General features: G+C 72.4%; 51 protein-coding genes and 7 tRNA genes (2 of these 58 running past the window's edge). 18 read left to right on the top strand and 40 right to left on the bottom strand.

Annotated elements, in window-relative coordinates; genetic code table 11:
* The 3 genes in view from ACZ56V_RS26810 to pgsA are tightly spaced (each overlapping or abutting the next) and all read right to left on the bottom strand, a layout consistent with a single transcriptional unit that may run on beyond the window.
* On the bottom strand, positions 1-922 hold the 5' portion of the coding sequence (locus tag ACZ56V_RS26810) for a glycosyltransferase family 4 protein (protein WP_468945763.1). 242 nt of this gene lie to the left of the window's left edge; 922 of the gene's 1,164 nt are visible here — the first part of the coding sequence; its start codon is at positions 920-922; the stop codon falls past the left edge of the window.
* Positions 919-1,848 (bottom strand): phosphatidylinositol mannoside acyltransferase, encoded by a 930-nt coding sequence (locus ACZ56V_RS26815; protein WP_467381906.1) that lies wholly within the window; start codon positions 1,846-1,848, stop codon positions 919-921. The genes ACZ56V_RS26810 and ACZ56V_RS26815 overlap by 4 nt, the downstream gene beginning before the upstream one ends.
* Positions 1,845-2,570, bottom strand: coding sequence for a phosphatidylinositol phosphate synthase (gene pgsA, locus ACZ56V_RS26820; RefSeq protein WP_104634787.1), 726 nt, complete (start codon positions 2,568-2,570; stop codon positions 1,845-1,847). The genes ACZ56V_RS26815 and pgsA overlap by 4 nt, the downstream gene beginning before the upstream one ends.
* 208 nt (positions 2,571-2,778) lie before the next feature.
* Here pgsA and ACZ56V_RS26825 point away from each other — a divergent pair, with 208 nt between their 5' ends.
* Together ACZ56V_RS26825 and ACZ56V_RS26830 are read left to right on the top strand one after the other, a co-directional pair.
* Positions 2,779-4,977 (top strand): elongation factor G-like protein EF-G2, encoded by a 2,199-nt coding sequence (locus ACZ56V_RS26825; RefSeq protein ID WP_468945766.1) that lies wholly within the window; start codon positions 2,779-2,781, stop codon positions 4,975-4,977.
* A 241-nt stretch (positions 4,978-5,218) separates the two neighbouring features.
* Complete coding sequence (locus tag ACZ56V_RS26830; protein ID WP_468945768.1) at positions 5,219-6,874, top strand: hypothetical protein; 1,656 nt, start codon at positions 5,219-5,221, stop codon at positions 6,872-6,874.
* Between the two features lie 97 nt (positions 6,875-6,971).
* Here ACZ56V_RS26830 and ACZ56V_RS26835 read toward each other — a convergent pair whose 3' ends face one another.
* The 4 genes from ACZ56V_RS26835 to ACZ56V_RS26850 all read right to left on the bottom strand — a co-directional run bounded on the left by ACZ56V_RS26835 (position 6,972) and on the right by ACZ56V_RS26850 (position 11,485).
* Entirely contained in the window at positions 6,972-7,520 is a 549-nt protein-coding gene (locus tag ACZ56V_RS26835) for an HIT family protein (RefSeq protein ID WP_398917181.1), read from the bottom strand.
* Between the two features lie 76 nt (positions 7,521-7,596).
* Positions 7,597-9,573 (bottom strand): threonine--tRNA ligase, encoded by a 1,977-nt coding sequence (gene thrS, locus ACZ56V_RS26840; RefSeq protein WP_467381911.1) that lies wholly within the window; start codon positions 9,571-9,573, stop codon positions 7,597-7,599.
* A gap of 92 nt (positions 9,574-9,665) precedes the next feature.
* Positions 9,666-10,922, bottom strand: coding sequence for a hypothetical protein (locus ACZ56V_RS26845; RefSeq protein WP_468945772.1), 1,257 nt, complete (start codon positions 10,920-10,922; stop codon positions 9,666-9,668).
* Positions 10,919-11,485: a DUF4365 domain-containing protein gene (locus ACZ56V_RS26850; protein ID WP_356365937.1), complete on the bottom strand. Its 567-nt coding sequence runs from the start codon at positions 11,483-11,485 to the stop codon at positions 10,919-10,921. Before ACZ56V_RS26850 ends, ACZ56V_RS26845 begins: the two co-directional genes overlap by 4 nt.
* A 171-nt stretch (positions 11,486-11,656) precedes the next feature.
* On the opposite strand from ACZ56V_RS26850, the gene ACZ56V_RS26855 reads away from it, so the two are divergent.
* A complete protein-coding gene (locus tag ACZ56V_RS26855) occupies positions 11,657-12,382 on the top strand; it encodes an exonuclease domain-containing protein (protein ID WP_468945774.1) in 726 nt (241 codons plus the stop codon).
* 143 nt (positions 12,383-12,525) lie between these two features.
* Here the strand turns inward: ACZ56V_RS26855 and ACZ56V_RS26860 are convergent.
* The 9 genes from ACZ56V_RS26860 to ACZ56V_RS26900 all read right to left on the bottom strand — a co-directional run bounded on the left by ACZ56V_RS26860 (position 12,526) and on the right by ACZ56V_RS26900 (position 20,780).
* Positions 12,526-12,597: transfer RNA gene (locus ACZ56V_RS26860), tRNA-Val, on the bottom strand.
* A 39-nt stretch (positions 12,598-12,636) separates the two neighbouring features.
* On the bottom strand, positions 12,637-13,095 hold the full coding sequence (locus ACZ56V_RS26865; protein ID WP_398917191.1) for an SRPBCC family protein: 459 nt from the start codon (positions 13,093-13,095) through the stop codon (positions 12,637-12,639).
* Between the two features lie 39 nt (positions 13,096-13,134).
* Entirely contained in the window at positions 13,135-15,873 is a 2,739-nt protein-coding gene (locus ACZ56V_RS26870; RefSeq protein WP_468945777.1) for an exo-rhamnogalacturonan lyase family protein, read from the bottom strand.
* A 133-nt stretch (positions 15,874-16,006) separates the two neighbouring features.
* On the bottom strand, positions 16,007-16,606 hold the full coding sequence (locus tag ACZ56V_RS26875; protein ID WP_398917194.1) for a hypothetical protein: 600 nt from the start codon (positions 16,604-16,606) through the stop codon (positions 16,007-16,009).
* A gap of 12 nt (positions 16,607-16,618) precedes the next feature.
* Positions 16,619-17,530, bottom strand: coding sequence for a carbohydrate ABC transporter permease (locus ACZ56V_RS26880; protein ID WP_467381918.1), 912 nt, complete (start codon positions 17,528-17,530; stop codon positions 16,619-16,621).
* On the bottom strand, positions 17,527-18,525 hold the full coding sequence (locus tag ACZ56V_RS26885) for a carbohydrate ABC transporter permease (protein ID WP_398917197.1): 999 nt from the start codon (positions 18,523-18,525) through the stop codon (positions 17,527-17,529). The genes ACZ56V_RS26880 and ACZ56V_RS26885 overlap by 4 nt, the downstream gene beginning before the upstream one ends.
* Positions 18,525-19,826, bottom strand: coding sequence for an ABC transporter substrate-binding protein (locus ACZ56V_RS26890; protein WP_467381920.1), 1,302 nt, complete (start codon positions 19,824-19,826; stop codon positions 18,525-18,527). Before ACZ56V_RS26890 ends, ACZ56V_RS26885 begins: the two co-directional genes overlap by 1 nt.
* A gap of 350 nt (positions 19,827-20,176) precedes the next feature.
* Positions 20,177-20,248: transfer RNA gene (locus tag ACZ56V_RS26895), tRNA-Val, on the bottom strand.
* A gap of 79 nt (positions 20,249-20,327) precedes the next feature.
* Positions 20,328-20,780, bottom strand: coding sequence for a TIGR02611 family protein (locus tag ACZ56V_RS26900; protein WP_398917201.1), 453 nt, complete (start codon positions 20,778-20,780; stop codon positions 20,328-20,330).
* A gap of 191 nt (positions 20,781-20,971) precedes the next feature.
* On the opposite strand from ACZ56V_RS26900, the gene ACZ56V_RS26905 reads away from it, so the two are divergent.
* Both ACZ56V_RS26905 and ACZ56V_RS26910 read left to right on the top strand, forming a co-directional pair.
* The gene (locus ACZ56V_RS26905; RefSeq protein WP_004002642.1) at positions 20,972-21,385 is read left to right on the top strand and encodes an SsgA family sporulation/cell division regulator; all 414 of its coding nucleotides are present in this window, start codon (positions 20,972-20,974) and stop codon (positions 21,383-21,385) included.
* A 277-nt stretch (positions 21,386-21,662) separates the two neighbouring features.
* On the top strand, positions 21,663-22,223 hold the full coding sequence (locus ACZ56V_RS26910; RefSeq protein WP_398917203.1) for a CGNR zinc finger domain-containing protein: 561 nt from the start codon (positions 21,663-21,665) through the stop codon (positions 22,221-22,223).
* An 85-nt stretch (positions 22,224-22,308) separates the two neighbouring features.
* On the opposite strand, the gene ACZ56V_RS26915 is transcribed toward ACZ56V_RS26910, so the two are convergent.
* Complete coding sequence (locus tag ACZ56V_RS26915; protein ID WP_003977283.1) at positions 22,309-22,488, bottom strand: hypothetical protein; 180 nt, start codon at positions 22,486-22,488, stop codon at positions 22,309-22,311.
* Between the two features lie 178 nt (positions 22,489-22,666).
* The gene (locus ACZ56V_RS26920) at positions 22,667-23,119 is read right to left on the bottom strand and encodes a hypothetical protein (protein WP_104633922.1); all 453 of its coding nucleotides are present in this window, start codon (positions 23,117-23,119) and stop codon (positions 22,667-22,669) included.
* A 191-nt stretch (positions 23,120-23,310) separates the two neighbouring features.
* Here ACZ56V_RS26920 and ACZ56V_RS26925 point away from each other — a divergent pair, with 191 nt between their 5' ends.
* Positions 23,311-23,835 carry a DsbA family protein gene (locus tag ACZ56V_RS26925; protein ID WP_398917205.1) on the top strand — a complete coding sequence of 175 codons (525 nt, stop codon included), beginning with the start codon at positions 23,311-23,313 and terminating at the stop codon, positions 23,833-23,835.
* A 36-nt stretch (positions 23,836-23,871) separates the two neighbouring features.
* On the opposite strand, the gene ACZ56V_RS26930 is transcribed toward ACZ56V_RS26925, so the two are convergent.
* From ACZ56V_RS26930 to ACZ56V_RS26940, 3 genes are all read right to left on the bottom strand, one after another.
* Positions 23,872-24,696, bottom strand: coding sequence for a GNAT family N-acetyltransferase (locus tag ACZ56V_RS26930; protein WP_398917207.1), 825 nt, complete (start codon positions 24,694-24,696; stop codon positions 23,872-23,874).
* Between the two features lie 92 nt (positions 24,697-24,788).
* Positions 24,789-25,610, bottom strand: a complete 822-nt coding sequence (locus tag ACZ56V_RS26935; protein WP_356365960.1) for an aminotransferase class IV — start codon at positions 25,608-25,610, stop codon at positions 24,789-24,791.
* On the bottom strand, positions 25,607-26,668 hold the full coding sequence (locus tag ACZ56V_RS26940) for a chorismate-binding protein (RefSeq protein ID WP_468945788.1): 1,062 nt from the start codon (positions 26,666-26,668) through the stop codon (positions 25,607-25,609). Before ACZ56V_RS26940 ends, ACZ56V_RS26935 begins: the two co-directional genes overlap by 4 nt.
* Before the next feature lie 177 nt (positions 26,669-26,845).
* Between ACZ56V_RS26940 and ACZ56V_RS26945 the strand changes: the two genes are divergently transcribed.
* The 5 genes from ACZ56V_RS26945 (at position 26,846) to ACZ56V_RS26965 (ending at position 27,305) form a co-directional block, all read left to right on the top strand.
* Positions 26,846-26,918: transfer RNA gene (locus ACZ56V_RS26945), tRNA-Gly, on the top strand.
* A 38-nt stretch (positions 26,919-26,956) separates the two neighbouring features.
* Positions 26,957-27,030, top strand: a tRNA-Cys gene (locus tag ACZ56V_RS26950).
* A 1-nt stretch (position 27,031) separates the two neighbouring features.
* Positions 27,032-27,103: transfer RNA gene (locus tag ACZ56V_RS26955), tRNA-Val, on the top strand.
* Positions 27,104-27,139: 36 nt separating this feature from the next.
* Positions 27,140-27,211: transfer RNA gene (locus tag ACZ56V_RS26960), tRNA-Val, on the top strand.
* Positions 27,212-27,233: 22 nt separating this feature from the next.
* Positions 27,234-27,305, top strand: a tRNA-Val gene (locus ACZ56V_RS26965).
* Positions 27,306-27,360: 55 nt separating this feature from the next.
* Here the strand turns inward: ACZ56V_RS26965 and ACZ56V_RS26970 are convergent.
* The 3 genes from ACZ56V_RS26970 to ACZ56V_RS26980 all read right to left on the bottom strand — a co-directional run bounded on the left by ACZ56V_RS26970 (position 27,361) and on the right by ACZ56V_RS26980 (position 29,198).
* On the bottom strand, positions 27,361-27,648 hold the full coding sequence (locus ACZ56V_RS26970) for a TFIIB-type zinc ribbon-containing protein (RefSeq protein ID WP_052837822.1): 288 nt from the start codon (positions 27,646-27,648) through the stop codon (positions 27,361-27,363).
* 101 nt (positions 27,649-27,749) lie between these two features.
* A complete protein-coding gene (locus ACZ56V_RS26975; protein ID WP_398917219.1) occupies positions 27,750-28,685 on the bottom strand; it encodes a phosphotransferase family protein in 936 nt (311 codons plus the stop codon).
* A gap of 330 nt (positions 28,686-29,015) precedes the next feature.
* Positions 29,016-29,198 (bottom strand): hypothetical protein, encoded by a 183-nt coding sequence (locus ACZ56V_RS26980; RefSeq protein WP_104633915.1) that lies wholly within the window; start codon positions 29,196-29,198, stop codon positions 29,016-29,018.
* Between the two features lie 589 nt (positions 29,199-29,787).
* On the opposite strand from ACZ56V_RS26980, the gene ACZ56V_RS26985 reads away from it, so the two are divergent.
* A complete protein-coding gene (locus ACZ56V_RS26985) occupies positions 29,788-31,239 on the top strand; it encodes a serine/threonine-protein kinase (protein ID WP_468946069.1) in 1,452 nt (483 codons plus the stop codon).
* Positions 31,240-31,260: 21 nt separating this feature from the next.
* On the opposite strand, the gene ACZ56V_RS26990 is transcribed toward ACZ56V_RS26985, so the two are convergent.
* From ACZ56V_RS26990 to ACZ56V_RS27030, 9 genes are all read right to left on the bottom strand, one after another.
* Entirely contained in the window at positions 31,261-32,079 is an 819-nt protein-coding gene (locus ACZ56V_RS26990) for a TrmH family RNA methyltransferase (protein WP_356365968.1), read from the bottom strand.
* Between the two features lies 1 nt (position 32,080).
* Entirely contained in the window at positions 32,081-33,313 is a 1,233-nt protein-coding gene (gene cobA / locus ACZ56V_RS26995) for a uroporphyrinogen-III C-methyltransferase (RefSeq protein WP_468945794.1), read from the bottom strand.
* A 180-nt stretch (positions 33,314-33,493) separates the two neighbouring features.
* Positions 33,494-37,039 (bottom strand): nicotinate-nucleotide--dimethylbenzimidazole phosphoribosyltransferase, encoded by a 3,546-nt coding sequence (gene cobT / locus ACZ56V_RS27000; protein ID WP_468945797.1) that lies wholly within the window; start codon positions 37,037-37,039, stop codon positions 33,494-33,496.
* Between the two features lie 373 nt (positions 37,040-37,412).
* Entirely contained in the window at positions 37,413-38,639 is a 1,227-nt protein-coding gene (gene cbiE / locus ACZ56V_RS27005; protein WP_467381931.1) for a precorrin-6y C5,15-methyltransferase (decarboxylating) subunit CbiE, read from the bottom strand.
* Positions 38,640-38,757: 118 nt separating this feature from the next.
* Positions 38,758-39,396: a GNAT family N-acetyltransferase gene (locus ACZ56V_RS27010; RefSeq protein ID WP_356365976.1), complete on the bottom strand. Its 639-nt coding sequence runs from the start codon at positions 39,394-39,396 to the stop codon at positions 38,758-38,760.
* Between the two features lie 172 nt (positions 39,397-39,568).
* Positions 39,569-40,396, bottom strand: coding sequence for a MetQ/NlpA family ABC transporter substrate-binding protein (locus tag ACZ56V_RS27015; RefSeq protein WP_398917232.1), 828 nt, complete (start codon positions 40,394-40,396; stop codon positions 39,569-39,571).
* Between the two features lie 65 nt (positions 40,397-40,461).
* A complete protein-coding gene (locus tag ACZ56V_RS27020; protein WP_398917235.1) occupies positions 40,462-41,199 on the bottom strand; it encodes a methionine ABC transporter permease in 738 nt (245 codons plus the stop codon).
* Positions 41,196-42,251 (bottom strand): methionine ABC transporter ATP-binding protein, encoded by a 1,056-nt coding sequence (locus ACZ56V_RS27025; protein ID WP_398917236.1) that lies wholly within the window; start codon positions 42,249-42,251, stop codon positions 41,196-41,198. Before ACZ56V_RS27025 ends, ACZ56V_RS27020 begins: the two co-directional genes overlap by 4 nt.
* A gap of 428 nt (positions 42,252-42,679) precedes the next feature.
* Positions 42,680-43,330 (bottom strand): HAD family hydrolase, encoded by a 651-nt coding sequence (locus ACZ56V_RS27030; RefSeq protein ID WP_468945802.1) that lies wholly within the window; start codon positions 43,328-43,330, stop codon positions 42,680-42,682.
* A gap of 60 nt (positions 43,331-43,390) precedes the next feature.
* Between ACZ56V_RS27030 and ACZ56V_RS27035 the strand changes: the two genes are divergently transcribed.
* A complete protein-coding gene (locus ACZ56V_RS27035) occupies positions 43,391-43,750 on the top strand; it encodes a hypothetical protein (protein WP_087810295.1) in 360 nt (119 codons plus the stop codon).
* A gap of 1 nt (position 43,751) precedes the next feature.
* Positions 43,752-44,168, top strand: a complete 417-nt coding sequence (locus tag ACZ56V_RS27040) for a hypothetical protein (RefSeq protein ID WP_356365987.1) — start codon at positions 43,752-43,754, stop codon at positions 44,166-44,168.
* Between the two features lie 24 nt (positions 44,169-44,192).
* Here ACZ56V_RS27040 and ACZ56V_RS27045 read toward each other — a convergent pair whose 3' ends face one another.
* From ACZ56V_RS27045 to ACZ56V_RS27055, 3 genes are all read right to left on the bottom strand, one after another.
* Positions 44,193-44,690 (bottom strand): GNAT family N-acetyltransferase, encoded by a 498-nt coding sequence (locus tag ACZ56V_RS27045; protein ID WP_398917358.1) that lies wholly within the window; start codon positions 44,688-44,690, stop codon positions 44,193-44,195.
* A 57-nt stretch (positions 44,691-44,747) separates the two neighbouring features.
* The gene (locus tag ACZ56V_RS27050) at positions 44,748-45,248 is read right to left on the bottom strand and encodes a sigma-70 family RNA polymerase sigma factor (RefSeq protein ID WP_467381939.1); all 501 of its coding nucleotides are present in this window, start codon (positions 45,246-45,248) and stop codon (positions 44,748-44,750) included.
* A gap of 74 nt (positions 45,249-45,322) precedes the next feature.
* Complete coding sequence (locus ACZ56V_RS27055; protein WP_467381941.1) at positions 45,323-46,510, bottom strand: glycerophosphodiester phosphodiesterase; 1,188 nt, start codon at positions 46,508-46,510, stop codon at positions 45,323-45,325.
* Positions 46,511-47,018: 508 nt separating this feature from the next.
* On the opposite strand from ACZ56V_RS27055, the gene ACZ56V_RS27060 reads away from it, so the two are divergent.
* Positions 47,019-47,639 (top strand): lysophospholipid acyltransferase family protein, encoded by a 621-nt coding sequence (locus ACZ56V_RS27060; RefSeq protein ID WP_241965528.1) that lies wholly within the window; start codon positions 47,019-47,021, stop codon positions 47,637-47,639.
* 76 nt (positions 47,640-47,715) lie between these two features.
* On the opposite strand, the gene ACZ56V_RS27065 is transcribed toward ACZ56V_RS27060, so the two are convergent.
* The 4 genes from ACZ56V_RS27065 to argH form a co-directional block, all read right to left on the bottom strand.
* The gene (locus ACZ56V_RS27065; protein ID WP_468945808.1) at positions 47,716-49,248 is read right to left on the bottom strand and encodes an MFS transporter; all 1,533 of its coding nucleotides are present in this window, start codon (positions 49,246-49,248) and stop codon (positions 47,716-47,718) included.
* Positions 49,245-49,796: a TetR/AcrR family transcriptional regulator gene (locus ACZ56V_RS27070; protein ID WP_398917249.1), complete on the bottom strand. Its 552-nt coding sequence runs from the start codon at positions 49,794-49,796 to the stop codon at positions 49,245-49,247. Before ACZ56V_RS27070 ends, ACZ56V_RS27065 begins: the two co-directional genes overlap by 4 nt.
* A 93-nt stretch (positions 49,797-49,889) precedes the next feature.
* Positions 49,890-50,861 carry an aldo/keto reductase gene (locus ACZ56V_RS27075; protein ID WP_467381946.1) on the bottom strand — a complete coding sequence of 324 codons (972 nt, stop codon included), beginning with the start codon at positions 50,859-50,861 and terminating at the stop codon, positions 49,890-49,892.
* Between the two features lie 102 nt (positions 50,862-50,963).
* Positions 50,964-52,391 carry an argininosuccinate lyase gene (argH, locus tag ACZ56V_RS27080; protein WP_356366001.1) on the bottom strand — a complete coding sequence of 476 codons (1,428 nt, stop codon included), beginning with the start codon at positions 52,389-52,391 and terminating at the stop codon, positions 50,964-50,966.
* A 119-nt stretch (positions 52,392-52,510) separates the two neighbouring features.
* Between argH and ACZ56V_RS27085 the strand changes: the two genes are divergently transcribed.
* The 3 genes from ACZ56V_RS27085 to ACZ56V_RS27095 form a co-directional block, all read left to right on the top strand.
* The gene (locus tag ACZ56V_RS27085) at positions 52,511-53,098 is read left to right on the top strand and encodes a pyridoxamine 5'-phosphate oxidase family protein (protein WP_468945813.1); all 588 of its coding nucleotides are present in this window, start codon (positions 52,511-52,513) and stop codon (positions 53,096-53,098) included.
* Positions 53,099-53,101: 3 nt separating this feature from the next.
* Positions 53,102-53,818 carry a L,D-transpeptidase gene (locus tag ACZ56V_RS27090; RefSeq protein ID WP_398917254.1) on the top strand — a complete coding sequence of 239 codons (717 nt, stop codon included), beginning with the start codon at positions 53,102-53,104 and terminating at the stop codon, positions 53,816-53,818.
* Positions 53,819-53,907: 89 nt separating this feature from the next.
* A protein-coding gene (locus tag ACZ56V_RS27095; RefSeq protein WP_467381950.1) for a ferredoxin reductase family protein crosses the window boundary here: on the top strand, positions 53,908-54,237 show its beginning. It continues 1,053 nt past the right edge of the window; the window shows 330 of its 1,383 coding nt (coding positions 1-330); its start codon is at positions 53,908-53,910; the stop codon falls past the right edge of the window.

Raw genomic sequence — 54,237 nt, forward strand, 5'->3', positions numbered from 1 at the left:
CCCCGGCCGCGCCCTGGTCGAGGACCTGGGCGAAGGCGTCCAGGTCGGAGGCGAGGACGGGGGCGCCGGCCGACATGGCCTCGACGAGGATGATGCCGAAGCTCTCGCCGCCGGTGTTGGGCGCCACGTACAGGTCGACGCTGCGCAGGAGGCGGGCCTTGTCCTCGTCGCTGATCATGCCGAGGAACTCCACGCGGGAGCGCAGTTCCCCGGGCAGGCTCTCGACGGCCTCCTCCTCGTCCCCGCGCCCGGCGACGAGCAGCCGGGTCTGCGGGCGGGCGGCGAGGATCCCGGGCAGCGCCCGCATGAGCACCGGCAGGCCCTTGCGGGGCTCGTCGATGCGCCCTATGAAGCCGATCGTGTCGCCCTGCCACTCGGGCTTGGGCTCCGCGCCGGCGAAGAAGTCGACGTCGACGCCGTTGGGGATGACGACCGCGTCGCCGCCCAGGTGCTCGACCAGCGTGCGCCGGGCGTACTCGCTCACGGCGATCCGGGCGCTGATCTTCTCCAGGGCGGCCTGGAGGATCGCGTACGCGGCGATCATCGCGCGGGAGCGCGGGTTGGAGGTGTGGAAGGTGGCCACGATGGGGCCCTGCGCCGCCCAGCAGGTCAGCAGGCCCAGCGAGGGCGAGGTCGGCTCGTGGATGTGGATGACGTCGAAGGCGCCGTCGTGCAGCCAGCGCCGGACCCGGGCGGCCGACAGGAAGCCGAAGTTCAGCCGGGCCACCGAGCCGTTGTACGGCACCGGCACCGCGCGGCCCGCGGAGACGACGTACGGGGGCAGCGGGGTGTCCTCGTCGGCCGGGGCGAGGACGGACACCTCGTGACCGAGCCGGATGAAGTACTCGGCGAGGTCCCGGATGTGGAACTGGACGCCGCCCGGCACGTCCCAGGAGTACGGGCAGACGATGCCGATCCTCACCGGGCGCCCCGCTCGCGGGCGCCGGGCGCCTTGGCCGGGTCGAGATCCTTGAGCCACAAGCGCTGCAGCATGTGCCAGTCCTCCGGGTGGTCGGCGATCCCCGTGGCGAAGGCATCGGCCAGCGCCTGTGTCATGACAGACGTCTTCTCGGCCCGGGTGCCTGACCCGGGGACCTCGACCGGTGGGTGTACCCGGCCCCGCATCACCGGCGAGTCGTCGTACCAGAGCGTCACCGGCAGCAGCCGTGCGCCGGTCTGCTGGGCGAGCAGGGCGGGGCCGGCCGGCATCCGGGCCGTCTCGCCGAAGAAGCCGACCTCCACGCCGGAGGCGGACAGGTCGCGGTCGGCGACCAGGCAGACCAGGCCGCCGTCGCGCAGCCGCCGGGCCAGCGTGCCGAAGGCGGTGCCGCCGCTGTGCGGCAGGACCTCCATGCCGAGACCCTCGCGGTAGGCGACGAACCGGTCGTACAGGGTCTCCGGCTTGAGGCGCTCGGCGACCGTGGTGAACGGGATGCCGAGCTTCGTGGTGACCCAGGCGCCCGCGAGGTCCCAGTTGGCCAGGTGCGGCAGGGCCAGCACCACGCCCTTGCCGGCGTCCATGCCGGCGGTGAGGTGGTGCAGATCGTCGGGGACGAAGCCGTCCTTGATCCGCTCGGTGCTCCACGCCGGGAGCCGGAACGACTCCATCCAGTAGCGCAGGTACGAGCGCATGCCCGCGCGCGAGAGGGCGGCGAGCCGCTCCGGACTCGCGTCGGGCACCACGCGGGCGTAGTTGCTCTCCAGGCGGCGCACCCCCGCTCCGCGCTGTTTCCAGGCGAGGTCGGCGACGGTGCGGCCGAGGCGCACGGCGGCGGGCTCGGGGAGCTTCTTCACGGTGGTCCAGCCGGCGCCGTACAGACCGTCGGTCAGGCGGTCCCGAGCGCTCACTTCGCCGCCTCGGTGCCCTGGCTCCGCTGCGCGGCGGCGTCCGCCTCGGCGGCCTCCCGGCGGACCGTGACGACCCGCTGCACCAGCGTGACGAGGCTGCCCACGGCGACGATCCACAGGGCGATCGGCAGCAGGTACTGGATGCCGGGCACGCCGAACTTGTGCAGCCCGGCGAATCCGGCGGCGACCAGCGAGATGACGAGGCGCTCGGCACGCTCGACCAGTCCGTTGACGGCCACCGGCAGGCCGATCGCCTCGCCGCGCGCCTTGGTGTACGACACCACCTGGCCGCTGGCCAGACAGAAGATCGACACCGCGCACAGGACGTTGTCGTCGCCGCCCCCCGCGTACCAGAGGGCGAGGCCGCCGAAGATCGCCCCGTCGGCGACCCGGTCGAGGGTGGAGTCCAGGAACGCGCCCCACCGGCTGGAGCGGCCCAGCTGGCGGGCCATGTTGCCGTCGACGAGGTCGGAGAAGACGAAGAGCGTGATCACCACCGTGCCCCAGAAGAACTCACCCATGGGGTAGAAGACCAGCGCACCCGCGACCACACCCGCGGTGCCGATCAGCGTGACCGTGTCGGGGCTGACGCCCCGGCGGATGAGAAACGCGGCGAACGGTGTGAGGACACGCGTAAAAAATGCACGCGCGTACTTGTTCAGCATGGCCTTCCCGACGGTCGGTGTGGCGCCGCGGCCCTTGCTGGCCACCGGCTGGCCCATCGTAGTCACGCGCGCGCGTGGGCGGTGGCCGGGCACCCTGAGCCCTTGCGGAGCGGCCGGTGGGCGGGCGGGATCGGGTCCTTCGTATGGACGCGGCGTGACGGGAGTGGAAAGCTCGAAGGACCGCGGGCGTCGCCGGAGCCGCCAGTGCACGCGGTCCCGCGTGTCCGCGCCCACAGTGACCTCACCGTGCACGGGAGGCAAGGACATGGGCGACAAGGCACACACCCATCCCGGAGCCGCCGGAAGGGCAACGGCGGCCGACCACCCCGCATCCGTACGGAATGTGGTGCTGGTCGGCCACTCCGGATCGGGCAAGACGACTCTGGTGGAGGCTCTCGCGCTGACGGCGGGAGCGGTGAACCGGGCGGGCCGCGTGGAGGACGGCGGCTGTGTCTCGGACTACGACGACATGGAGCACCGCCAGCAGCGCTCCGTGCAGCTCTCCCTGGTGCCGGTCGAATGGGACGGCATCAAGATCAATCTCTTGGACACTCCCGGGTACGCCGACTTCGTCGGTGAGCTGAGGGCCGGTCTGCGCGCCGCGGACGCGGCCCTCTTCGTCGTCTCGGCCTCCGACGGGGTGGACGGCTCGACCCGGATGCTCTGGGAGGAGTGCGCCGCCGTCGGCATGCCGCGCGCCATCGTGATCACGCACCTGGAGGCCGCCCGCGCGGACTTCGAGGAGATGACACGGATCTGCGCGGAGGCGTTCGGCGGCGACGATCCCGACGCCGTACTGCCGCTGTACCTGCCGCTGCACGGTCCGCCCGCGCCCGACGGGCACGCGCCCGTGACCGGGCTCGTGGGGCTGCTGTCGCGGAAGCTGTTCGACTACGCCTCCGGCGAGCGGGTGACCTCGGAGCCGGGCGAGGCAGAGCTGCCGCAGCTCGACGAGGCCCGCTCGATGCTGATCGAGGGAATCATCTCGGAGAGCGAGGACGAGACCCTCATGGAGCGCTATCTCGGCGGCGAGCAGGTCGACGTCAAGACGCTCGTCGAGGATCTGGAACGGGCCGTGGCCCGCGGGGTGTTCTTCCCCGTCCTGGCCGCCGCCCCGGCCGCCGAGGGAGCCCGGCAGGGACTGGGCACGGTCGAGCTGCTCGAGCTGATCACGCGCGGCTTCCCGACGCCCCTGGAACGCGCGGCGCCGCGGGTCACCACGCCCGAGGGCGCCGGGCGCGAGCTGCGGATGTGCGATCCGCAGGAGTCGCTGGTCGCGGAGGTCGTCAAGACGTCCTCGGACCCGTACGTCGGCCGGATCTCGATGGTCCGCGTCTTCTCCGGCACCCTGCGCGCCGACCAGACGGTGCACGTGTCCGGGCACGGGATGACCGACCGGGGCCACGAGGACCACGACGTCGACGAGCGGATCGGCGCCCTGTCGACGCCGTTCGGCAAGCAGCAGCGTCCGGTCTCGCACGTGATCGCGGGCGACCTGGCCTGTGTGGCCAAGCTGACCCGCGCGGAGACCGGGGACACGCTCTCGGCCAAGGACGACCCGCTGCTGATGGCCCCCTGGGAGATGCCCGACCCGCTGCTGCCGCTCGCCATCGAGGCGCACAGCAAACCGGACGAGGACAAGCTCTCCCAAGGGCTGGCCCGGCTGGTCGCCGAGGACCCGACGATGCGCCTGGAACACAACCAGGACACCCACCAGGTGGTCCTGTGGTGCCTGGGCGAGGCGCACGCCGACGTGGCCCTGGAGCGGCTGCGCAGCCGCTACGGCGTCCAGGTCGACGTCGTGCCCCACCGGGTCTCCCTGCGCGAGACGTTCGGCGGCCGGGCGGCCGGGCGCGGGCGGCACGTCAAGCAGTCCGGCGGACACGGGCAGTACGCCATCTGCGAGATCGAGGTGGAGCCGCTGCCGGGCGGCTCGGGCATCGAGTTCGTGGACAAGGTGGTCGGCGGCGCGGTGCCTCGGCAGTTCATCCCCTCCGTCGAGAAGGGCGTGCGCACCCAGGCGGCCAAGGGCGTCGCCGCGGGCCACCCGCTGATCGACGTACGGATCACGCTGCTCGACGGCAAGGCGCACTCGGTGGACTCCTCCGACGCCGCGTTCCAGACCGCGGGCGCGCTGGCGCTCAGGGAGGCCGCGGCCGAGGCGAGGATCCACCTGCTGGAGCCGGTCGCCGAGGTGAGCGTGCTGGTCGGCGACGACTACGTGGGCGCCGTGATGAGCGACCTGTCCGGACGGCGCGGCAAAGTGCTGGGCACCGAGCAGACCAGCGGCGGCCGGACGTTGATCAGGGCCGAGGTGCCCGAGATCGAGATCGGCCGCTACGCCGTCGACCTGCGCTCCCTGTCGCACGGCACCGCGCGGTTCGACCGGCGTTACGCGCGGCACGAACCGATGCCCGCGCAGGTCGCGGACCGGCTGCGCGAGGAGGTGCGGGTGGCGTCCTAGCGGAGCCCGGCCCTCCGGTGCGGGTCCGCCGCACCGGGGGCCCGCCTTCCGCGTCCGGGGTCCCCCGCCCCGGCGTACGACGGCGCGCCCGGCGGCCGACCCGCGCGTGGGAGGGCGCCCTTGGACGTCCCGTGACGCGCGGCGGTCCCGACGGATACGCTGATGACCAGATCAACAGGTGTGCGGGGCAGGGAAGTCGGGAAGGCCGCAGGAGCGACAGTGGTGGCGATCGGGGGCGGGAATGACCGTTGACGGCGGTTACGCGGACTTCTTCGGACCGCAGGTGCCGCGCACGGACGACGGCGGCCAGACGGCCACCTTCGCGCTGGCCTCGGCCGCCTACCGGGACAGCGAGGCCGAGGAAATACTCAAGGCCAACAGCGAGTGGCACAAGTCGTCCGTGAGCAAGCCCCGGATCAAGCTGTTCCGGCCCAACCTCGGCGAGGCGTACTCCCGGGCGATCATCGACCGGATGCTGGGCCCCAAGCGGGCCCCGCTCATCCAGTCCTTCGGCACCCAGCCCCAGGTGGTCGTGGAGCACAGTCTCGCGGCGCACCGCATACGCAGGGACCGGGACAACTGGCTCAGTGCCGTCATGGTGCTGTGCGGACTGCTGTTCCTGCCGGGACTGCTGATCTGGCTCCTGGTCTTCCAGATCCGCACCACCATCGCCCGGCGCGAGGACAAGCGGGCCGGCGCGCTCGCCACCGCGCTGCTGCTCGCGATGGCGGTCCTCGCCGTGCTCTTCCTGCTCAAGATGCCCTTCAGCGGCTTCTGGGCCCTGTACGCGCGCGCCTGCGTCGTCGCCCCGGTGATCGGCTGGTTCTGGGCCAAGCGGATCTGCGAGCGCACCGCACGGGACCTCAGGGAGCGCTGGAGCGGCCTCCTGTCCGGCGCGGGCGTGGGCGCCAAGGTGCCCGAGGCGGTGCCGAGCAGCCCCGGCGAGACGGCCGCCGAGGAGCTGCGGCAGTCGCTGGCCCGGCTCAGCGCCGAGCAGCAGTCCAACTCCGTCTTCTACGCCGGTCCCAAGGGGATCCTCGGCATGGGCACCCGCTGGGGCAACTGGCAGCTCGCCGAGGAGCTGGTCCCCGTCGACCCGGACCGGGAGATCAACCCGTTCCGCAGCTGGGACGTGATCAAGGCCATCCACGACCGGCTGCGGATGCTGGAGCGCGGTCCGCTGCACACCGGCGGCTTCACCAAGCCGACGGTGCGGCACTGGATCGTGACCCCGATCGGTGAGAACGCCGACTCGGTGTCCCGCCCCGAGGGCACGGACGTCGAGGCGTACCAGGTCAAGCAGCACGCGATACAGGAGATCTGCGACAAGCAGCAGTTCGGCGCGGGCGACCGGCACTACCTGGGCGTGCAGTGGACCCTGTGGGACGGCCAGTTGGTCATCTCCATGCTGATCACGGTGACGGTGCTGCACGAGACGCTGCGCATCGAGGTCACCGGTCACGCCCTGGGGCCGGTGCACTCGCTGTTCACCAGCAAGCCCGCGGCCAAGGAGAAGACGGTCCAGAAGTCCGTCAAGTTCTGGGAGACCCGCACGGTGAAGCTCCCGCTGGTCGACGCCGACGAGGTGGTGCGGCTGGCCGCGCGGGCCCCGCTGACCTGGTATCCCCCGCTGCTGTACTGGCTGGGCGGCAAGCTCACGCTGCCCGAGCCCTTCGGCGTGCGGCACGCCTGGGCGGACCGGCCGTGGCGTCACCGCTTCATGGCCGACGACGCGTTGCGCGCGGCCACGCCGGTGCTGCGGGCTGTGCACTCGGCGGCGATCAGGGTGCTGAAGGAGAACGGCGTGGACACGGAGAAGTTCGGCGCCCGCGCGGGTGGTCTGAGCGGGGCGGTTCAGGAGGCCGTGCCGAAGAAAGCAGACGTCTACGACGCGTAGGCCTCCGGCGGTGGGGCGGGGGCGCCCGTGGGGTGCGCCCCCAGTCCCCGTTTCGGCCTGGACGGCCTCGTCCTCAAACGCCGGACGGGCTGGACACTCAGGCCGTCGGCCAGGCTTCCGCCAGCATCTTGCGGGTGTCTCCCAGCAGCTGCGGCAGCACCTTCGTGTGGCCGACGACCGGCATGAAGTTCGTGTCGCCGCCCCAGCGGGGAACGACGTGCTGGTGGAGGTGGGCGGCGATGCCCGCGCCGGCCGCCGAGCCCTGGTTCATGCCGATGTTGAAGCCGTGGGCGCCGGACGCGGTGCGCAGGGCCGTCATCGCCTGCTTGGTCAGCTCGGCCAGCTCCGCGGTCTCCACGGTGTTCAGCTCCGTGTAGTCGGCGACGTGGCGGTACGGCACGGTCATCAGGTGGCCGCCGTTGTACGGGTACAGGTTGAGCACCGCGTACACGTGCTCGCCGCGCCGGACGATCAGGCCGTCCTCGTCGGACTTGGCCGGGATCGAGCAGAAGGGGCAGCCGTCGTCGGCACCGGGGCCGCTCGGCTTGTTCTCGCCCTGGATGTAGGCCATCCGGTGGGGCGTCCACAGACGCTGGAACGCGTCCTGCGTCCCCACTCCCAGCTGCTGCTCCGGCTCACTCGTCATGCGTGCAGCATATGGCGTCGCCCGCGGCGAAGGGGAAAGGCCCCCGGGATCTCCCGGGGGCCCCTCACACCGGCGGTCAGACCTGCGCCCGCTCCTCGACGATCTTCGCGATCTTCGCGATGGCCTCCTCGACGGGGATGCCGTTCTCCTGGGAACCGTCGCGGTAGCGGAAGGAGACCGCGCCGTTCGCCATGTCCTCGTCGCCCGCGATGACCATGAAGGGCACCTTCTGCTTCTGGGCGTTGCGGATCTTCTTCTGCATCCGGTCCGAGGAGGAGTCGACCTCGACGCGCAGGCCCTGCCTCTTGGCGGCCGCGGCGAACTTCTCCAGGTACTCGACGTGCGCGTCGCCGATCGGGATGCCCACCGCCTGCACCGGCGCCAGCCACGCCGGGAACGCGCCCGCGTAGTGCTCCAGGAGCACCGCGAAGAAGCGCTCGATGGAGCCGAACAGCGCGCGGTGGATCATGACCGGGCGGGTCTTGGTGCCGTCCGCGGCCGTGTACTCCAGGTCGAAGCGCTCCGGCAGGTTGAAGTCGAGCTGGATGGTCGACATCTGCCAGGTGCGGCCGATGGCGTCCTTGGCCTGGACGGAGATCTTCGGGCCGTAGAACGCGGCACCGCCCGGGTCCGCCACGAGCTCCAGGTTCTGCTTCTCGGCGACCTGGCGCAGCGTCTCGGTGGCCTCTTCCCAGGCCTCGTCGGAGCCGACGAACTTCTCCGGGTCCTTGGTGGACAGCTCCAGGTAGAAGTCGGTCAGGCCGTAGTCGCGCAGCAGGTTCAGGACGAAGGTGAGGGTCTTGTCCAGCTCCTCGGACATCTGCTCGCGGGTGCAGTAGATGTGCGCGTCGTCCTGGGTGAAGCCGCGGGCCCGGGTCAGGCCGTGCACGACGCCCGACTTCTCGTACCGGTACACGGTGCCGAACTCGAACAGGCGCAGCGGCAGCTCACGGTAGGAGCGCCCGCGCGCGTCGAAGATCAGGTTGTGCATCGGGCAGTTCATGGGCTTGAGGTAGTAGTCCACGCCCTCGTCGAGCTGCATGGGCGGGTACATGCCGTCGGCGTACCAGTCCAGGTGGCCCGAGGTCTCGAAGAGCTTCCCCTTCGTCGCGTGCGGGGTGTAGACGAACTCGTAACCCTCCTCCTCGTGGCGGCGCCGCGAGTAGTCCTCCATGACCCGGCGGACGATGCCGCCCTTGGGGTGGAAGACGGCGAGGCCGGAACCGATCTGCTCCGGGATGGAGAACAGGTCCAGCTCGCTGCCGAGCTTGCGGTGGTCGCGCTTCTCGGCCTCGGCGAGGAACTCCAGGTGAGCCTTCAGCTCGTCCTTGGTGGGCCAGGCGGTGCCGTAGATGCGCTGGAGCATCGGGTTCTTCTCGCTGCCGCGCCAGTAGGCGGCGGCGTTGCGCATCAGCTTGAAGGCCGGGATGTTGCGGGTGGTGGGCAGGTGCGGGCCCCGGCAAAGGTCCTTCCAGCACAGCTCGCCGGTCTTCGCGTCCAGGTTGTCGTAGATCGTCAGCTCGCCGGCGCCGACCTCGACGTCCGCGCCGTCGTCGTGCGACGCGGAGCCCTTGAGGCCGATCAGCTCCAGCTTGTACGGCTCGTCTGCCAGCTCCTCGCGGGCGGCCTCGTCGGTGACCACGCGGCGGGAGAACCGCTGCCCGCGCTTCTGGATCTCCTGCATCTTCTTCTCGATGGCCTTGAGGTCATCGGGGTGGAAGGGCTTCTCCACGTCGAAGTCGTAGTAGAAGCCGTCCTTGACGGGCGGGCCGATGCCCAGCTTGGCCTCGGGGAACAGCTCCTGCACGGCCTGCGCCATGACGTGCGCGGTGGAGTGGCGCAGGATGTTCAGACCGTCCTCGGAGGAGATCTCGACGCCCTCTACGGTCTCGCCGTCCTTCACCTCGTAGGCGAGGTCCTTGAGGTCGCCCGACACGCGGGCGGCGATGATCGAGCGCTCGCCGGCGAAGAGCTCGGCGGCCGTAGTGCCCGTCGTCACCACGCGTTCTTCCCGCTCGGAATCCCGCTGGATGATCACACGGACGTCTGACACCGGTCTCTCCTGACTGAAGGTGGGGCCGCGGCGCCATACCGGAGCGCACGCATGGGGGCGATCGTACCGACCCGGGGCCGCGCACCGCGAAATCAGTCCCCTCCTTCGCCTCCGTCGCCGCAGGTCTCCTCGAAGAAGGCCGCGACCTCGACGTGTTCCTGGACGGCCTTCAGCAGCCGGTCCCGCTCCGCGTCGTCGACCTGTACGGGGGTGATCTCGCAGGCGCCGGTGAGCCTGCGGAACCCGCCCCTGCTCTCCAGCCGCCCGAGCACCCGCACCGGCAGCCCGACGAGGTGGGCGTGCCCGGCGATCCGGTACGCCTCCTCGTCCAGCGCGACCCGCACGTGCGGCACCTCGGCCCCGGCCAGCACCCGCAGCCGTACGGTGCCCGTGCCGCGGGGGCCGGGCCGGCGCATGCGGACCACGGTGCCGGTGATCCGCACCGGCACGGAGGGCTCCGCGCACAGGTAGCGGGCGGCGGCCTCGCGCAGGGCGGGCAGATCGCCGGGCGAGAACTCGACGGGTTCGGCGGGGACGCCGCAGCCCTCGGGGACGCCCGCGGCCGGGGCCCAGCCGACGGCGATCCGGGCGCCCTCGGTGCCCCGGACCAGGGCGACGAGGGACTCGGTCAGCTCGTGGCTGACGCCCGCCGCGACGGCCGAGTCGAAGGCCTCCGTGCCCCCGGTGGCCCGCCGGTAGTCGACGGCCTCCCGGGCGGCGTAGAGGGCCTGGTGGAGGCGTACGGCGAGGGGGCGGCCGGTGCCGACCGGCAGGAACGCCGTGAGGCGGCGGCCGCCAGGGGCGGGGCCCACCACGACGTTCTCCAGGGCCGCGCCGGCGGCGCGCCGGTGCCGGGCGCCGTAGTAGCCCGCACGCGCGCGCGTGGCGAGCGCTCCGGCGAGCAGCATCCGGCGGGCGGCGGAGCGCAGCTGCTCCTCAGCCGTCCAGGACGCGGTGTCGCCGGGTCCCGTCGGTATGTCGCGTTCCCAGCGGATCTCGTCGCTGGGGACGGCGAGGGCGAGCAGGATCTCGCGGGCGGCGGGTGTGCCGCTGCGGGACAGGGCGTGCAGCGCCTCGCCGAGCAGGTCGTCGCTGTCGGGGAAGGCGCGGCTGACGGGCACCAGGAGGCTGGTGACGCCCGCGGCCGGTCCCGGCGGTGTCCAGCGCCCGTAGCGGCCCGGGGCGCCGCCGCGCCGGCGCCAGCCGTGCCGGTGCAGCAGGGCGGTCAGCACGGCCGGGTCGACGGTGCCGGGCTCGGGCGTGCCGCCGTCCCGGGGGGTGCCGTCGAGGGCGTTGGCCGGGTGCGGCCGTACGGAGCGCAGGGGTTCGCCGGTCGGGCGGTGCGTCATGGTTTCCCTCCCGTCCCGACCCGCGTCATGATCTCGCACAGCGCACGGTCGTCGAAGATCCGCGCGGTCGGTATCCGCACGGTGGTGCGCCGCCGTCCGGTGACCGGATGTCCGGCGAGGTTGGTCCAGTAGCAGCAGTGCCTGAGGTCGAGCCGGTCGTGGCCGGCGCGCAGCCACTGGTCCCGGGACCGTGGGACGATCATCACGACCAGGATCTTGTGCACCGACACGGGGGTGCGGGCGAGCTTCGTCAAGTGGTCGTTGTCCAGGGTGAAGGAGAAGAAACGCCCCGGGGGGTTCGGCGGGAGCTGGTACGTCGCCTTGAGCTGCACCTTGATCGTGACCTCGTCGTCGACGGTGTGCCCGGGGGCGCTGTGGCTGACGTGCCAGTCGATGCCGTTGTCCGGGAAGGGCTGGGAGAGCGAGCAGCCCGCCGCGGCGGCGACCGCGTGGAGGTAGCCGACCTGCAAGGTCTCCATGCAGGCGGTGGTGGCGAGAGAGCCGCGTGAGGGCGCGGTGCGCTCGGGCAGCAGCCCGCCCCGTTCGGGCTGCGCAATGGCCATGGCCAACAGCCTTCCAGAACTGGTGAATCCCCGTGGCGGGTCTGTGAACTGCAAAGACCCGTACTCCTGTTGTGTCCTTGCGGCGTACGTCGCAAACAGCCCGGGTATCACCGAACCGGGACAAGGGACGGCACGTCAGCTGCCGTGCTCGGACGAGGAGTTGAGTGCCCTATGACGAGCTGGTTCGAGGGGCCGCTGGCCGCCTTCGACACGGAGACGACGGGTGTGGACACCGAGACCGACCGGATCGTGTCGGCGGCCCTCGTCGTCCAGGACGCGCCGGGCCTGCGCCCGCGGGTGACCCGGTGGCTGGTGAACCCGGGGGTGCCGGTGCCCGAGGCGGCGACGGCGGTGCACGGGCTGACCCAGGAGCACGTGGAGCGCCACGGCCGCTGGCCGGCGCCGGTGATGTACGAGATAGCCGAGGCGCTGACCGAGCAGGCCCGCGCCGGGCGTCCGCTGGTGGTGATGAACGCGCCGTTCGACCTCACGCTGCTGGACCGGGAGTTGCGCAGGCACCGCGCCTCGTCGCTGGGCCGCTGGCTGGAGCGGACGTCGCTGCACGTGCTGGACCCGCATGTGCTGGACAAGCACCTGGACCGCTACCGCAAGGGCCGCCGCACCCTCACCGACCTGTGCGCCCACTACGGCGTGGAGCTGGAAGGCGCGCACGACGCGGCGGCCGACGCCCAGGCGGCGCTGGAGGTCGTACGGGCGGTGGGGCGGCGCTTCCAGGCACGGCTCGAGCGCCTCTCCCCCGCCGAGCTGCACACCCTCCAGGCGGTGTGGCACGCGGGTCAGGCACGTGGGTTGCAGGCGTGGTTCGCGCTCAACGGCACGGAGGAGCCGGTGGACCCGGCCTGGCCGTTGCGGCCGGACCTGCCGGCGGCGGCGTGACGTCACTGTCGCGGCCCACGGCGACACCAGGGGCCGGGGATGTGGGTGGCGGAGCCCCCACTTCGCGCGGCGAAGCCGTGCAAGAAACGAAGAGAGCGACGTGGTCCGCGTATTCTGCGGACACACGTCGCTGTCTGCGAGCGTGGGCGATACTGGGTTCGAACCAGTGACCTCTTCGGTGTGAACGAAGCGCTCTCCCACTGAGCTAATCGCCCGGGAACGCACTGAACCATACAGGGCGCCGCGCGGTTCCATCAAACCGCTTGCCGGCCGCCCGCCAGGTGCGCGGCGAGGCCCTGCCGCCCGGCCCGCATCATCAGGCGGTGGTTGGCGCGGAACAGGGGCCGTCCGGGCACGGCCAGGCGGCGCAGCAGCGGCTTGCGCACGACGACCTCCTGGTCGTACCGGACGAGGGTGGCGGAGCCGCGCGGGGCGACCGTCCAGCGCGCCCAGCCCTCCATGTCGCCGCTCATCGCGACCTCCAGCACCCCCGCGGCCGGGTCCCGGCGTCCCTCCCGCACGGTCGCGGTCAGCTCGTACGGGAGCAGGGAGCGGAACCGGAGGACGCCGCCGGTGTCGCCGAGCCGGGTGACCCCGCGGACCTGCGGCCACCAGCGGGGGTAGTCCTCGATGCGTTCCAGGGCGCGGTAGACGTCCGGGGCGGGCGCGGGCAGCGGCCACAGGCTGAGGAAGCGGTAATGGTTCCAGTCCACCCGTGCAGTGTGCCCGCGCCCGCGCCGGTCAGGGGCCGGCTACGGCATCCTGTCCCCCAGGAGTGCGAGGTTCTCGATGGCGGCGAGGCCGTAGAGGGCGGTGTCGTTGGTGGACACCCAGCTCGCCTCGCTGCCCGGCACCAGCGTGAGGGGTCCGCTCAGCTTCTGTGTCGTCCAGGGCGCCGACTCCTTGTAGCCGTCGGAGTCGTAGAACTTCTGCCACGCGCGCGTGGCGAGCTTGTCGTCGCCGGTCCGTACGGCCGCGTACGCGTCGAGGCGCGAGTGGCCCTGGAAGAGGATGAGGCTGCCGAAGTTCGCGCCGTAGCGCTCGGCCTGTTCGGACTTGCTCGCGTTGAAGTAGCGGCAGTAGTCGTAGTACGCCTCCTCGAACTTCGGCATGTCGACGAGGTCGATCAGTTCGGCGCACAGTTCGTTCAGGCCGAAGACGGCCGACAGGTGGGAGACCTCGACCTTCGGCGTGTCGGCGACGGCGAACTTCCCGGTGTCCAGGTCGTACAGGCCGCTGCCCTGGACGAAGCCGTTGGGCTGGGCGGCGATGGTCTCCATGGTGGACAGGACGCGGTCCCTGGCCTTCTCCCACTTCGGGCCCTTGCGCTCCCACTCGGCGAGCCACGCCGAGACCAGGCCGCTCCAGTCGGTGCCGAAGCCGATGGACAGGGCGTTGCGGTCGGGGGTGTACGGCTCGGTGCGGATCTTGCGGAGCGGGTCGAGGGCGAGGAAGGTCTCGTCGGAGTCGACGTTGGCGTGCATGAGGTCGCCGACGCGTTCGTCGGCGGTGAGGAAGTAGTAGAAGCGCCGGTAGGTGGTGTTGGCGATGCGCTGCTGCTTGGCGCTGTCGGCGTAGTGCTGGACGCCGTGCCGGGTGCCGAGGCCGGCCCACTTGCCGAGGTGGTAGACGTCGACCTCGCCGGTGTGCCGGGTCATGGCCTCGGCGAAGCGGAAGATGTCGGCGCGGCCGGAGCGCAGGTAGGCGTACCAGAGCCAGAGGTCGGGGGAGAGTTCGGAGTTGTCCCAGGCGTAGCCGCCGACGTCGTACCGCCACGTGTGCCGGGCGGCGTCGTAGGTGTGCATGATGTCGCCGTAGTCCCAGAAGCCGTACCAGCGGCGCTGCTCCACCTGGTCCTTGTAGTAGGTGAAGAGGAAGTCGAGGTGGTCCTCGATCTTCGCCTTGGCGGGGGTGGAGCGGTCGGGCGCGGAGTAGAGGCCGGGGCCGAAGACCCCGGCCTTGATGAGCTGCTCGGGCGGGGCGGCGAGCTGCGGCAGGACGCGAACCGCCCCGACCTGTTCGGCGAGTTCCTCGGCGCCGGGGGTGGTGGCGTTGGCCCAGAAGAGGAGTTCCGAGGTGCGGGCGATGCCGTAGGGGGTGCCGAACTCCGGTTCGTAGTCCTCGTAGGTGATGTTGAGGCCTTCGAGCTGTTCGGGGAACGTGTCCTGGCCCATGCCGTCGTGGTAAAAGCGCAGGTCCATCGGCTGGGCCTCGGGCGACCAGAGCCAGAGGGTGACCTCGGCCTCGTCGGTCTGGGCGTCGCGGATGTCGAGCTGGGCGGGGTGCTTCTCCCAGAAGTCGCGCAGGCCGAAGGAGAGGCCGCCGCTCGCGCCGCCGACGTAGCCGAAGCCGGAGGCGCGCCGTCCGCCGCCCGCGCCGATCCAGCCGTGGCCCTTCTTGGTGCGCTTGCGCAGGGTGAAGCCGTCGGCGGACAGCTGGGCGAGGGTGTAGTCGCCCCATTCCGGGATGTACTGCAGGCGGGTGGTGACCCGTTGGTCCCAGGTGGCGGGGTCGGGCAGCTTCTCTCCGGCGAACTGCGCCGCCTGTACGGCCGCCCCGGGGTCGCGGCGCAGTCCGGTGATGCCCTTGACCGCCTCGCGGAGCAGGCCGGTGCCCTCGCCGCCGATGCGGATGTGGCGGTCGTAGGCCTCGTCGCGCATCGGGACGGTGAAGCGGACGCCGAGGCCGCGGATGAAGTCGCCGCTCGCCTTTCCGGGTTCCTGCTTCCCGTCGAACGTGATGGTGTGCACCATGCGGAAGGAGTCGGCGCCCGCGTAGAAGTAGAGGCGGATGGAGAAGGGCAGCCAGCCTCGGTGGCCCTTGCGGTGCTTTCCGTCGACGCGGACGACGGCGCGGACCGGGCCGTCCTGCTCGACCTCTACCTCGTCGACCGCGCCGTCGAAGCGTTCGTACTTCACCGTGCCCTGGTCGCCGTCCTCGATCTCGGGCTGGCGCAGCAGGACGAGGCGGCCGTTCTTGGCGATCTCGGTGGAGCCGCGGGTGACCGATTTGATCAGCGCCGATCCGGACGTGCCGATTCTCGCGGTGATGACGCCGGTCGATATGTCGATGGTGCCGCCGCGTCGGGTGACGGTGACCTTCTTGGCGGGCGCGGCCGGCGTGCCGGCGGCCAGGGTGAGCTTGCCGTTCCCGGAACCGACGGCGTGGGCGGTCCACTTGAGGGAGCCGTCGGGCCAGTGGGCGAGCGGCCAGGACTGCACGGGTACGGCCTTGCCGTCCGCGTCCGTGACGGCGAACGACTGGTCCTCCCGGAGAGCGCCCTTGGGCCAGGGGACGCCGACGGTGGAGCCGGGGGCGGCGCCGAGGCCGCCGTCCTCCAGCCAGGTCAGGGTGACGGGACCGTCGGCGGCGGCCGGGGCGGCGGCGGGGGCGGCCTGCGCGTTCCTGGTGCCCAGCGCCCAGCTGAACTGGGCGGCGGCGCCGGCGACGGCGGCCGCCTTGAGGAGGGACCTGCGGGGGATGGGGGACATGGCCTTTCCTTTCCGTGCGGGGTGCAGGGGTGTCAAGGGCATGACAGTCGGAGGTGCGGCGCCGGGGCACCGACCTCGGGAGGGAGGGGCGGCCGCCGCGGCACGGGACCGCCCCGGAGGCGAAGGCGCCGGATCAGCGGCGCCGGTGGCGTTCCTCCACCGCGACGGCGGCCGCGGCGACGGCGCCCAGGACGGCGACGGCCAGCGGTGCGCTGAACCATGCGGAGCAGACCACGACGGCCAGTCCGCCGACCAGGAGGAAGGAACCGGCCGGGTCGAGCACGGTACGACGGCCCGCCCGCGCGAGCAGCGACCGCCAGGAGGCGCCGGGGTGCCAGTCCGCCGCCGCGCGCAGTCCCGCGACCGCCGCGCCGATCAGGGCGAGGACGCCGACGGTGCCGACCAGCGGACCGCCCGGCAGACCGTCCCGCACGGCACGCACGTCGACCCACACCACCGCCAGGGCGGCCCAGCCGGCGACCCCGACGAGCCACCCGTGGCGCACCGCGGCCCGGAAGTCGGCGGCGAACTCCCGCCAGCCGCCGCGCTCGTGGGCCGTCCGGCGCCCGAGGTGCCGCGCGCCGGCGGCGAACGCGGCGGGGTAGGTGACCAGCGGCAGTGCCGCCACCGCGATCCACACGCCGGTGAGCAGGCACTCGGCGAACAGGGCGAAGCCCTGGGCGAACCGGGACTCCCCCGGCTCCGTACGGGCCCTGGCACGCGCTTCGGTCATCGGAATCCCACCTCAGCCCTTCAGGCCGGACGTCGCCATGCCGTCGATCAGATAGCGCTGGAAGGCCAGGAAGAAGGCGAGGACCGGCAGCAGGGCGACGAGCGACATGGCGATCATGCCGCCGTAGTTCGCCAGGCCCTCCTGGTCCACGAACATCTTGAGGCCGAGGGAGATCGTGTACTTGCCGGGCTCGTTGAGGTAGATCAGCGGGCCCATGAAGTCGTTCCAGGAGTTGATGAAGGTGAAGATCGCGCTGGTGATCAGCGCCGGCCGGCACAGCGGAAGCACGATCGACCAGTAGATGCGGAAGTGCCCGCAGCCGTCGAGCCGGGCGGCCTCGTCCAGCTCCCTGGGCAGGTTCCGCATGAACTGCACCATCAGGAAGACGAAGAACGCCTCGGTGGCCAGGTACTTCCCCAGCAGCAGCGGGGTGTACGTGTTGATCATGTCCAGGTTGCGGAAGAGCACGTACTGCGGGATCAGCAGCACGTGGTACGGCAGCAGCAGCGTGCCGATCATCAGCGTGAAGAGCAGGTTGCGGCCGGCGAACCTGATCTTCGCGAAGGCGTACGCCGTCAGCGAGCAGGACACCACGATCCCGATCACGGAACCGACGGCGAGGAAGAGCGAGTTGACGAAGAAGGTGGAGATCGAGATGTCCGCGATGCCGTCGGCGAGGCTCGTGTAGTTGGACGTGATCGGGTCGCCCGGGAAGAGGTCCAGGCTGCCGACGATGTCGCCGCTCTCCTTGAAGGAGCCGCCGATCACCCAGAGCACCGGATAGAGGATCACGGCGAGGATCGCCAGCGACCCGAGGTGCCAGGCGAGCGATCCGGGCAGCCCGCGCCGGAGCGCGGCCGCCCTGGTGGACCGGGGCGGTGGGACGTCGGTGACCGGTGTGACGTCGGTGGCCTGCGCGCTCATCGGCCGCCCTCCTCGTAGTGCACCCAGCGCTTCTGGGACCAGAACAGCACCGCGGTGACCAGGGCGACCGCGACCAGCAGCATCCACGCCATGGCCGAGGCCAGGCCCATGCGGCTGTTCTCGAAGCCCTGGACGTACAGGTAGCAGGTGTAGACCATCGTGCCGTCCGCCGGCCCGCAGGCGTTGCCCCCGGCGCCGCCGCCGACGATGTAGGCGGAGCTGAAGATCTGGAAGGAGTGGATGGTCTCCAGCAGGACGTTGAAGAAGAGGACCGGGGAGATCATCGGCAGGGTGATGTTCCAGAACTGCCGCAGCTTCCCCGCGCCGTCCACGTCGGCCGCCTCGTACAGCTCGCGCGGCACCTGCTTCAGACCGGCCAGGAAGATGACCATCGGGGCGCCGAACTGCCAGACGGTGAGCGCCACCAGGCTGTAGATGATCAGTTCCGGGTCTCCGGTCCAGCCGCCGGCGTCGATCCCGAAGAACTGCTGGGTACGGTCGACGACCGCGTCGTCCGAGAAGATCGCCTTCCACACGATGGCGACGGACACGCTCGCGCCGATCAGCGACGGCGCGTAGAACGCGGCCCGGTAGAAGGCCTGTCCGCGCCGTTTCTGTGCCAGCAGCAGCGCGACCCCGAGCGCCGCGATCAGCTTGATCGGGGTGCCGACCACGACGTACCACAGGGTGATGCGGACCGAGTGGCGCCAGCGCGGGTCGCCGAACATCTCGGAGAAGTTGTCCAGGCCGATCCACCTGGGCGCGTCGAACAGGTTGTAGTCGGTGAACGCGAAGTAGAGCGAGGCGACCATCGGGCCCGCCGTCAGCAGCAGGAACCCGGCGATCCAGGGGGACATGAAGAGGTATCCGGCCAGGTTCTCCCGGCGGCTCCGCCGCTTCAGCCCGGCGGGGCGCGGGGCCTTCACCGGGCCGTGCCGCGGCCCGGAGTCCGTCAGGCCCTCCATCGCGGGGGCGTGTGTCACGGCGCTTCCCATCAGCCGGCGAGAGCCGTCTTCGACTCGGTGAAGAACTGCTTGACGGCGTCCTCGACGGAGCGCGAGCCGAGCGCCATCTCCTCGGCGATGCGCAGGAACGCGGCCTCGCAGATGTCGGCCCCGTTGGGGTGCGGGGTGATCCGCTCCAGGACGCCGGCCGCGACGAGCGACTCCTCGTAGGCGGCGATGGCCTTGTTGACCGGGTCGGTCGGCTGGTAGGCGTCGTACTGGGCCTGCGTGGTGGGGACACCGCGGTCGTAGCCCATGATCTTGGCGACCTCGGGGTCGTGGACCATGAAGTCGATGAACTGGGCGACCTCCTTGGGGTGCTCGGTGCGCTTGTAGGCGCTGAGCATCAGGGAGCCGAGGTACTGACCGGTCCGCTTGCCGTCCGTGGTGGGGATCGGCGCCAGACCGTACTCGCTCTTGCCCTCGGAGGTGTAGCGGACGGTGAAGTTGTCCCAGGTGAACTCACTGCCGGCGAGTTCCGCGGAGAGCGCCGACTTGGGCTTGATCTGGGCGACCTTCTTGGGGTCGGCGAACAGGCCGGACTTCACGTCCTTCTCCGCCTTTGTCCACCAGGTGGTCAGGTCCGCCTCGGTGAAGCCGAGTCCGTCCTCGGTGAAGAAGGCCTTTCCGTTCTGACGCAGGTACAGGTCGTAGAGGTACATGACGCCGTACATGCCGCTGTCACCGGCCCGGCCGGTCCTGTCGCGGACCTTCGTCATCGCCTCGTCGAAGTCGTCCCACGTCCAGCCCTGTTCGGGCTTGATGCCGGCCCGGGTGTAGACGGGCTTGTCGATGACCAGGGCCATCGAGTTGGACCCGACGGGCACGCCGAGGAGTTTTCCGTCGATCTCGCCGAACTTCTCCAGGCCCGCGCGGAAGCCGTCCATGGAGAGATTTCCCGCCTCGACCTGCTCGCCGAGATCGAGGAGGACATTCTTGGCGTCGTATTTGCGGAGGAATCCGATGGCATTCTGGAAGACGTCCGGTGGATTCCCCCCGGAGGCCTGGGTGTTGAACTTCTTCCAGAAGTCGGTGTACGGCTGGAAGTCGGTCTTGACCTTGATCTTCGGGTACTTCTTCTCGAAGAGCGCGATGGTCTTGTTGATGCGTTGCGCCCGGTCCTCGGCACCCCACCAGGAGTAACGGATCGTCACCGTTCCGTCCCCCGAGCCGCTCCCGCCGCCGCACGCGGTGGCCGTGGCGCCCAGTCCCGCGACGGCCAGCGAGGCCCCCGCCGCCTTGAGGATCGTCCGCCTCCCGGCCTGCCGCTCCGCATTCCCGCCCTGCTGCATACGAGCCTCCCCGCGACGTCGCGTTCGCTTCATGAATCGTTTCAAGTAAGCGCTTGCTGGCACAAGGTACGGAGGGCCCAGGGGCGCGTCAATGATTCGGACAGGAATTCACGGGCTCCAGCGGGGACGGTGCCGGCGCCCGGCCGGAACCCACCGGTCGCCACCGCACAGAACCCACAGGTCGGCGGGGCGTGACCGACGGGCCGAACGCGCGCCGGACCGCCATGGACGGCGGCGCGGAAGGTCACGGTTGGGTGAAGGCGGACCGGAGCGGAGTGCCGGGCACCCGCGGCACGGCACACGAAGGCGGCCCCGCTCACGAGGGTGAACGGGGCCGCCTGATGATCCGGTGGGCGATACTGGGTTCGAACCAGTGACCTCTTCGGTGTGAACGAAGCGCTCTCCCACTGAGCTAATCGCCCGGACGCAGGAAGAACATTACCCCATGTCAGGGGCGCCCGTGACCAGCGGGGGACCGCGATGGGCGGCCCCCGCCGGCGATCACTGGTCCTTGATCTTCCAGGGCATCTGGAGGCCGAACTTCCACAGGTAGATCCCGGCCAGCACGGCCATGATCACCACGCCGATCGCGGTCAGGATGATGTTCCGGCGCCGCACCTTCGGATCGAGGGCACGCTGCGCCGCCTCGGTGACCTTGCGCTTGGTCCAGCGCAGCACCAGCTGGGCCCAGACGAACTCGGTCGCCCAGATCGCCATGCCGCCGAAGATCACCACCCAGCCGGGTCCGGGCAGCGGCAGCATGATGATGCCGGCCACCACGACCGCGAGGCCGACGACGAAGACGCCGACCTGCCAGCTCAGGTGCAGCGCACGCCGCGCCTTGATGAATTCCGGCGCCCGCGAACCGAGCGCTCGCTCGGCCGTGGCCTCGTCCGTCCCCGTACGGTCTGCCGCCACGGCCGCCTCGCCGGGCTTGTTACTCCCCGTGTTCATACGGCCAAACACTACCGGAGCGAAACCTGTCACCGGAATGGGCGTACGACCCGAACGATCTCTCGGCCGGAAGAGTTACGTAAACGCACGCAAAACACTCAGAGGGGTTTACAACGGCACCGTAGGTGGCATGTCGATTTCGCCGACGTGCGAATCCCCGAGCGCACACTGAGCGAAAGGCCCTGGCGCTTATGAACACCACGGTCAGCTGCGAGCTGCACCTGCGCCTCGTTGTGTCGAGCGAGTCCTCCCTGCCTGTCCCCGCAGGCCTGCGGTACGACACGGCCGACCCCTACGCCGTGCACGCCACCTTCCACACCGGAGCCGAGGAGACCGTCGAGTGGGTGTTCGCCCGCGACCTCCTCGCCGAAGGTCTCCACCGCCCCACAGGCACCGGCGACGTCCGTGTCTGGCCGTCCCGCAGTCACGGCCAGGGCGTCGTGTGCATCGCTCTCAGCTCCCCGGAGGGCGAAGCACTGCTCGAGGCCCCTGCGCGGGCCCTGGAGTCCTTCCTGAAGCGCACAGACGCCGCCGTGCCCCCCGGCACGGAACACCGGCACTTCGACCTCGATCAGGAGCTCTCGCACATCCTGGCGGAAAGCTAGGGCGGGGCCCCGCGTGAAGCCGCCCGTCGCCGTCGACTCGGGGTGACGGCACGGGCTCGGACAACCGCATACGGCACACACGGCGTCGTCGCCGCGGATCTCCGCGGGGGCGGCGCCGCTGTGTGCGCGGCACCGGGGAACGAAGGCGGGCCGGCCGCCGTTGTAGGGGCGACCGAGGACGGTGGCCCGCTCGCGGCCGGTTCGCCCGCCGCGCCAGCCACTACCATCGGCCAGCATCGGCGGGCGTCCGCCCGACCCCCAGGCCAGGGAGCGAAACGTGCTGATCACCCACGACACCCGGTGCGCGCTCGACACCGTGGTGGATCTGGTGAACACGGTGCCGGAGGACGAATCGGCTCCGGACGGGCTGCCGGACGTCGCGGCCCTCCAGGAATTCGTGGCGACGCACGAGATCAGCGAGGTCGGCGTGCTCACGGACCTCGATCTCTCGGCGGTGCGGGGCATCCGGGGACGGTTCGCGGCGGTCTTCGCCGCTCCCGACGCCCGGACCGCCGCGGGACTGATCAACGACCTGGTCGCGGCCGCCGGCACCACGCCCCAGCTCACCGACCACGACGGCTACGACTGGCACATCCACTACTTCGCGCCGGGCGCCTCCGTCGCGGACCACCTCACCGCGGACTGCGGGATGGCCCTGGCGTTCTTCGTGGTGGCCGGGGAGCAGGAGCGGCTGCGGCGGTGCGAGGCCCCCGACTGCCGGCGCGCCTTCGTCGACCTCTCCCGGAACCGCTCGCGGCGGTACTGCGACAGCCGCACCTGCGGGAACCGCTTGCACGTGGCCGCCTACCGGGCCCGGCGCAAGGAGGCGGCGGGCTGACGCCGCCCTCGGGGACTGTGCGGCCGCGGATGCGCGGACGGCGACGCGGCCCCCGGCGGGTGACGCCGGGGAGCGCGGGTACGGCTCACAGCAACAGCAGATCGTGCAACGAAGCCATGAGCAGCAGACACCCGATCACCGCCAGGAAGATCATGAGCGGTGGCTGGGATAGGGCGAAGAGGCAGCCGCGTGGTTCGTCCTGCACCCGCGCGGTTTCGCTCTGTCTCGTGTCCAGCTGGGAATCCAGCTGAGTGGTGTCCGGCATCTCGCCGCGATGATGACGCAGCGGGCGGGGTCCACGCGATCAACACGCCCGTTACGACCGCGTGTTGGTTGAATGTCGCAATGTCCGGTCGGATCGTGATCATTACCGAGCGCGCACTGTCGGCCTCGGACCGCTGTGTCGTTTCAGCCCCGGGCGCCGGCCGTTCAGGCCTCGCGCCTCATATCCCGTGCTTCTTGAGGATGGCCTCGATGTCGCTGAAGTCGTCGTCACCGCCGCGGGACGCCTTCGCCGGGCGGGACGCGGGCTGGGCGGCCGGACGGGAGCCGGTCCCCAGGGAGGGGGCGGAGGCGCCGGGGGCCACCGCGTCGCGCTGAGCCGCGGCCCGGGCCTCCTTGCGCTCCTTGCGGGTGCCGCCGCGGCGGCGCTCCACGGCGCGCGTGGTCATGAAGAGCACCCAGGCCACGCCCAGCACTCCGAAGCCCGCCCAGGCCACCGGGCTGAAGGCCGTGTCGGCCAGCCACTCGACGACTCCGGTCATCACCAGGCCGATCGGGACCAGGGAGTAGGCGGCGACACGGGCAGCGGTGAGGAAGCGCTTGCGGTACGCGGTGACCGCCGCGATACCCAGGCCCGCCGCGGACACCGCGGAGCAGACGGTCTCGGCAATCATCCGGTCCTCCAGGGCTGGGCTCGGTCGGGCATGAGTACTTCGTCCCTTCCATCCTGCACCGTCCGCCCGCCGTGAGGCCATGCCGGGGGCCCGAGATCAGGGAGATCTCGGGGTCGGCTCCTCCGCAGGTGCCGGGGGCGCGGTACGAGGCCGGTCGGGACGGCGTCCCGCGGGCTGGGAGGATGGAGGGCATGAGCGACTCCTCCCCCGCCCGTCCCGCCGCGCCCGTCCTCGACGTCTGGTGCGAGCTCCAGTGCCCGGACTGCCACACCGCCCTGGACGACCTCCGCGCCCTGCGCGCCCGCTACGGCGACCGCCTGGACGTGCGGCTGCGGCACTTCCCGCTGGAGAAGCACAAGCACGCCTTCGCCGCCGCGCAGGCCGCCGAGGAGGCGTTCGCCCAGGGCCGGGGCTGGGCGTACGCCGAGGCCGTCCTGGACCGGGTTTCGGAGCTGGACCGTGCGGGCGAGCCCTTCCTGGTCGAGGTGGCCCGGGAACTGGGGCTGGACGCGGAGGAGTTCGACACGGCGCTCATCGACGGCCGGCACATCCTGATCGTCGACGCCGACCAGGCCGAGGGCAAGGCGATCGGCGTGACCGGCACTCCCACGTACGTGATCGGCGGCGAGCGCCTCGACGGCGGCAAGAGCCAGGAAGGGCTGCGCGAGCGCGTCGAGGAGATCGCGGACCGGCTGCTGGCCGGGCAGCGGGACTGAGAAACGGCGGCGGGGCCGGGACGAGCCGCCCGCCGTTCACAGCAGCGGCTTGCAGTAGATGTACCGCGTGGTCTCGTAGCCGAGCGACTCGTAGAGCCGCTCGGCCGCGGTGTTGCCCGCGAAGACGTTGAGGCCGATCAGGGAGTGGCCGGCGGCGATCGCCCGGGCCTCGGCCAGCAGCATCAGGGTGCGGCCGTGGCCCCGGCCCCGGTGGGGCGGGTCGGCCTCGACATCGAAGACGAAGGCCCGGTCCTCGCGCAGCGCCAGCCACAGGATCCCGACCCGCACGCCCTCGTGTTCCAACACGCTGAACAGCATGTTCTCGGTGTCCAGCCCCTGTGGCAGCAGCACCTCGTGGTCGCGGCGGGCCTTCTCGTGCGCGTCGGCCTCGGGCACGCCCCGTTCCATCCAGGTACGGGCGTACCGCTCCGACTGGTACGCCTGCCAGGCGGCGAACTCCTCCGGTGTCATGGGCCGTGCGCCGCTGCCCCTGGGCAGGGCGGGCGGGGTGGCACCGAGCGGCTTGGCCATGGTGCGGTTGCGCAGGACGTAGCCGAGCGCCTGCGCGAGCCGGTTGCCCGCCTCGGCGTCGCCGGCGACGCCCGCCTCGATCTGCCGGCAGCCCCAGGCACGCGCCACCTCCTCCGCGGCGAGCGCGGCCACCGTGCCCCGGCCGCGGAGGCGGTCCGGCTCGTCGACGCGCAGCTCGTGGATCACGGCCACCGAGTCGCCGAGGGAGGATGAGGTGCCGAGGTGCAGCACACCGACGGGGCGGCTGTTCACGCACACCTGGTAGTGGCGCGAACGGGTCCCGTCGGCGGCGCGCTGGAGCGGCTCGGTCGGCCGCAGGGTCGTGGTCATCACGGCAGTTCTACCCACCGTGGACGAGAACGGCAGCCGAATTTCGGGGCCTTCGCGGCTCCGGCTCACCGATCCGGGTCACGGTTCGGGGGTCACGGATCCAGGTCGTCCCCGGACCGCTCCTCGAAGATCCGCATGGCCTTCGCGGTCACCGGTCCCGGGGCGCCCGGCAGTTCACGGTCGTCGATACGGTGCACGGCCTGGACGTCCCGCAGGGTCGAGGTCAGGAAGACCTCGTCGGCGCGGTCCAGGACGTCCAGCGGGAGGTCGGTCTCGCGGGCGCCGGTCCACTCGACGGCCAGGGCGCGGGTGATCCCGGCGAGGCAGCCGGAGGCGACCGGCGGGGTGTGGATCTCGCCGTCGAGGACGACGAAGACGTTCGACCCGGTGCCCTCGCACAGCCGGCCCACCGTGTTGCCGAACAGCGCCTCGGAGGCGCCCCGTTCGCGGGCCCGGGCGAGGGCGACGACGTTCTCGGCGTAGGAGGTGGTCTTCAGGCCGGTGAGCGCGCCGCGCTCGTTGCGGGTCCACGGCACCGTGATCACGGCCGTGGAGTCGGGGCGGCGGGCGGCCTCGCCGAGGGCGACGACGAGGGTCGGGCCGTGCTCGCCGCGGTCGGAGCCGAGGGGGCCGTGGCCGCCGGTGTAGGTGACGCGCAGCCGGCCGAGCCGCATCGGGTTGGCGTCGAGGACGGCGGCACAGGCGCGGCGCACCTCGTCGAGGTCGGGGTCGGGCAGGCCCAGGCCCCGGGCCGAGCGGGTCAGCCGGTCCAGGTGCCGGGTCAGCGCGAACGGCCTGCCGTCCACCGCCTTCACCGTCTCGAAGATGCCGTCGCCCACGGTCAGCCCGTGGTCGAGGACGGAGACGCGGGCGGACCCGATGTCCTGCAACCCGCCGTCGAGCCAGATCTTCACGTCGCCAGCGCCTCTCCAGTTCCGTTCTCCTCGTACACCCCCGACGCTATCGCGAGCAGCCGGCTCACCTTCAGTTCGGTCTCCCGCCACTCGCCCTCCGGGTCGGAGCCCCAGGTGATGCCGGCGCCGGTGCCGAAGCGCAGCCGCGCGGCGCCGTCGGCGGCCCGGTCGATCCAGAAGGTGCGGATGCCCACGGCCAGCTCGCCCGTGCCCCGGTCGGCGTCGACCCAGCCGATGCCCCCGCAGTACGGGCCCCGGGGGGCGGTCTCCAGCGCGTCGATGATCCGCAGGGCGCTGGACTTGGGCGCGCCGGTGACGGATCCGGGCGGGAAGGCGGCGGCGAGCAGCTCCGGCCAGCCGGCGTCCGCGGACAGCTCGCCGCGCACCGCGGACACCAGGTGGACGAGGCCCGGGTGCTTCTCGACGGCGCACAGGTCGGGCACCGTGACCGTGCCCGTGGCGCAGACCCGCCCCAGGTCGTTGCGGACCAGGTCCACGATCATGACGTTCTCGGCGTAGTCCTTCTCCAGCAGGTCGGCCTCGGTCCGGCCGGTGCCCTTGATCGGTCCGGACTCGACGGTGCGGCCGTCCCGGCGCAGGAACAGCTCGGGCGAGGCGGTGGCGATCTCGACGCCGTGTCCGGGCAGCCGGATCGTTCCGGCGTACGGCGCCGGGTTGCCGCGGGCCAGCAGGGCGGTGAGCGCGTCCACGTCGGCGCCGCGACCGACGGGCGCCGAGAGCACCCGGCAGAGGTTGGCCTGGTAGACCTTGCCGGCGGCTATGTGCGCGCGGATACGCCGTACGCCCGCCGTGTACGCGCCGTGGTCGAGCGAGGACGTCCAGTCGCCGACGGCAGGGCCCCGCCACGCTCCCGGCCTGGGCGCGGGCACCGGCTCGGTCCGTACCCGCGCGAAGCGTGCGCAGGTCAGACGGCCCTCGAAGTCCGCGCACACCGCCCAGAAGCCCTCGGAGTCGAGGGCGGCGGGATCGCTCGTGACGTCGAGGAGACCGGTGGCGAGACGGTCGCCGAAGCGGGCGAGGGGAGGGAGGGCGAGCACGCTGTCGAGTCTAGGCCGGTGGCCCCGAGGTGACCCGAACGTGTCCTTCCGGGTGCCCTGACCTGGTGCGCGAGCGGACGCACCGCAGCACGCTGCACAAACGCGTTTTTGTGCTGGCCCCGGAATCCGCTAGAGTTCATCACGTCGCCGGGCCGCGCAAGCGGACCGAACCGACAGGCGGACGTAGCTCAGTTGGTAGAGCGCAACCTTGCCAAGGTTGAGGTCGCGAGTTCGAGCCTCGTCGTCCGCTCGCAGGAACAGGGGGCCTCCCGGGCCTTCTGCACCCCTGGTGGAGTGGCCGAGAGGCGAGGCAACGGCCTGCAAAGCCGTCTACACGGGTTCAAATCCCGTCTCCACCTCCAAGGACGATTAGCTCAGCGGGAGAGCGCTTCCCTGACACGGAAGAGGTCACTGGTTCAATCCCAGTATCGTCCACTGATCCGCCAGGATCACCGATCCGCACGGATCCCCGCGCGATTAGCTCAGCGGGAGAGCGCTTCCCTGACACGGAAGAGGTCACTGGTTCAATCCCAGTATCGCGCACGCAGTAGTCGCACCACCTCCCGGACGATTAGCTCAGCGGGAGAGCGCTTCCCTGACACGGAAGAGGTCACTGGTTCAATCCCAGTATCGTCCACACGGAACGAAGCCCCCGGCCGCCTCGAGCGGCCGGGGGCTTCGTCGTGGGCGGATCAGCTGGAGAAGAGCATGCGTCCGAAGCTCTTCTGGCGGTGGTGGCCGTAGTGGCCGTGGCCGCCGTGCTGCGGGGCGCCCCAGGCCGGAGCCTGGGCCGCCGGGTACGCCTGCGGGGCTGCGGGCGGGGGCGGCGGCGCGGGCTGGGACCACTGGGCCTCCAGGCGGGTCAGCGACTCCAGCTCGCCGTAGTCGAGAAAGATGCCGCGGCAGCCGCTGCACTGCTCGATCTGAACGCCGTTGCGGTTGTAGGTGTGCATCGGTGCGTGGCACTTGGGGCACTGCATGCTCGGCTCAACTCCTCGCCGGTCGGTCCTGCTTCGCGTATCGCCAGGACAGACTCTGTCCCGCCGCGGGTCGGTTGCACCCTACTTCGCGGAACTTCGGCTCAGCCCCGTGGGTCGGCGGGCCGCACGGACGCCATGCGCGCGCAGGCGTCGACGAGGGACTGCTCCACCTCGTCCAGCGGCCGGTCCTCCAGGGCCGCCTTGGTGACGGCCCGGGCGGCGGTCTGCGCGGTGAGGGCGCGGGCCGGGACGTCCAGGGCGGGCCAGGGGTCGCCGTCGGCGGGGACGGCGGGGCCCCCGGAGACGCGGTAGGCGGTCAGGAAGCGGTGCCACTCCTCGGGCGGGAGCAGCCCGCAGGCGTACCAGGCCGCGGGGCGGGCCAGGTCCCAGGCCGGGACGCCGGTACCGAGGTCGTCGACGTCGATCAGCAGCCAGGGTCCCGCGGGGGCGGGGTGGCGTATGAGCTGGCCGAGGTGGAGGTCGCCGTGGCAGAGGGTGGTCGTGTCCGGCATGGCGGCCTCGCCGCGCGCCCAGGCGGGGAGCACCGCCCAGGCCGCGAGTACGGGCGCGGTGGCGGGGTGGTCGGGGGCGGTGTCCCGGAGGCGGGCCGCGGCCAGGGACGCCTTCGCGGGGCCGCGCATCGGGGGTACGGGGGCGGGGGCCGGCGTGCGGTGGAGGCGGGCCAGGAGCGTGGCCGCGGCCTCCCACGGAGCGGCGTCCGGGTCCTCCGGGTCGACGGGCGTGCCGTGGGGCCAGTACGTGACGAGCCGCCCGTGCAGGTCGAGGGGGGCCGGGGCGAGCGGGGGCAGGAGCACCCCGGGGAGCCGGGCGGCGGCCGTGACACGGAGGGTCAGCTCGGCGGGGTCGGTGTCCGCGGCGTGGGCCTTGGCGACGGTGTCCCCGTGCCGGACGACCGTGGTGTCGAGGCGGTCGGCGAGGGTGGCCGCGCCGCAGGGACAGGCCGGGGTGCGGGCGTGGGCCGTTTCCCTGACGCGCGCTTCGAGGGCGGGGAGGAGGGCGGGGGCGTCCGTGGTCACGTGGGTGAGGGTACGCAGGCGCGGCGGGCGGCCACGCTCCCCGGACCGACCCGGCCCGTACCGTGCCGGCCCCGGTCCCGCCGCTTCTCTGGCGTCGGGTCCCGCCTCGGGCCGGCGCGGCCATCCCGCCTTCCGGGCGACACCCCGTACCGGCGCGGGGCCGGTCGCGTACCTCCGGGCCGGATGTCTCGAAGCCCCGGAGGAAAAAGCAATGCCGGCGCAGCTCCCCAGCTGCGCCGGCATTTTGCCGTCCGCCGCACCCCCGTCCCCACGGGGTTTCATGGATGGATGTCCCCGCCCGGACCGCTCTTCCGGGCCTGGGGTCGCCGCTCAGCGCCCCAGCACCACACCCACGGACGACGCCTGTGTGGCCACTGTCTCCCACCCGTCGAAGACGAGGAGGAGCAGGACCGCCAGGGGCAGGGCCATGAGCGTCGCCACCACGGGGTGGCGACGGCCTTGACGGCGGCTTTGCCGTGTGCGGACCAGCGTCCGCGGAACCGTCTGGGCCATGGTCCCTCTCCTGACCGATTCGTTGTCTCGTTGCAGCGGCGGGTGTCTGACCTCGGGGGACGAGTGCTGCACCCGCCGCTTGACCTCAAATCTATGCGTCGGGCGATCGCCGGACGTCATGCCCTCGTACCGATTGCCGGGCCTCCCGGAGGATGAGCCACCACCCGTCGCGTACTCCCCTGGGTGGAGACCGGCTCCCGGGTCTCGGGGTCTTCCCGGACGGGGTGCCCACCGTGTCCCGGTATCTCCGGGCTGTCCGGTGACATCCCTCACTCCGGTCGCCTCCCGGCACGCCTCCGCCCCCGCCCCGGGGCCCACCGGACCCGCCACCACGCCGGAGGTGCGCGGCCTCTCCCCGCCGCTCCCGGCCGTCCCCACCCGGTCCCCCTCCCCGGGCCCAATCCCCCGGCTCCGTCGGCCGGTTGGCATCGGGGGCGCGGCGTGGCCGCTCCGTCCACGCGTTCGCTGACCGGGGCTCAACTCTCGCACCGGGCACTGACAATCCGTTCTCGCGAGAGGGCGCGGCCTCTGCGCACGGGCGGCCGTGGAAACGTAAGCTGTGGCACGTCACAGGGACCGGGCAGCGGGGATGAACATGGCGATGATGCGCCTGAGGCGCGAGGACCCGCGCGTCGTCGGCTCGTTCAGGCTTCACAGGCGGCTCGGCGCGGGTGGAATGGGCGTGGTCTACCTGGGCTCCGACAAGAAGGGGCAGCGGGTCGCGCTGAAGGTCATCCGGCCGGACCTGGCGGAGGACCAGGAGTTCCGGTCACGGTTCGCGCGTGAGGTCTCGGCGGCCCGGCGCATCCGGGGCGGCTGCACGGCCCGGCTGGTCGCCGCGGACCTGGAGGCGGACCGCCCCTGGTTCGCCACGCAGTACGTGCCCGGCCCCTCCCTGCACGACAAGGTCGCCGACGGGGGCCCGCTCGGCGCGGCCGACGTCGCGGCCGTGGGCGCCGCCCTGTCCGAGGGCCTGGTCGCCGTGCACGAGGCCGGGGTGGTGCACCGGGACCTGAAGCCGTCCAACATCCTGCTGTCCCCGAAGGGGCCGCGGATCATCGACTTCGGCATCGCCTGGGCCACCGGTGCCTCCACCCTCACGCACGTCGGCACCGCGGTCGGCTCCCCCGGGTTCCTCGCGCCGGAGCAGGTGCGCGGGGCCGCGGTCACCCCGGCCACGGACGTGTTCTCGCTCGGTGCCACGCTGGCGTACGCGTCGATGGGCGACTCGCCCTTCGGGCACGGCAGTTCCGAGGTGATGCTCTACCGCGTGGTGCACGAGGAGGCCCAGCTGCACGGTGTCCCGGACGCGCTCGCCCCGCTGGTGCGGGCGTGCCTGGCCAAGGACCCCGAGGAGCGCCCCAGCACCCTGCAACTGTCGCTGCGGCTCAAGGAGATCGCCGCCCGGGAGGCCCAGGGCATGCCCGACGTACGGCCGCCCGCGCCGCGCAGCGGTGAGGCGGACGTGCCCACGGGGCGGCTCGCCGACACCTACCCGGAGCGTGCCCAGCGGCGTCCGCAGGGCCGGCCGGGCGCGCAGGGCACTCCCTCGCCGCGCGGCACGTCGGGCTCTCGGGGGACCGGCTCCCGGGGTTCCGTTCCCTCGCGGGGCGGAGCGCCCTCGCGGGGCGGGGCACCCTCACGCGGTGGCACACCGTCGCGGGGCGGCGGTGCGGGGGCCCGGTCCGGGTCCCGGCCGACGCCGTCCTCCCGCGACACGACGGGCCGGGGCTCCTCCCGCAACGACGGTGGCAGGTCCGCACCGCGCGGCGGAGCCGGCCGTACGGGGCCCAGGACGAAGGGGAACGGCTGGCGGCGGCCCGCCAATCCGCGGCTGCTGCGGCAGCGCCTGTTCGTCTTCGTGGTCGTGACGCTGCTGGTCGCGCTGGGTATCGCCGCCGCACAGGGCTGCCAGGGGCCCTCGCGCGGGCTCGGCGACGAGCGGGGCGGCGTGCGGGCGACGCAGCAGGAGCGGGGGGCGCAGCAGGAGCGGGGGGTCCTGCCCGGCGGCCCTCCGGAGCAGCGTACTGCCGGCCTCTGAGGGCCGCGCCCGGACGGGCGCCTACGCCGACGGACGTCCCGCCGTCACCGCGTAGAAGGCGACCGCGGCGGCCGCGCCCACGTTCAGGGAGTCGACACCGTGGGACATCGGGATGCGGACCCACGTGTCGGACGCCGCCAGGGCCCGCCGGGACAGACCGCTGCCCTCGGCGCCCAGCATGAGGGCCACCCGGTCCATGCGGTGCGGGGCGACCGCGTCGAGGGGCTCGGCCCGTTCGTCGGGAGTGAGGGCGAGGAGCGTGAAGCCCGCCTCGCCGACCGTCGCCAGACCGGCCGGCCAGGTGTCGAGGCGGGCGTACGGCACGGAGAAGACCGCGCCCATCGAGACCTTGACGCTGCGCCGGTACAGGGGGTCCGCGCAGTCCGGGGAGAGCAGGACCGCGTCCATGCCGAGCGCGGCGGCGGAGCGGAAGATCGCGCCGATGTTGGTGTGGTCGTTGACGGACTCCATGACGACGACGCGGCGGGCGGTCGTCAGGAGGCCGGCGGCCGGGGTCAGCGGCTTGCGCTGCATCGAGGCGAGAGCGCCGCGGTGCACGTGGTAGCCGGTGACCCGTTCGGCGAGCGCCGGGTCGACGACGTACACCGGGGCCGGGGCCTCGTCGATGATGTCGCGCATGGTGTCGACCCACTTGGCGGACAGCAGCATCGAGCGCATCGCGTAGCCCGCCTCGCCGGCCCGCCGGATGACCTTCTCGCCCTCGGCGATGAACAGGCCCTCGGCGGGTTCGCGGCGGCGTCGCAGTTCGACGTCGGTCAGGCCGGTGTAGTCGTGCAGGCGCGGGTCGTCGGGGTCGTCGATCGTGACGAGGCCGGCCACGTCAGACCGTCCCGTGCGGGCCGACTCCGACGACCTCGCCGACGACGATGACGGCGGGCGGCCTGACGTCCTCGGCGACGACGGTCTCGGCGACGGTGGCGAGGGTCGCGTCCACCCGGCGCTGGGCGGCCGTGGTCCCCTCCTGGACGAGGGCCACCGGGGTGTCGGGGGACCTGCCGTGCGCGACGAGGGTCTCGGCGATCCGGCCGATCTTGTCGACGCCCATGAGGATCACGAGCGTGCCGGTCAGCTTCGCGAGGGACGGCCAGTCGACCAGGGAGCGCTCGTCGTCGGGGGCGACGTGCCCGCTGACCACGGTGAACTCGTGGGCGACGCCCCGGTGGGTGACCGGGATGCCGGCCGCGCCGGGGACCGAGATCGAGCTGGAGATGCCGGGGACGACGGTGCACGCGATGCCCGCCTCGGCCAGCGCCCGCGCCTCCTCCATGCCCCGGCCGAAGACGAACGGGTCGCCGCCCTTCAGCCGTACGACCGCCTTGCCCTGCTTGGCGTGCTCGATCAGCGCGTTGTTGATGGCCTCCTGGGCCATGAAGCGCCCGTACGGGATCTTCGCCGCGTCGATGACCTCGACGTGCGGCGGCAGTTCGGCGAGCAGGTCGCGGGGGCCGAGCCGGTCGGCGATGACGACGTCGGCCTCGGCGAGCAGGCGGCGCCCCCGGACGGTGATCAGGTCGGGGTCGCCGGGGCCGCCGCCGACCAGGGCGACTCCGGCGGTGCGGGTGCGCTGGTGCGGGGCGACGAGGGTGCCGTCGCGCAGGCCCTCGACCACCGCGTCCCGGATGGCGGCGGTGTGGCGGGGGTCGCGGTGGCGCGCGTCGGTGGTGAGCACGGCGACGGTGACGCCCTCACTGTGTCCGGTCGCCGGGGTCCAGGCCGTGGCGCGGTCGGCGTCGTCGGAGCGGACGCACCAGACGCGGTGCCTCTCGGCCTCGGCGGAGGCGGCGTGGTTGGCCTCGGTGTCGCTGCTGGCGATCAGGGCGTACCAGGCGTCCGCGAGGTCCCCGTCCGCGTACGGGCGCCGCTCCCAGGTGATCTCGCCCGCGTCCGCCATCGCCTCGACGGAAGGGGTCGCCTCGGGAGAGACGAGGCGGATGTCGGCACCGGCCGCGATGAGGGCGGGCAGGCGGCGCTGGGCGACCTGTCCGCCGCCGAGGACGACCACGCGGCGGCCGGTGAGGCGGAGGCCTACGGGGTAGGCGGGGTGTTCGGCCATGAGGGGACGGCTCCTGTGGGGCGGTGGCGCTGACGTGCGGATTTTACGGCGGGCTGACGGGTGGGGCCCAGGTGGTCCGGTGGGTGGACCCGTTGCCGGGCGGGGTTTTCGGGCGCGGCGACCCGGCAGGGGCCCGGCACCGTGTCCCGGGCCCCGCGCCGTGCGACCGCTGCTGCCCGACTACTTCTCCGTGACCCCTGCCGAGTCGAACGTCGCCACCTCGTGCATCGCCCGCGCCGTGCTCTGCACCATCGGCAGGGCGAGCAGCGCGCCGGTGCCCTCGCCGAGGCGCAGGTCGAGGTCGACCAGCGGACGCAGGCCCAGCTTGTTGAGCGCGGCGACATGGCCGGGCTCGGCGCTGCGGTGACCGGCGATGCAGGCCGCGAGGACCTCGGGGGCGATCGCGCGGGCCACCAGGGCGGCGGCACCGGCGCTGACGCCGTCCAGGATCACCGGGGTGCGCAGGGAGGCGCCGCCGAGCAGCAGGCCGACCATGGCCGCGTGTTCGAAGCCGCCGATCGCCGCGAGTACGCCGATGGGGTCGGCCGGGTCCGGCTGGTGGAGTTCGAGGGCGCGGCGGACGACCTCGGTCTTGCGGGCCAGCGTCTCGTCGTTGATGCCGGTGCCGCGGCCGGTGACCTCGGCCGGGTCGGCGCCGGTGAAGACGGAGATGAGCGCGGCGGACGCGGTGGTGTTCGCGATGCCCATCTCGCCGGTGAGCAGCGCCTTGTTGCCGGCTGCCACCAGGTCGCGGGCGGTCTCGATGCCGACCTCGATGGCCTGCTTGGCCTCCTCGCGGGTCATGGCCGCGCCGGTGGTCATGTCGGAGGTGCCCGCGCGCACCTTGCGGGGCAGCAGGCCCGGCGTGGCGGGCAGGTCGGTGGCGACCCCGACGTCCACGACGCAGACCTCGGCGCCGACCTGGGTGGCGAAGGCGTTGCAGACCGCTCCGCCGCCCAGGAAGTTGGCCACCATCTGGGCGGTGACCTCCTGCGGCCAGGGGGTGACGCCCTGGGCGTGCACCCCGTGGTCACCGGCGAAGACGGCGACGGCCGCGGGCTCCGGGATGGGCGGCGGGCACTGCCGGGACAGTCCGGACAGCTGGGCGGAGATGATCTCCAGCATGCCGAGCGCGCCGGCCGGCTTGGTCATGCGCTTCTGCCGCTCCCAGGCCTCGCCGAGCGCCTTGGCGTCCAGCGGACGGATCTGCGCGACGGTCTCGGCGAGCAGGTCGTGCGGCGCCTCGCCGGGCAGGGCGCGGCGGCCGTACGTCTCCTCGTGGACCACCCAGGACAGCGGGCGGCGCTTGGACCAGCCGGCCTGCATCAGCTCGGGCTCGGCCGGGAACTCGTCGACGTAGCCGACACACAGGTACGCGACGATGTCCAGGTGCTCGGGCAGGCCGAGGGCGCGGACCATCTCGCGCTCGTCGAAGAAGCTGACCCAGCCGACGCCCAGGCCCTCGGCGCGCGCGGCGAGCCAGAGGTTCTCGACGGCGAGCGCGGAGGAGTACGGCGCCATCTGGGGCTGCGTGTGGCGGCCGAGGGTGTGCCGTCCGCCACGGGTCGGGTCGGCGGTGACGACGATGTTGACCGGCGTGTCGAGGATGGCCTCGATCTTCAGTTCCTTGAACTGCTTGGCCCGGCCCTTGGGCAGCGACTTCGCGTACGCGTCGCGCTGACGCATCGCCAGTTCGTGCATCGCGCGGCGGGTGTCGGCGGAGCGGATGACGACGAAGTCCCACGGCTGCGAGTGACCGACGGAGGGCGCGGTGTGCGCGGCCTCCAGGACGCGGAGCAGCACCTCGTGCGGGATGGGGTCGCTGCGGAAGCCGTTGCGGATGTCGCGGCGCTCGCGCATGACCTTCAGTACGGCCTCGCGCTCGGCGTCGTCGTAGGCGGGGGCCGCCGGGCCGGCGGACCGTGGTGCTTCCGCGGCCGCGGCCGCGCTCACGTCCTGGTCCTCCTGGCCGGCGTCGCGGGTGTCCAGGTCTTCGACGCTCTGGACGACTTCGGGGTCGGCCTCGCGCGGCGCCGGTACCGCGGCCGCGGCATCCTCGGCCACCGGGGCCGCGGCGACGGGCTCCGGTGCCGGGGTCTCCGGCGGGACCAGGACCGCTTCGGGGGGTGTCGGCGCGAGGTACGGGGCCGTGGGCACCTGACCGCCGTCGACGGGCAGGAACTGGCCCACGGGCTGGGCGGGGTGCGGTTCCTGGGAGACGGGGGCCGGTGCGGGCACGACCGCCTCCTGCTCCTGCTCCTGCTGCATGTTGGCGTCCATGAGGGACTGGGGGCCCTGGGCGGGCTGCGGTGCGGGGGCCGCCTCGGCGGCCTGCGGCTCCGGATCGGTTTCCGGGGCCGGCTCGGGGACGGCGAACTGCGGCGCGAGCGGGACGTCCGGCTCCGCGTGCGGCGCTTCCTCCGCCGAGGGCTGTGCCTCCGGCTGCGCGGGCTCCACCTGGACCGGCGCCGGCTGTTCCGGTGCCGGGGACGGCTCGGGTTCGACGGCCTCGGGTCCGTCGGTCTCGGCGGGCACGATCGCCTCCGGTTCCGCGACGGCCACGGACGCGTCGGGCGCCTGGACGTCGCCGTGCTCGGGCTCGGGTGCCTCGGAGTGCGGGGCTTCCTGCGGCTCGGGGGCCTCCGGGGTGTCGGCAGCCGGGGGTTCGTCGAGTCCCTCAGGTGCTTCCGCCGGAGTTGGGGCCGGTACCTCCGCCGGTACCTCCGCCGGCGCTTCCTCCGGAGCCGACTGCACAGGGGCCACGGGGACCACGGGGGTCTCCAGAACCTCCTGGGCCTCCGGAACCGCAGGGGCCTCCTCGGGCCCAGCGCCGTCCTGGGCCGCCTGGGCGGGCTCGGTCACGGGGGACTCGGGGGACACGGGAGTCACGGGCTCGGCCGGGGCCGCCTCGGGAGCCGGTACGGCCTCCTCCGCGGGACCGGTCGCCTGCTCCACCTCGGTCTGCGCCGCTGCCTCTGGCGCGGGAGCCTCCTCCGGAGCGGAAGCCTCCGTCGGGGCGGGCGCCTCCTGCGGTGCGCCGGGCTCGTCGGCGCCCGCGGACGTTCCGCCCGTCGCCGCCACGGCCTCCGTCGCCACGCGGGTCACCAGCGCCTGGGCCGCGCCCACCGGCTCGCCCGGCTGCTGCTCCGGTACCGGAACAACCGTTTCCGCAGACCCCGCCCCGGCGTTCACCGGGGCCTCCTGGGCCTGCGGCGCCGTCTGCGCTCCCCAGGGCGCCGCCGCCTGCGGGACCGGCACGGCGGCCTGCGGCACGTCGAGGTACTCGGGCCCCGCGGTCGGCGGGCCGGGGTGCCGTACCGGCGCGTCGGCGGGGCCGCGGTCGGCGAGTGAGCGGACCGGGCTCGCGGAGGTGTCCGGGATCGGCGGACCGAGGTGGAGGGGTCTGCGCGGCGGGGCCGGGGTGGACGCGGGGTCCTGCGCCGGGTCGGGCAGCCGGACGCCGCCGAGGTCGACCGAGCCGCTGTCGCGACCGGACATCTCGTGCGCGCCGGGCTGGTGCACGGTCTCCACGACCGGCTCCGGAGCCGGCGGCGCGACCTCGTTGCCCCAGGCACTCTGGGCTCCCGGCAGCAACAACAGGTCCTCGTCCTCGGCGGTGGCCTCGGAGAGGTAGGTGTACGCGCCGGGTGCGGGGACGCCCGGCTGCTCCACCATGCCTGCGTTCTCCGGCAGCCCCTCGCCCGGGATCTGGCCGGTGTCGGTCATGCGTAACCCCTCGCCCATCGGTTAGTGCTTCTACGACCAGCTCACCCGGGACGGCGCACCGACCGCCCGTAGTGAAGAACGAGCGGGCGTGCCCAGCGGCACGAACGACCCGCGGGAAAAGACGACAAAGCCATTGAGTGGCATTGTCGCGGTCGTTCCCCCGCCACGACAGCCTGATCCGCGACGGCCCGCTGTGGACTGCGCCACGTTGCGCGTCCTCCGGTTGTGCCGTACCACACCCGCCCCCTGAGGAGCGGGTTTTTTACGGACATCGACCGACGAACTGCCGGGTGTCCGCATGCGGTACAACAATCCGCCAGCCTACCCCGCGCGGTATGAACAACCGATCACGGGGCGCGGTCGCGGTGAGACCTCAGCGGGCGGCTTCGCGCCGTACGATCTCTCCGCTGAGCAGGAACGCGACGCTCCGCTCCGTCTCCGTCCAGGCCCGGGTGTCGAGTCCGACGGACTGCAGCAGGGCGCACTCGACGCGGTACCCGTGCTCCGTCAGGTCCCTGCCGACGAGTTCGGCCGCGTCGCGGGTCGCGGCGTGCGCGACGATGCGCTGCGGGCGGCGGTCCGCGACCGCGGAGACCACGGCCGCTCCCCCGCCGCCGACCCGGACGACGTCCGGTTCGGGGAGGTTCTCCAGGATGTGCGGGGCGTTGCCGTGCACGGTCTGGAGCTGGACGCCGAAGTGCCGTGCGGTGGCCTCGGTGCGGGCGCAGGCATCCCGGTCCCGGTCGACCGCGATGACGGCGGCGCCGCCGCGGGCGGCCTCGGTGGCGAAGGCGCCGCTGCCGCAGCCGATGTCCCACACGAGGTCGCCCAGGCGTGGTCCGAGCCTGGCGAGTTGGGCGGTGCGCAGCAGGTCGGTCTCGCCCTCGCCCAGTTCACCGCCGTACGCCGTGGCGGGCAGGGACCAGCCGCGCGGTCCGGTGGCGGGGTCGCGGCCGGCGATCCAGCCGGTGCCGTCGCCCGCGGGGCCCGGACCGGCGACGCCGCCCGCCACGATCACGACGTTCGGGTCGCGCCAGGTGTGGTCGGCGGCCTTGTCGGAGGTGACGACGGTGACCCGCTCGCGGGTGGTGCCGAGTTCCTCGCAGATGACGAAGGTGCGGTGGACGCCCTCCATCAGCAGGCCGAGTTCGGCCGGTCCGGCGCCCGGCGAGGTGAGGACCGCGACCTTGGGGTGGGCCCGGCACACGTTCACCGCGCGTCGCAGGGTGCGGGGGTGGGCGACGACCACATGGGCGTCGTCCCAGGGCATGCCGGCGCGGGCGAAGGCGGCGGCCACGGAGGAGACGGCGGGGACGACCTCGACCTCCAGGCCGAACTCGGGGGCCCGCAGGGTGCGTACGACGCCGAAGAAGCCGGGGTCGCCGTCGGCCAGCACGACCGTTGTGCCGCGGTGGGCGGCGAGGCGGCGGGCGGCGAGGGCGACGCTGCCGAGGCGGATGCGTTCGGCAGCGGGCGGCACCTCGGGAAGTGCCAGGTGGTGTGCGGCGCCGGCCACCAGGGTGGCGGCGCCCAGTGCGGAGCGCGCCGCGGCGGTCAGCGGCGAACCGTCCCAGCCGATCACCGTGACCCGGTCGGCCATCGTCGTCAGTCTCCAGGGTTTTCGCAGGTCGTGGTCGCGGTACCGTCGCGGGCGCGCCCCGTGAGGGTACCTGGTGCGGCCCGGGTGCGGGGTGGTGGCGCCGGTCGGCCCCCGTTTATCAGTTCCAGTCCGTGAAGGTGGTGAAACCGTCGGTGTCGGTCAGCTGTCCGGTGGCGCCCTCGAGGTCTTCCGGCAGCAGGCTCCACACGATGAAGTCGGTGCGGGTGTCCGTCCAGACGCCGTCGTCGCTGCGTACGCGCGCTATGCAGGCGCCGCGCAGGACTCCTTCGCTGATGCAGCCGATCTTCTGGGCGACCTGCTGGGAGGCGGTGTTGTCGGCCGCGGTGCGCAGCTCGACGCGTTCGAACTTCTGGTCGCCGAAGAGCCACTGGGCGGTGGCGAGTGCCGCCTCGGAGGCGTACCCCTCTCCCCGGGCCCAGGGCGCGACTATGTACGAGAGTTCGGTGGACCGCACGTGCCAGTTGGTCTTGGTCAGCTGGATGACGCCGACCAGCCGCTGGGTGAGGAACTCGGTGACGGCGAGGTCGAGCCCCCGGCCCGCGGTGCGCTCGGCGGGGGCGTACTCGCCGATCCAGGTGGCGGCGTTGTCCTCGGTGAAGGGCTGGGGGACGTGCGTCCAGGCGGCGACCTGCTCGTCGTTCATCATCGCGGCCAGCGCGGGGACGTCGTCCTCGTCGAGGGGGCGCAGCACCAACCGCTCCGTGCTGATGGAGATGTTGGGGAAGGTGCTCGTCATGCGCCGCTCCGTAACCTGTGTGACCGTCAGGGCCTGCTCGAACTGCCCAGCATGCAGCATGAAAGCACTCAACCACACCACCGGGTCCGCCCCGTGAGCACGGAGCGGACCCGGTGGGTGACGCGGGGTTCGGCCCGGACGGCGGGCCGGAGGGAACCCCGGGGTCGGAGGTTCAGAAGGAGGGCAGGACCGCGCCGGCGTACTTGTCCTCGATGAACTTCTTCACCTCGGGCGAGTTGAGGAGCTTCGCGAGCTTCTTGACGCGCGGGTCGTCCTCGTGGCCCTCCTTGACGGCGAGGAGGTTGCTGTTCGGGTTGCCCTTGGCGCTCTCCAGGACGAGGGCGTCCTGGGCGGGCTTCAGGTCGGCCTCGATGGCGTAGTTGCCGTTGACGACCGCCGCGTCCACGTCGTCCAGGGAGCGCGGGGTCTGGGCCGCCTCCAGCTCCTTGAACTCGAGGTTCTTCGGGTTCTTGGTGATGTCCGAGGGGGTCGCCGCGGTGCCGACGCCGTCCTTGAGGGTGATGATCCCGTTGGCGGCGAGCAGCTGCAGGGCGCGGCCCTCGTTGACGGTGTCGTTGGGGACGGCGACGGTCGCACCGCTCTTCAGGTCGTCGGCCTTCTTCACCTTGTGCGAGTAGAGGCCGAGGGGCTCCAGGTGCACGTCGACGACGGACACGATGTGGGTGCCGTTCTTCTTGTTGAAGTCGTCGAGGTAGGGCTGGGTCTGGAAGTAGTTGGCCCCCACGGAGCCGTCCTCCGTCGCCGTGTTCGGCGTGACGTAGTCGGTGAACTCCTTGACCTCGAGGTCGAGGCCCGCCTTCTTCGCCAGGTTGTCCTTGACGTAGTCGAGGATCTCGGCGTGCGGGGTGGGGCTCGCGGCGACGACCAGCGGTCCCGAGGTGTCGGAGGCGGAGTCCTTGTCGGAGCCGCAGGCGGTCAGGCCGAGGGTGAGGGCTCCGGCGGCGAGGACGGCGGTGGTGAACTTGGCGGTGTTACGCACGAAAAGTGCCTTTCCTGAGGTGGTGCGGCCCCGTCCCGGTGGGGCGGGGAGTCCTTGGGGTGCGGTCAGGCGACCTTGCTCACGTCGGCCGCGGCGGGCTCCTTGGCCCTGAGCAGCCGGAGCCTGGGCGCCGCTCCGCCGCGTCCGCCGCGGCGGTGCAGGGTGCGGGCCGCGTAGTCGCCGGCGAACTGGATGAGCGAGATCGCGACGGCGAGGAGCGCGACGGTGATCCACATGAAGCCGGGCTCGAAGCGCTGGTAGCCGTAGCGGACGGCGAGGTCGCCGAGGCCGCCGCCGCCGACGGTGCCGGCCATGGCGGAGTAGCCGATGAGGGCGATGATCGTGGTGGTGGTGGAGGCGATCAGGGAGGGGAGCGCCTCGGGGACCAGGACCTTGCGGACGATGGTCCAGGTGTTGCCGCCCATGGACTGGACGGCCTCCACGAGCCCTCCGTCGACCTCGCGCACGGCGGTCTCGACGAGCCGCGCGAAGAACGGGATGCCGCCGATGGCGAGCGGCACGATCGCGGCCTCGCTGCCGATGGTGGTGCCGGTGACCCAGCGGGTGAAGCTCATCAGCGCGACCATGAGGATGATGAACGGCATCGAGCGGCCGATGTTCACGATCTGCCCGATGACCTTGTTCACCAGGACGTTCTGCAGCAGGCCGCCGCGGTCGGTGAGGACGAGGAGGACGCCGAGCGGAAGTCCGAGGACGACGGCGATCAGGGTGGACCAGCCGACCATGATCAGGGTCTCCCAGGAGGCCTGCTCCAGCAGCGGCTGCATCTGCGACCAGGTCACTTGGCACCTTCCTTCACCAGCGAGGCGGGAGCGGTGGCCGCGTCCGGCGTCTCGTTCACCACGTCGATCTGCAGGCCCTGTTCGCGCAGGAAGCCGACGGGCACGACGTTGTCCTCGTAGCGGCCGGGCAGTTCGATGCGCATCCGGCCGACCTGGAGGCCGCCGACGGTGTCGATGGCGGCGCCGAGGATCGATATGTCGATGTTGTAGGTGCGCGAGAGCTGGGAGATGACGGGCTGGGTGGCGGCCTCGCCGTGGAAGGTGACGTCGAGGACGGTGCGGTCCTCGGCGGAGGCGTCGCCGCCGACCGGGAAGAGCGCGGCGGCCAGCTCGGAGCCCGGGGTGGCCAGGAGTTCGCCGACCGTGCCGGACTCGACGATGCGGCCCCGGTCCATGAGGGCGGCCGAGTCGCAGATGCTCTTGACGACGTCCATCTCGTGGGTGATGAGCAGGACGGTCAGCCCGAGCTGCCGGTTGAGGTCGCGCAGCAGCTGGAGGATGGAGCGGGTGGTCTCCGGGTCGAGGGCGCTGGTGGCCTCGTCGGAGAGCAGCACCTTGGGGTCGCCGGCCAGGGCGCGGGCGATGCCGACGCGCTGCTTCTGGCCGCCGGAGAGCTGGGCCGGGTAGGCGCCCGCCTTGTCGGCGAGGCCGACGAGGTCGAGCAGTTCCAGCGCCTTGCGGGAACGTTCCTTCCCCGACTTGCCGAGGATCTCCAGCGGCAGTTCGACGTTGTCCCGCACGGTCCGCGACGAGAGCAGGTTGAAGTGCTGGAAGACCATCCCGATACGGCTGCGCGCCTGCCGCAGTTCCCGGCCGGCGCGGGGGCCGCGTCCGGCCAGCGCGGTGAGGTCCTGGCCGGCGACGGTGACCGTGCCGGCGGTGGGACGCTCCAGGAGGTTGACGCAGCGGATGAGCGAGGACTTGCCGGCGCCGGACTGGCCGATGACGCCGTACACCTCGCCCTCGCGGACGTGCAGGTCGACGCCGTCCAGGGCGGTGACCTCGCGGCCGCGTGAACGATAGACCTTGGTGAGGCCCGATGTGGTGATCACGTGGGTTTCCGTCACTGTCGAGTGCGCGGCGCGGTGGTGTGCGCCGGGCACGGGGCGTTGTTCTTCGGGTTCTTGGGGGTCCTTCGGAACGCGGCACGGTTCTCGCGGTGGCGGTGTGCCATGGCGGTGGGACCGGGGAGAATCGTGTGCGCGGGGCGTGGCCCGGCCGCGTGCGCGCGCCGGGCGCGGGCGGACCTGGGCGGGCGCTCGCTTCGGGGCGCGAGGCTCAGGCGGTGCGGGGGCCCTCTAGAAGGCGCACATTCGCGGGCACATACAACGAGCACCGGGCGTCGTGGTCGCCTCGGTCGCAGGGGTGCGGTCGCTCGTGGTGCTCATGCCGATCAGTAAAGCAGACGTATGCCCGTGTCCGGAGACCGCTGTCCGGATACTGGACAGCGGTGGACGGCAGGTGGTCGCGGGGCCGTGGATCAGCCCCGGACGGTGATCTCGATTCCGGCGTCGGTGACCAGTGGCGACAAGGCCGAAAGGTCGGTGACCACCAGGTCGGCGTCGAGTTCGTCGGCCCGGTGGGTTGTGGCCAACGCCACGGTCCGCATGCCGGCGGCGCGGCCGGCCCGGAGCCCGGCGGGGGCGTCCTCGAAGACGACGCAGGCGGCCGGGTCGACGCCCAGGGCGCGGGCACCGAGGAGGTAGGGCTCGGGGTCGGGCTTGCCGCGGGTGATGTCGTCGGCGGCGACGAGGGTCTTGGGGAGGATGCCGACGGCGTCGAGGCGGGCTTCGGCGAGGCGTCGGGTGGCGGAGGTGACGACCGCCCAGCGGTCGGCCGGGAGCGCGTCGAGGAACTCGCGGGTGCCGGGCAGCAGGTGCACGCCCCCGTTCGGCACGTCCTCGAGCTCCAGCTGCTCGATGCGGGCGACGGCCTCGGCGACCACGTCGGCGGGCAGCAGGTCGCCGGCTATCTCGGCGGCCGGCCGCCCGTGCAGTTCCACCCGCCCGAACCGCTCGGCGGTGATCCCGTACTCGACGGCCCACCGCGTCCAGCAGCGGCGTACGGAGGCGAGGGAGGAGACGAGGGTGCCGTCGTTGTCGAACAGGAGGGCCTGTGCGTGGAGCTTCATGTCCTTGACCCTACGGGCCCGGGGACGGCGGGCCTTTTGGGCCGTAATAGGCTCGCTGCCATGCTTGACGTCCTGACGCTGGTGACCGGCGTCGCCGCACTGCTGCTGGCCGCCTGGTGCGGCTGGGCCGCCTACCGTGACCAGCCGACGAAGGACTGGCACTTCATCGGCATGGCCGTGGTCTCGGCGCTGGCGCTGATCCAGCTGGTGGTCGGCGTCGTGCAGCTGGCGCGGGGCGAGGAACCGGAACAGGGCACGACGATCTTCGTGGCGTATCTGCTGGGCGCCTTCGCGTGTGTGCCGGCGGCGGGGTTCATGTCGCTGGCCGAGCGCACCCGCTGGGGTTCGGTGACGGTCGCGGCCGGCGGTGTCGTCCTCGCCGTCCTGGAGGTCCGGCTGTATGACATCTGGGGAGGCTGAGATGGTGGCCACGGAGGAGAAGCGGGCCGGGCAGCGGCTGATCGGCGGGCCCGGCATCCTGCTGGTGTGGCTGTACGGCGTGATGGTCGTCGGCGCGGTGTCGCGGTCCGCGTACCAGATCGCCACCGAGTTCGACCGGGCCCCGCTCGCCTACGCGTTGTCGGCTCTCGCGGGCGTCGTCTACGGGTTCATCACCTACACCCTGGTGCGCGGCGGCGAGAGGGCCCGCAGGGCGGCGCAGGTGTGCTGCGCCGCCGAGCTGGTGGGGGTACTGACGGTCGGTACCTGGACGCTGGTGGAGCCGTCGGCCTTCGCGGACGCGACCGTGTGGTCGGACTACGGGATGGGGTACCTCTTCATTCCCGTGCTGCTGCCGCTGTCGGCCCTGTACTGGCTGCGCCGGGCCCGCACCGCGTAGCAGCCGTCGGGGCCCGGCCGTGGCTCAGGCCGTGGTCGCGTACGTCTCCGCCGGCTTCTCCAGGACGATCATGGGCACGCCGTCGTTGCCCTCGGCGGTGCCCACCGTCTCGTAGCCGACCCGGCGGTACAGCCGCAGGTTGCCCTCGCTGCGGTGCCCGGTGTGCAGCCGGAACCGCTTGGCGCCGCGCTGCTCGGCCAGTGCGGACTCGGCGGCCCGCAGCAGCCGGGCCCCGATGCCGTGCCCTTGGAGGCGGGGGTGGACGCAGAGCTTGCCGATGGACGCCGCCCCGTCCTCGGTCACCCGCCCCCGCACCGAGCCGACGACCTCGTCGCCGAGCCGCGCCACGAAGACGCAGTCGGCGGCGACCTCTTCGCGCACCGAGTCGAGGGTCTGGACGAGCGGGTCGATGCGGTAGTTGGCGTACAGCGCCGCCTCGCTCTGGAAGCAGAGGTACTGCAGCCGGAAGATCTGCTCGGCGTCCTGTTCGGTCGCCGCCGAGATGGTCACGCTCATGCCCATGTGCGCATGCCTCCCGCTCACCTGATCACCTGTGGTCCCCCACTCCTATCCCCGTCCTCAGCCGGCCGCAACCTCCGGCGTCAGCAATCGACGCAGACATCCCAGACATCGGGAGCGTTCCGGGCCAAGACTGCCCTGTGAGATACCCAACTCCCCCGCGATTTCCCGGTATGTGAGGTCCCTGGGCGACAGCAGCGCCTCCATCAGGCGGGGGCAGCGGCCCGGCAGCCGGGGCACGGCGTCGCGCAGGGCGCGGTGCCGGGCCGCGGTGAGCGCGAGCCGCTCGGGCTCGTGGGCGTACTCGGCGACACCGGCGGGTTCGGCCCCGTACGGCCGCTCGTTGCGGGCCGTGCGGCGGGTGCGGCGGACCTCGGTGCGGACGGCGCTGCGCAGCCAGCGGTGCGGGTCGGGGGGCGGGCCGTCGGCCGCCAGGCGTTCCAGCAGCCGCAGCCAGACCGCCTGTTCCAGGTCGCCGGGCTCGGTTCCGGACGCATATGCCTCGGCCGAGGCCTCGGCGGTGAGCAGGGGGCGCAGGGAGGTGAGCAGGTCGTGCGTCATATGCACGTCGACGCGGCCGCCCGGGCGGCGGGTTGCCCGGACGGCCGAAGCTCACCCCAACCGGGGGCGTCCGCTCAGCTGTTGACGCCGTTGACGAAGGATTCGCGGGCCAGCACGCCCGTGTCGGGGTTGTCGGTGAAGATGCCGTCGATACCGGTGGCGAAGTACGTCCGGAACGCGCCGAAGACGTCGCCGTAGGCGTCGGGGTCGCTGCCCTTGCGGAAGTCCGCGGGCAGGAAGGGGTTCTCGTTGCGCATGGTGTACGGGTGCAGGGTCAGGCCCGCCCGGTGCGCGTCGCGGACCAGCGTCGTCGGCTCGGTGAGCCGCCCGGCGGAGTCCTTCGGGATGATCAGGTCCAGGGTCGGGCCGATGCCCTGCGCGTAGGAGGCGATCTCCTTCAGTCCCGCGGGCGTGACGAGGTCGGCCGTGGTGCGCGGGTCGCCGGTCTCGACGAAGTCCCAGGGGCGGCTGTTCGCGCCGGACAGCAGGACGGCGAGGGGATTGCCGACCAGCTTGTTCATCCGCTGGATGCTGGTGGGCTCGAAGGACTGGATGATGACGGGCGAGTTCCTCCGGTCCTTGCCGTACGTGCGCAGCAGCCGGGCCAGGCGCTCCTCCGTGCCGAGGCCCAGCTTGCGGAAGTAGGTGGGGTGCTTGAGCTCGGGGTAGATCCAGACCTGCTTGCCGCGCCTGCGGGTCTGCTCGTTCTGCCAGCGGAGCACCTCCTCGAAGGTGGGGATCTCCCAGCGGCCGTCGTAGAGGGTGTTGTGCGGGCGGTTGGCCGGGATGCGCTCGGTGGCGCGGAGCGTCTTGAGTTCGGCGAGGGTGAAGTCCTCGGTGAACCAGCCGGTGGTGGAGACCCCGTCGAGCAGTTTGGTGCGCTTGCGGTCGGCGAACTCCGGGTGGTCGGCGACGTCCGTGGTGCCGCCGATCTCCGGCTCGTGCCGGCAGACGAGGTGACCGTCCTTCGTGGGGACCAGGTCGCCGGCCTCGACGATGTCGGCGCCCAGGTCGAGGGCCAGCTCGTAGGAGCCGAAGGTGTGCTCGGGGCGGTAGCCGCTGGCGCCGCGGTGACCGATGACGGTCGGCACGGGCAGGCTCTTGACCCCGCCGCCGTGTCCGCCGCCGTGCCGGGTGCCGGCGGCTCTCGCCGTGCCGGGCAGGCCGAGCACCGCTCCGCCCGCGCCGAGCACCGCCGCGCCCAGCAGCGCCCGCCGTCCGGTGCCGCCGCCCGCCCGCTCGTCCGACTCCTGCGTTCCCATGGGGCCCTCCTGCCGTTGTCCGTCCCGTGCGCGCCGATCGTAGGGGCGCGTACATGACGAGCGGGAGACCGCGGCCGGAACACGCGGGTGCGCGGGGATGTCGTGCGGGGGCGGAGGGCTGACGCGCCGTCGGCTTGGCGGCGACGTGGCGGGGTAGGCCAAGGACATGGGCTCGGTGGTGGCACCCGGGCGGCGCGCCTCACCCGGCGCGCGGGTCGTATGTGCTTCGATCCGGCCCGTGGCCGCAGGGCGTGGACCGGGACGCCGGTCCTCGCGAGCGCGACCTGCCTCACATTCCGGCGTGGGTGTGACCACCGCGCGACGCCCCCGCACCGCAGGTGAACACGCGTCAACGTCGTGCAAGACCCGGGTGACCCGAGGTGCGGGACCCCCCGGGCCGCGAGTAATGTCCTCACCTGCACAGACTCATACCGCATCCCCGACACCGGAGGGCCCGTTGTCCCGCTTCGTGTTCATCAAGGCAGTGCTCGGTCCGATCATGCGCCTGATGTTCCGCACACGGGTGGAGGGTGTGGAGAACATCCCGGGCGACGGTCCGGTGATCCTGGCCGGCAATCACCTCACCTTCATCGACTCGGTGATCATGCCTCTGGCCTGCGACCGGCAGGTCTTCTTCATCGGCAAGGACGAGTACGTCACCGGCAAGGGCCTCAAGGGGCGGCTGATGGCCTGGTTCTTCACGGGGGTCGGCATGGTCCCGGTCGACCGGGACGGCGGCCGGGGCGGGGTGGCGGCCCTGATGACCGGCCGCCGCATCCTGGAGGAGGGCCACGTCTTCGGCATCTACCCCGAGGGCACCCGCTCCCCCGACGGCCGCCTCTACCGCGGCCGCACCGGCATCGCCCGGCTCACCCTGATGACGGGCGCCCCGGTCGTGCCGTTCGCCGTCATCGGCACCGACAAGCTCCAGCCGGGCGGCGCGGGTCTGCCGCGACCGGGCCGGGTGACGGTCCGCTTCGGCGAGGCGATGGAGTTCTCCCGCTACGAGGGCATGGACCGCGACCGCTACGTCCTGCGGGCGGTGACCGACTCCGTGATGACGGAGGTCATGCGGCTGTCCGGCCAGGAGTACGTGGACATGTACGCGAGCAAGGCGAAGGCGGCGTAGCGCCGCGGACCCGCCCGCGCGATACGGCGGACCGCTCGGTGAGCGGTCCGCCGTATCGCTTTTCCGCGCCGTGCGGCTACGGGTGTTCCACCCCGTCCTCCAGGCGCTGGCCGCGCAGCAGGTACCAGGACGCCGCGGCGGCGGCCAGGAGTACGGCGGCGCCGACGCCCGCCGCGAGGGTCAGGCCGTCGACGAAGGCCTGCCGGGCGGAGTCCAGGAGCGCCTCACCGGTGGCCGCCGGGAGTCCGGCGGCGGCCTCCACCGCACCGCCCAGTGACTCGTGGGCCGCGTCCGGGGTGCCGGCGGGTCCGGTGAAGTCGCGGTAGACGCCGGTCACGATGGAGCCGAGCACCGCGATGCCGAGGGCGGCGCCGAGTTCGTACGCCGTCTCGGAGACCGCGGAGGCGGCGCCCGCCTGTTCCCCGGGCACGCTGGAGAGGATGACGTCGGCGGTGACGGTGAAGGCGAAGCCCGCGCCGAGGCCGACGACCAGCAGGGCCGCGCCGAGCAGCGGATAGCCGGTGTGCTGGCCGATGACGGTCAGCGCGGCGAGGGCGAGACCGACGGCGGCGAGTCCGCCGGAGACCACGGCACGGACCGAGAAGCGCCGGGCCGCGCGGCCCGCTACCAGACCGGCCACCACCGCGCCGACGGCGGCGGGCAGTTCGGCCAGGCCCGCCTCGAAGGGCCGCCTGCCCTGGACGAGTTGCAGGTACTGGGAGAGGAAGAACACCAGCCCCGACAGGCCCAGGATGGTCAGCAGGTCGGCCAGGACCGCACCGCTGAAGCCGCGGTTGCGGAACAGCCGCATGTCGAGCAGCGGGACCGGCATGGTCAGCTGGCGGCGGACGAAGCCGTAGAGCGCGGCGGCGCCCAGCAGACCCGCGGCGAGCGTGGCCCAGGCGAACCCGTGGGCGGCGGTCTCCTTGACCGCGTACACGACTCCGACCATGCCGATCAGGGACAGGGCGACGCTGGACAGGTCCCAGGGGCCCGGGTTCGGGTTGCGGGACTCGGGCAGCAGTTTCACGCCGACGACGACCAGAACGGCCATCACGGGCAGGTTGATCAGGAAGACGGAGCCCCACCAGAAGTGCTCCAGCAGGAACCCGCCGACGACCGGACCGACCGCCGCGCCGGCGGAGGCGGCCGCGCCCCAGATGCCGACGGCGAGACTGCGTTCGCGCGGGTCGTGGAAGAGGTTGCGGATCAGGGCCAGGGTGGCGGGCATCAGGGTGGCGCCCGCGACGCCGAGCAGGGCCCGGGCGAGGATCAACACCTCGGGTGTGTGGGCGTAGGCGTTCAGGACGGAGATCGCGCCGAACGCGGTGGCGCCGACGAGCAGGATCCGCTTGCGTCCGATGCGGTCGCCGAGGCTGCCCATGGAGACGAGCAGGCCGGCGATGACGAAGGAGTAGACGTCGCCGATCCAGAGGAGCTGGGTGCCGGAGGGCGCGAGGTCCTCGCTGATGTAGGGGGTCGCGAGACCGAGTACGGTCGCGTCGACGGCCACCAGCAGCACGGCCAGCACCAGGACGGACAGCGCCAGCCAGCGGCCGGGGCGCTTCACCGCCTCGGTCGGGTGGGCCGGCTGCAGGGTGCGGTTCATGGTTCCTCTCTCCGGAGCGCGCCGCCGAGCAGCAGCTCGACGATCATGTGGGTGAAGTCGTTGCGGGCCACGCGGCCCTCGGCCACTGCCCAGGCGCCGGAGGCCAGCAGGCCGTACAGCGCCTCGGTGAGCCAGGCGGGCGTGAGATCGATGCGGAACTCGCCGCTCTCCTGGCCCCTGCGGAACAGCGCGGTGAGCCCGGCGTCGATGCGGGCCCAGCCCTCGTTCTGCTCCTCGCCCTCGAACAGCTGGTTCTCGGTGTAGAGGAAGGCGAGCAGACCGGCGGAGGGTTCCATCGCGCGGACCAGCCGGCGCACCGCGTCGGCCGCCGGGCCCTCGTCGGTGCGGGCCGCCGCGAGGGCGGCCTCGCACTCGGCGATGCCCAGCGACTCCAGCGCGCGGACGAGGGCGTCGCGCCCGGCGAAGTGCCGGTGCAGGGTGGCCCGGCTGAGGCCGGCGGCCCTGGCGACCTCGTCCATGGTCGCGGTGGATTTGCGGGTCAGCAGGGCCGCGGCGCTGCGCAGTACCTGTTCACGATCGACGGCCATGAGACAACGATAACCCACATGAGACATTGATGTCTCATGCCGGGCATGCGTGACTCACCTCGCGGGGCGGTCACGGGTTCAGCGGGGAGCGGCTCAGTGCCAGGGCAGCTGCCCGCGGCGCTCCCAGTAGGCGTGCGGGTCCTCGGTGAGTACTTCGAGGCGGGCCACCTGGTCGTCGTCGAGGTCGACCACGGCGGCGTGCAGGTTCGAGCCGAGCTGGTTGACCGTCGCCGCGCCGGACAGGACGACGCCGACCCAGGGCTGCCGCAGGATCAGGGCGAGGGCGACCGCGTCGCAGCCCAGGGCCGTCTCCTCGGCGACGGTCTTCAGGACGTCCGGCGCGTGCGGCTCCGCGAGGCGGCCGTTGGCCATGCCCTCCTTGACGATCACGGTGAGCCCGGCCTCGTGCGCCTCCGCCAGCGCGGGTCCGGCGGAGGTCTCCAGCGCGTTGTACGTCGACTGGACGGTGCGGAAGAGGGGCTCTCCGTCGACGGTCACGGCGAGCGCGGCGCGGATGGCCTCGGCCTGGGAGGGGCCGCTGGTGGAGAACCCGACGGAGCTGCCCTGCGCGGCGGCCTCGGCCAGCCTGGCGTGCAGATCCTTGTCGGTGAGGGCGGGGCTGTCCGGGGTGAGCGAGTGGATCTGGTACAGGTCGAGCCGGTCGCCGAGCAGGGCGTCGGTCTCGGCGCGCTGGCGGTCGTAGGTCGCGACACCGTGGTCCTTGACCTCGTGCTGCTCGGCGTCGGTGGACCAGTCGGCGGTGTAGGTGTAGCCCCACTTGCTGCCGACGACCACGTCGTCGGCGTCGGGGCGGTCCCGGAGCCAGCCCGCCAGGAACTCCTCCGAACGGCCGTAGGAGCGGGCCGCGTCGAAGTAGCGCACGCCCTGCGCGTAGGCGGCGTCGAGGAGGTCGTGGGTGCGTTCGCGCAGCGCCTCGACGGTACGGTCCGCTCCGAGGTCGCGGTCGCGGCCGAGGTTGATGTAGCCGGGGCGCCCGACGGCGGCGAGACCGAGTCCGATGTGGCAGGTCGGGGTCGTTGCTGTGGCCAGGCGGGCGAAGGGCATCGCGGGCTCCGTTCGGTCGACTGCTGAAGCGGTTGAGCTGCCGAGCTGTTGACCAACGTAACCGCGATGCCCCTCGGGCACACCGGCTGCCGCTTCCGGCTGCTACTTCTTGGCGTCCGCCCAGGCGTGCTGGGCCGCCACGTCCGCCTTCACCTCGGCGAGCTGGACGGCGACCGCGCTGGGCGCCGTACCGCCGCGTCCGTCGCGGGAGGCGAGGGCGCCGGGGACGTCGAGGACGGTGCGCACCTCGGGGGTGAGGTGCTCGGAGATCTTGGCGAACTGCTCGTCGGTCAGCTCGTCCAGCTCCTTGCCGTCGGCCTCGGCGACCTTCACGCACTCACCGGCCACCTCGTGCGCGACCCGGAACGGCACACCCTGCTTGACCAGCCACTCGGCGATGTCGGTGGCGAGCGAGAACCCGGCCGGGGCCAGCTCCGCCATCCGCTCGCGGTGCACGGTGAGGGTGGCCATCATGCCGGTGAAGGCGGGGAGCAGGACCTCCAGCTGGTCGATGGAGTCGAAGACCGGCTCCTTGTCCTCCTGGAGGTCGCGGTTGTACGCGAGCGGGAGGGCCTTGAGGGTGGCCATCAGGCCGGTCAGGTTGCCGATCAGCCGCCCGGACTTGCCGCGCGCCAGCTCGGCGATGTCGGGGTTCTTCTTCTGCGGCATGATCGAGGAGCCGGTGGAGAAGGCGTCGTGCAGGGTGACGAAGGAGAACTCCTTCGTGTTCCAGATGATGATCTCCTCGGCGATCCGGGAGACGTTCACGCCGATCATCGCGGTGATGAAGGCGAACTCGGCGACGAAGTCGCGCGAGGCAGTCCCGTCGATGGAGTTGCCTGCGCTGCCGTGCTCGAAGCCCAGGTCGCGGGCGACGGCCTCCGGGTCCAGGCCGAGGCTGCTGCCCGCGAGCGCGCCCGAGCCGTAGGGGGAGACGGCCGTGCGCTCGTCCCACTGGCGCAGCCGCTCCGCGTCCCGGCCCAGCGCCTGGGCGTGGGCGAGCACGTGGTGGGCGAAGAGCACCGGCTGGGCGTGCTGGAGGTGGGTGCGGCCGGGCATGGCCACGTCCGGGTGGGCCTCGGCGAGGCCGATCAGCGCGTCCTGGAGGTCGGCGATCAGACCGCCGACGGTCCTGGCGTGGTCCCGCAGGTACATCCGGAAGAGGGTCGCCACCTGGTCGTTGCGGGACCGGCCGGCGCGCAGCTTGCCGCCGAGGTCCGGACCGAGGCGTTCCAGCAGCCCGCGCTCCAGGGCCGTGTGGACGTCCTCGTCGGCGATGGTGCCGGTGAAGGAGCCGTCGGCGACGTCCGCCTCCAGCCGGTCGAGCCCGGCGATCATCCGGGTCAGCTCGTCCTCGGTGAGCAGCCCGGCCTTGTGCAGCACGCGCGCGTGGGCGCGGGAACCGGCGATGTCGTAGGGCGCGAGCCGCCAGTCGAAGTGGACGGACGCGGACAGCTTCGCCAGGGCCTCGGCGGGACCGTCGGCGAAACGGCCGCCCCAGAGCCGGACGTCACCGCTGTTGCTGCTCACTTGGGTCGCTCCTCACCGTACGATCACTGTCATGCATGAGTATGCAGAACTCTGCATGATTCGTCAATCTTGCGGGTTGCCGCCGCCCGCCGCGTCCCGCGCCCCCATAATCGTTAGACATGGGAAAGACTTATGAGCGCATAGACGGCAGACTCCGCACCTTCATCGAGGCGCAGCCCCTCTTCTTCACCGCCACCGCTCCCCTGGCCGGCGACGGCACGGTCAACCTGTCCCCCAAGGGCCTCATGGGCTGCTTCGCGGTGCTCGACGAACTGACCGTGGCCTACCTCGACTTCGCGGGTTCCAACGCGGAGACCATCGCCCACCTGCGGGAGAACGGGCGGATCACCCTGATGTGGTGCGCCTTCCAGGGTCCGCCGAACATCGTGCGGGTGCACGGCCGCGGCGAGCCGGTCTTCCGCGACGACCCCCGCTTCCCCGAACTGCTCACCCACTTCCCGGACATCGACGCCTCCGCGCACGGACTGCGCGCGGTCATCGTCGTGAGCGCCGAACTCATCCGCGACACCTGCGGCTACGCCGTCCCCTTCATGGCCTACGAGAGCGACCGGGACCTGCACGGCAAGCGGTTCGCACGGGAGGACGACGCCTCGCTCAGCGCGTACTTCACCAAGAAGGAGCACATCGCCTCCAGCATCGACGGCCTCCCCGGGCTGCCGTTGCCGCTGCCTCCCTCTACCGTCTGAACCATGCGCCCTGGTGCCGTCGCCGTCCTCGTGTCCGCCTCCCTCCTCCTGCTCGGCGCCGCCCCCGCCGACGGGCCCGCGCCCCCGCCGCTTCCGGCCCGGATGGCGGACACCGGCGGCGGCACCCAGCTGATCACCGCCGTCGCGCCGGACACCGGCTCGACCACCGGCACCGTCACCTGGTGGGACCGCAGGGGCGGGGGCGACGGACAGTGGGTCGCGGCCGGTTCCGCGCCCGCCCGCTTCGGGTCCGGCGGACTCACCGAAGGGGCGAGGCGCGTCCAGGGCACGAACACCACCCCGACCGGCCTGTACGACCTGCCGTACGCCTTCGGCATCGAGGCAGCACCGCGCGGCACCGCGTACCGGTACCGCGCGGTCCACGAGGACTCCTGGTGGTGCCAGGACAATGCCTCCCGCTCCTACAACCGCTGGACCGAGCCACGCCCCGCCGACTGCCGGGCCGCCGAGGCCGAGCACCTGAGCACCTACACCGCCCAGTACGCCCACGCCCTGGTCGTCGGCTTCAACTACGACCGCCCGGTGCGCGGTCGCGGCGCGGGCATCTTCCTGCACGTCGACGGGCGCGGGGCGACGGCCGGGTGCGTGTCGGTGCCGAAGGAGGCGATGCGGCGGATCCTGCGGTGGGCCGAGCCGGAGGAACGGCCGCACCTGGCGATCGGCACCCGGAGCGGGGCGACGGCGGTCACCCGGTACTGAACGCGGACGGTATGACCGGCACGGGCTGAACGCTCGCCCGGGACGGCGCGTATCTGTGGGCCAAGGGCCGAGTCCCCCACGGAGGAACCGTGACCACCACGCTCGCCGGCGGCCGTGCCGCCCGCCGTCAGACGATGCGGCGCATCCGTCCGCGCCGCTCCCCCGCCGTCCCCCTGCTGCTCGCCGTGTGGGCGGGCGCGGCGGGCGTGTTGTGGCTGTGGTGGCGCAACACGCCCGCCATCTCCGACGACACCGGCAAGATCCTCGGCGCCGGACGGATCACCGGACTGCTCGCCGGGTACCTGATGGCGCTGGTGGTGCTCCAGATGGCCCGGGTGCCGGCCCTGGAACGGCGTGTCGGGTCCGACCGGGTCGCCCGCTGGCACGCCATGACCGGCCGCTACACCCTCTGCCTGGTC

It is taken from the genome of Streptomyces sp. NPDC034099 (genome assembly GCF_055575415.1).

What these genes read in the sequence shown, in the direction of transcription:
- pgsA (WP_104634787.1), bottom strand. Translation starts at nt 2,570, where the DNA reads ATGGGCCAGCCGGTGGCCAGCAAGGGCCGCGGCGCCACACCGACCGTC.
- ACZ56V_RS26825 (WP_468945766.1), top strand. Translation starts at nt 2,779, where the DNA reads ATGGGCGACAAGGCACACACCCATCCCGGAGCCGCCGGAAGGGCAACG.
- ACZ56V_RS26830 (WP_468945768.1), top strand. Translation starts at nt 5,219, where the DNA reads ATGACCGTTGACGGCGGTTACGCGGACTTCTTCGGACCGCAGGTGCCG.
- ACZ56V_RS26835 (WP_398917181.1), bottom strand. Translation starts at nt 7,520, where the DNA reads ATGACGAGTGAGCCGGAGCAGCAGCTGGGAGTGGGGACGCAGGACGCG.
- ACZ56V_RS26845 (WP_468945772.1), bottom strand. Translation starts at nt 10,922, where the DNA reads ATGACGCACCGCCCGACCGGCGAACCCCTGCGCTCCGTACGGCCGCAC.
- ACZ56V_RS26850 (WP_356365937.1), bottom strand. Translation starts at nt 11,485, where the DNA reads ATGGCCATTGCGCAGCCCGAACGGGGCGGGCTGCTGCCCGAGCGCACC.
- ACZ56V_RS26855 (WP_468945774.1), top strand. Translation starts at nt 11,657, where the DNA reads ATGACGAGCTGGTTCGAGGGGCCGCTGGCCGCCTTCGACACGGAGACG.
- ACZ56V_RS26870 (WP_468945777.1), bottom strand. Translation starts at nt 15,873, where the DNA reads ATGTCCCCCATCCCCCGCAGGTCCCTCCTCAAGGCGGCCGCCGTCGCC.
- ACZ56V_RS26875 (WP_398917194.1), bottom strand. Translation starts at nt 16,606, where the DNA reads ATGACCGAAGCGCGTGCCAGGGCCCGTACGGAGCCGGGGGAGTCCCGG.
- ACZ56V_RS26880 (WP_467381918.1), bottom strand. Translation starts at nt 17,530, where the DNA reads ATGAGCGCGCAGGCCACCGACGTCACACCGGTCACCGACGTCCCACCG.
- ACZ56V_RS26885 (WP_398917197.1), bottom strand. Translation starts at nt 18,525, where the DNA reads ATGGGAAGCGCCGTGACACACGCCCCCGCGATGGAGGGCCTGACGGAC.
- ACZ56V_RS26890 (WP_467381920.1), bottom strand. Translation starts at nt 19,826, where the DNA reads ATGCAGCAGGGCGGGAATGCGGAGCGGCAGGCCGGGAGGCGGACGATC.
- ACZ56V_RS26900 (WP_398917201.1), bottom strand. Translation starts at nt 20,780, where the DNA reads ATGAACACGGGGAGTAACAAGCCCGGCGAGGCGGCCGTGGCGGCAGAC.
- ACZ56V_RS26905 (WP_004002642.1), top strand. Translation starts at nt 20,972, where the DNA reads ATGAACACCACGGTCAGCTGCGAGCTGCACCTGCGCCTCGTTGTGTCG.
- ACZ56V_RS26915 (WP_003977283.1), bottom strand. Translation starts at nt 22,488, where the DNA reads ATGCCGGACACCACTCAGCTGGATTCCCAGCTGGACACGAGACAGAGC.
- ACZ56V_RS26920 (WP_104633922.1), bottom strand. Translation starts at nt 23,119, where the DNA reads ATGATTGCCGAGACCGTCTGCTCCGCGGTGTCCGCGGCGGGCCTGGGT.
- ACZ56V_RS26925 (WP_398917205.1), top strand. Translation starts at nt 23,311, where the DNA reads ATGAGCGACTCCTCCCCCGCCCGTCCCGCCGCGCCCGTCCTCGACGTC.
- ACZ56V_RS26930 (WP_398917207.1), bottom strand. Translation starts at nt 24,696, where the DNA reads ATGACCACGACCCTGCGGCCGACCGAGCCGCTCCAGCGCGCCGCCGAC.
- ACZ56V_RS26970 (WP_052837822.1), bottom strand. Translation starts at nt 27,648, where the DNA reads ATGCAGTGCCCCAAGTGCCACGCACCGATGCACACCTACAACCGCAAC.
- ACZ56V_RS26980 (WP_104633915.1), bottom strand. Translation starts at nt 29,198, where the DNA reads ATGGCCCAGACGGTTCCGCGGACGCTGGTCCGCACACGGCAAAGCCGC.
- ACZ56V_RS26985 (WP_468946069.1), top strand. Translation starts at nt 29,788, where the DNA reads ATGAACATGGCGATGATGCGCCTGAGGCGCGAGGACCCGCGCGTCGTC.
- cobA (WP_468945794.1), bottom strand. Translation starts at nt 33,313, where the DNA reads ATGGCCGAACACCCCGCCTACCCCGTAGGCCTCCGCCTCACCGGCCGC.
- cobT (WP_468945797.1), bottom strand. Translation starts at nt 37,039, where the DNA reads ATGACCGACACCGGCCAGATCCCGGGCGAGGGGCTGCCGGAGAACGCA.
- cbiE (WP_467381931.1), bottom strand. Translation starts at nt 38,639, where the DNA reads ATGGCCGACCGGGTCACGGTGATCGGCTGGGACGGTTCGCCGCTGACC.
- ACZ56V_RS27010 (WP_356365976.1), bottom strand. Translation starts at nt 39,396, where the DNA reads ATGACGAGCACCTTCCCCAACATCTCCATCAGCACGGAGCGGTTGGTG.
- ACZ56V_RS27030 (WP_468945802.1), bottom strand. Translation starts at nt 43,330, where the DNA reads ATGAAGCTCCACGCACAGGCCCTCCTGTTCGACAACGACGGCACCCTC.
- ACZ56V_RS27035 (WP_087810295.1), top strand. Translation starts at nt 43,391, where the DNA reads ATGCTTGACGTCCTGACGCTGGTGACCGGCGTCGCCGCACTGCTGCTG.
- ACZ56V_RS27040 (WP_356365987.1), top strand. Translation starts at nt 43,752, where the DNA reads ATGGTGGCCACGGAGGAGAAGCGGGCCGGGCAGCGGCTGATCGGCGGG.
- ACZ56V_RS27045 (WP_398917358.1), bottom strand. Translation starts at nt 44,690, where the DNA reads ATGGGCATGAGCGTGACCATCTCGGCGGCGACCGAACAGGACGCCGAG.
- ACZ56V_RS27050 (WP_467381939.1), bottom strand. Translation starts at nt 45,248, where the DNA reads ATGACGCACGACCTGCTCACCTCCCTGCGCCCCCTGCTCACCGCCGAG.
- ACZ56V_RS27055 (WP_467381941.1), bottom strand. Translation starts at nt 46,510, where the DNA reads ATGGGAACGCAGGAGTCGGACGAGCGGGCGGGCGGCGGCACCGGACGG.
- ACZ56V_RS27060 (WP_241965528.1), top strand. Translation starts at nt 47,019, where the DNA reads ATGTTCCGCACACGGGTGGAGGGTGTGGAGAACATCCCGGGCGACGGT.
- ACZ56V_RS27065 (WP_468945808.1), bottom strand. Translation starts at nt 49,248, where the DNA reads ATGAACCGCACCCTGCAGCCGGCCCACCCGACCGAGGCGGTGAAGCGC.
- ACZ56V_RS27070 (WP_398917249.1), bottom strand. Translation starts at nt 49,796, where the DNA reads ATGGCCGTCGATCGTGAACAGGTACTGCGCAGCGCCGCGGCCCTGCTG.
- ACZ56V_RS27075 (WP_467381946.1), bottom strand. Translation starts at nt 50,861, where the DNA reads ATGCCCTTCGCCCGCCTGGCCACAGCAACGACCCCGACCTGCCACATC.
- ACZ56V_RS27085 (WP_468945813.1), top strand. Translation starts at nt 52,511, where the DNA reads ATGGGAAAGACTTATGAGCGCATAGACGGCAGACTCCGCACCTTCATC.
- ACZ56V_RS27090 (WP_398917254.1), top strand. Translation starts at nt 53,102, where the DNA reads ATGCGCCCTGGTGCCGTCGCCGTCCTCGTGTCCGCCTCCCTCCTCCTG.